This is a genomic window from Achromobacter agilis, assembly GCF_900496965.1.
GTDB classification, from domain to species: Bacteria; Pseudomonadota; Gammaproteobacteria; order Burkholderiales; family Burkholderiaceae_B; genus Achromobacter; species Achromobacter agilis.
Window position 1 is genome coordinate 1 of record NZ_UFQB01000010.1, and the last position, 55,689, is coordinate 55,689.

The 55,689-nt window shown below is 65.9% G+C and carries 54 protein-coding genes and 3 pseudogenes (1 of these 57 only partly in view); 32 read left to right on the top strand and 25 right to left on the bottom strand.

Annotated features, from left to right (window positions below; translation table 11 throughout):
* The 3 genes from AGI3411_RS13525 to AGI3411_RS13535 all read right to left on the bottom strand — a co-directional run.
* On the bottom strand, window positions 1–1,519 hold a 1,519-nt coding region (locus tag AGI3411_RS13525; RefSeq protein ID WP_165359168.1), incomplete at its 3' end, for a hydantoinase B/oxoprolinase family protein.
* Complete coding sequence (locus AGI3411_RS13530; RefSeq protein ID WP_129527889.1) at window positions 1,516–3,669, bottom strand: hydantoinase/oxoprolinase family protein; 2,154 nt, start codon at window positions 3,667–3,669, stop codon at window positions 1,516–1,518. The genes AGI3411_RS13525 and AGI3411_RS13530, both read right to left, overlap by 4 nt.
* A gap of 149 nt (window positions 3,670–3,818) precedes the next feature.
* Window positions 3,819–5,300, bottom strand: a complete 1,482-nt coding sequence (locus AGI3411_RS13535; RefSeq protein WP_129527890.1) for a hypothetical protein — start codon at window positions 5,298–5,300, stop codon at window positions 3,819–3,821.
* A gap of 54 nt (window positions 5,301–5,354) precedes the next feature.
* Between AGI3411_RS13535 and AGI3411_RS13540 the strand changes: the two are divergent.
* Window positions 5,355–5,834 (top strand): annotated as a pseudogene (locus AGI3411_RS13540) (isochorismatase family protein); the annotation flags it as partial.
* Window positions 5,835–5,896: 62 nt separating this feature from the next.
* Window positions 5,897–6,487, top strand: a complete 591-nt coding sequence (locus AGI3411_RS13545) for a YceI family protein (RefSeq protein ID WP_129527891.1) — start codon at window positions 5,897–5,899, stop codon at window positions 6,485–6,487.
* Window positions 6,488–6,560: 73 nt separating this feature from the next.
* On the opposite strand, the pseudogene AGI3411_RS30575 reads toward AGI3411_RS13545, so the two are convergent.
* From AGI3411_RS30575 to AGI3411_RS13570, 4 genes and pseudogenes are all read right to left on the bottom strand, one after another.
* A pseudogene (locus AGI3411_RS30575) lies at window positions 6,561–7,536 on the bottom strand (nucleotidyl transferase AbiEii/AbiGii toxin family protein).
* On the bottom strand, window positions 7,499–7,927 hold the full coding sequence (locus AGI3411_RS13560) for a DUF6088 family protein (protein ID WP_244240349.1): 429 nt from the start codon (window positions 7,925–7,927) through the stop codon (window positions 7,499–7,501). Before AGI3411_RS13560 ends, AGI3411_RS30575 begins: the two are co-directional and overlap by 38 nt.
* A 156-nt stretch (window positions 7,928–8,083) precedes the next feature.
* Window positions 8,084–8,302: a YMGG-like glycine zipper-containing protein gene (locus AGI3411_RS13565; RefSeq protein ID WP_129527893.1), complete on the bottom strand. Its 219-nt coding sequence runs from the start codon at window positions 8,300–8,302 to the stop codon at window positions 8,084–8,086.
* A 9-nt stretch (window positions 8,303–8,311) separates the two neighbouring features.
* Window positions 8,312–8,695 carry a hypothetical protein gene (locus AGI3411_RS13570; RefSeq protein WP_129527894.1) on the bottom strand — a complete coding sequence of 128 codons (384 nt, stop codon included), beginning with the start codon at window positions 8,693–8,695 and terminating at the stop codon, window positions 8,312–8,314.
* A 235-nt stretch (window positions 8,696–8,930) separates the two neighbouring features.
* Between AGI3411_RS13570 and AGI3411_RS13575 the strand changes: the two genes are divergently transcribed.
* The gene (locus AGI3411_RS13575) at window positions 8,931–10,310 is read left to right on the top strand and encodes an MmgE/PrpD family protein (RefSeq protein WP_129527895.1); all 1,380 of its coding nucleotides are present in this window, start codon (window positions 8,931–8,933) and stop codon (window positions 10,308–10,310) included.
* 19 nt (window positions 10,311–10,329) lie between these two features.
* On the opposite strand, the gene AGI3411_RS13580 is transcribed toward AGI3411_RS13575, so the two are convergent.
* Entirely contained in the window at window positions 10,330–11,058 is a 729-nt protein-coding gene (locus AGI3411_RS13580; RefSeq protein ID WP_244240350.1) for an IclR family transcriptional regulator, read from the bottom strand.
* 157 nt (window positions 11,059–11,215) lie between these two features.
* On the opposite strand from AGI3411_RS13580, the gene AGI3411_RS13585 reads away from it, so the two are divergent.
* The 8 genes from AGI3411_RS13585 (at window position 11,216) to AGI3411_RS13620 (ending at window position 22,284) form a co-directional block, all read left to right on the top strand.
* The gene (locus AGI3411_RS13585; protein ID WP_129527896.1) at window positions 11,216–12,661 is read left to right on the top strand and encodes an FAD-binding oxidoreductase; all 1,446 of its coding nucleotides are present in this window, start codon (window positions 11,216–11,218) and stop codon (window positions 12,659–12,661) included.
* Window positions 12,662–12,680: 19 nt separating this feature from the next.
* Window positions 12,681–14,045 carry an adenylosuccinate lyase gene (purB, locus tag AGI3411_RS13590; RefSeq protein ID WP_129527897.1) on the top strand — a complete coding sequence of 455 codons (1,365 nt, stop codon included), beginning with the start codon at window positions 12,681–12,683 and terminating at the stop codon, window positions 14,043–14,045.
* A gap of 41 nt (window positions 14,046–14,086) precedes the next feature.
* Window positions 14,087–15,079 carry a Bug family tripartite tricarboxylate transporter substrate binding protein gene (locus tag AGI3411_RS13595; protein WP_129527898.1) on the top strand — a complete coding sequence of 331 codons (993 nt, stop codon included), beginning with the start codon at window positions 14,087–14,089 and terminating at the stop codon, window positions 15,077–15,079.
* Window positions 15,080–15,119: 40 nt separating this feature from the next.
* Complete coding sequence (locus AGI3411_RS13600) at window positions 15,120–15,461, top strand: carboxymuconolactone decarboxylase family protein (protein ID WP_129527899.1); 342 nt, start codon at window positions 15,120–15,122, stop codon at window positions 15,459–15,461.
* A 14-nt stretch (window positions 15,462–15,475) separates the two neighbouring features.
* Window positions 15,476–16,339, top strand: coding sequence for a sulfurtransferase (locus AGI3411_RS13605; protein ID WP_129527900.1), 864 nt, complete (start codon window positions 15,476–15,478; stop codon window positions 16,337–16,339).
* Between the two features lie 4 nt (window positions 16,340–16,343).
* A complete protein-coding gene (locus tag AGI3411_RS13610; RefSeq protein ID WP_129527901.1) occupies window positions 16,344–18,674 on the top strand; it encodes a molybdopterin guanine dinucleotide-containing S/N-oxide reductase in 2,331 nt (776 codons plus the stop codon).
* 336 nt (window positions 18,675–19,010) lie between these two features.
* The gene (locus AGI3411_RS13615) at window positions 19,011–21,425 is read left to right on the top strand and encodes a penicillin acylase family protein (RefSeq protein WP_244240357.1); all 2,415 of its coding nucleotides are present in this window, start codon (window positions 19,011–19,013) and stop codon (window positions 21,423–21,425) included.
* 286 nt (window positions 21,426–21,711) lie between these two features.
* Entirely contained in the window at window positions 21,712–22,284 is a 573-nt protein-coding gene (locus tag AGI3411_RS13620) for a class I SAM-dependent methyltransferase (protein ID WP_244240351.1), read from the top strand.
* Window positions 22,285–22,369: 85 nt separating this feature from the next.
* Here the strand turns inward: AGI3411_RS13620 and AGI3411_RS30520 are convergent, their stop codons facing one another.
* The 3 genes from AGI3411_RS30520 to AGI3411_RS13635 are packed head-to-tail and all read right to left on the bottom strand — an operon-like array spanning window position 22,370 to window position 23,876.
* The gene (locus AGI3411_RS30520) at window positions 22,370–22,468 is read right to left on the bottom strand and encodes an FAD-dependent oxidoreductase (protein ID WP_208748095.1); all 99 of its coding nucleotides are present in this window, start codon (window positions 22,466–22,468) and stop codon (window positions 22,370–22,372) included.
* Between the two features lie 30 nt (window positions 22,469–22,498).
* Window positions 22,499–23,179: an RraA family protein gene (locus AGI3411_RS13630; protein ID WP_129527904.1), complete on the bottom strand. Its 681-nt coding sequence runs from the start codon at window positions 23,177–23,179 to the stop codon at window positions 22,499–22,501.
* A 37-nt stretch (window positions 23,180–23,216) separates the two neighbouring features.
* Window positions 23,217–23,876: an RraA family protein gene (locus AGI3411_RS13635; protein ID WP_129527905.1), complete on the bottom strand. Its 660-nt coding sequence runs from the start codon at window positions 23,874–23,876 to the stop codon at window positions 23,217–23,219.
* A 168-nt stretch (window positions 23,877–24,044) separates the two neighbouring features.
* Between AGI3411_RS13635 and AGI3411_RS13640 the strand changes: the two genes are divergently transcribed.
* Entirely contained in the window at window positions 24,045–24,965 is a 921-nt protein-coding gene (locus tag AGI3411_RS13640; RefSeq protein ID WP_129527906.1) for a LysR family transcriptional regulator, read from the top strand.
* 190 nt (window positions 24,966–25,155) lie between these two features.
* Here AGI3411_RS13640 and AGI3411_RS13645 read toward each other — a convergent pair whose 3' ends face one another.
* Entirely contained in the window at window positions 25,156–26,082 is a 927-nt protein-coding gene (locus AGI3411_RS13645) for a LysR family transcriptional regulator (protein ID WP_341867913.1), read from the bottom strand.
* Between the two features lie 131 nt (window positions 26,083–26,213).
* Here AGI3411_RS13645 and AGI3411_RS13650 point away from each other — a divergent pair, with 131 nt between their 5' ends.
* The 11 genes and pseudogenes from AGI3411_RS13650 (at window position 26,214) to arsH (ending at window position 36,683) form a co-directional block, all read left to right on the top strand.
* Window positions 26,214–27,455 carry an aconitase X gene (locus AGI3411_RS13650; RefSeq protein WP_129527907.1) on the top strand — a complete coding sequence of 414 codons (1,242 nt, stop codon included), beginning with the start codon at window positions 26,214–26,216 and terminating at the stop codon, window positions 27,453–27,455.
* 5 nt (window positions 27,456–27,460) lie between these two features.
* The gene (locus AGI3411_RS13655; protein ID WP_129527908.1) at window positions 27,461–27,880 is read left to right on the top strand and encodes an aconitase X swivel domain-containing protein; all 420 of its coding nucleotides are present in this window, start codon (window positions 27,461–27,463) and stop codon (window positions 27,878–27,880) included.
* A gap of 104 nt (window positions 27,881–27,984) precedes the next feature.
* Window positions 27,985–28,974: a tripartite tricarboxylate transporter substrate binding protein gene (locus AGI3411_RS13660; RefSeq protein WP_129527909.1), complete on the top strand. Its 990-nt coding sequence runs from the start codon at window positions 27,985–27,987 to the stop codon at window positions 28,972–28,974.
* Between the two features lie 832 nt (window positions 28,975–29,806).
* Window positions 29,807–31,085 (top strand): annotated as a pseudogene (locus AGI3411_RS13665) (pyridoxal phosphate-dependent aminotransferase).
* Window positions 31,086–31,886: 801 nt separating this feature from the next.
* Window positions 31,887–32,213 (top strand): ArsR/SmtB family transcription factor, encoded by a 327-nt coding sequence (locus tag AGI3411_RS13670; protein ID WP_129527910.1) that lies wholly within the window; start codon window positions 31,887–31,889, stop codon window positions 32,211–32,213.
* A gap of 13 nt (window positions 32,214–32,226) precedes the next feature.
* Complete coding sequence (locus AGI3411_RS13675) at window positions 32,227–32,721, top strand: ArsI/CadI family heavy metal resistance metalloenzyme (protein ID WP_129527911.1); 495 nt, start codon at window positions 32,227–32,229, stop codon at window positions 32,719–32,721.
* 8 nt (window positions 32,722–32,729) lie between these two features.
* Entirely contained in the window at window positions 32,730–33,230 is a 501-nt protein-coding gene (locus tag AGI3411_RS13680) for an arsenate reductase ArsC (protein ID WP_129527912.1), read from the top strand.
* Between the two features lie 4 nt (window positions 33,231–33,234).
* The gene (gene arsB / locus AGI3411_RS13685; protein WP_129527913.1) at window positions 33,235–34,317 is read left to right on the top strand and encodes an ACR3 family arsenite efflux transporter; all 1,083 of its coding nucleotides are present in this window, start codon (window positions 33,235–33,237) and stop codon (window positions 34,315–34,317) included.
* Window positions 34,318–34,320: 3 nt separating this feature from the next.
* On the top strand, window positions 34,321–35,514 hold the full coding sequence (locus AGI3411_RS13690; protein WP_129527914.1) for an MFS transporter: 1,194 nt from the start codon (window positions 34,321–34,323) through the stop codon (window positions 35,512–35,514).
* A gap of 31 nt (window positions 35,515–35,545) precedes the next feature.
* The gene (gene arsC, locus AGI3411_RS13695; protein WP_165359170.1) at window positions 35,546–35,968 is read left to right on the top strand and encodes an arsenate reductase (glutaredoxin); all 423 of its coding nucleotides are present in this window, start codon (window positions 35,546–35,548) and stop codon (window positions 35,966–35,968) included.
* A complete protein-coding gene (gene arsH / locus AGI3411_RS13700; RefSeq protein WP_208748102.1) occupies window positions 35,946–36,683 on the top strand; it encodes an arsenical resistance protein ArsH in 738 nt (245 codons plus the stop codon). The genes arsC and arsH overlap by 23 nt, the downstream gene beginning before the upstream one ends.
* Here the strand turns inward: arsH and AGI3411_RS13705 are convergent.
* The 5 genes from AGI3411_RS13705 to AGI3411_RS13725 form a co-directional block, all read right to left on the bottom strand.
* Window positions 36,680–37,810, bottom strand: coding sequence for a PepSY-associated TM helix domain-containing protein (locus AGI3411_RS13705; protein ID WP_129527917.1), 1,131 nt, complete (start codon window positions 37,808–37,810; stop codon window positions 36,680–36,682). The two genes, arsH and AGI3411_RS13705, sit on opposite strands and share 4 nt — an antisense overlap.
* Window positions 37,810–40,179, bottom strand: a complete 2,370-nt coding sequence (locus AGI3411_RS13710) for a TonB-dependent siderophore receptor (RefSeq protein WP_129527918.1) — start codon at window positions 40,177–40,179, stop codon at window positions 37,810–37,812. The genes AGI3411_RS13705 and AGI3411_RS13710 overlap by 1 nt, the downstream gene beginning before the upstream one ends.
* Before the next feature lie 128 nt (window positions 40,180–40,307).
* The gene (locus AGI3411_RS13715; RefSeq protein WP_129527919.1) at window positions 40,308–41,279 is read right to left on the bottom strand and encodes a FecR domain-containing protein; all 972 of its coding nucleotides are present in this window, start codon (window positions 41,277–41,279) and stop codon (window positions 40,308–40,310) included.
* A 6-nt stretch (window positions 41,280–41,285) separates the two neighbouring features.
* Window positions 41,286–41,786, bottom strand: a complete 501-nt coding sequence (locus AGI3411_RS13720; RefSeq protein ID WP_129527920.1) for a sigma-70 family RNA polymerase sigma factor — start codon at window positions 41,784–41,786, stop codon at window positions 41,286–41,288.
* Window positions 41,787–41,943: 157 nt separating this feature from the next.
* A complete protein-coding gene (locus tag AGI3411_RS13725; RefSeq protein ID WP_129528040.1) occupies window positions 41,944–42,924 on the bottom strand; it encodes an arsenic resistance protein in 981 nt (326 codons plus the stop codon).
* Between the two features lie 136 nt (window positions 42,925–43,060).
* Between AGI3411_RS13725 and AGI3411_RS13730 the strand changes: the two genes are divergently transcribed.
* From AGI3411_RS13730 to AGI3411_RS13745, 4 genes are all read left to right on the top strand, one after another.
* A complete protein-coding gene (locus AGI3411_RS13730) occupies window positions 43,061–43,339 on the top strand; it encodes a metal-sensing transcriptional repressor (protein ID WP_129527921.1) in 279 nt (92 codons plus the stop codon).
* A gap of 8 nt (window positions 43,340–43,347) precedes the next feature.
* The gene (locus AGI3411_RS13735; protein ID WP_129527922.1) at window positions 43,348–44,226 is read left to right on the top strand and encodes a nickel/cobalt efflux transporter; all 879 of its coding nucleotides are present in this window, start codon (window positions 43,348–43,350) and stop codon (window positions 44,224–44,226) included.
* A 90-nt stretch (window positions 44,227–44,316) separates the two neighbouring features.
* Window positions 44,317–44,943: a glutathione S-transferase family protein gene (locus tag AGI3411_RS13740; RefSeq protein ID WP_129527923.1), complete on the top strand. Its 627-nt coding sequence runs from the start codon at window positions 44,317–44,319 to the stop codon at window positions 44,941–44,943.
* Window positions 44,944–44,952: 9 nt separating this feature from the next.
* Window positions 44,953–45,231 (top strand): DUF2164 domain-containing protein, encoded by a 279-nt coding sequence (locus AGI3411_RS13745; protein ID WP_129527924.1) that lies wholly within the window; start codon window positions 44,953–44,955, stop codon window positions 45,229–45,231.
* A gap of 25 nt (window positions 45,232–45,256) precedes the next feature.
* Here the strand turns inward: AGI3411_RS13745 and AGI3411_RS13750 are convergent, their stop codons facing one another.
* Together AGI3411_RS13750 and AGI3411_RS13755 are read right to left on the bottom strand one after the other, a co-directional pair.
* Complete coding sequence (locus tag AGI3411_RS13750; RefSeq protein ID WP_129527925.1) at window positions 45,257–45,742, bottom strand: DUF6644 family protein; 486 nt, start codon at window positions 45,740–45,742, stop codon at window positions 45,257–45,259.
* 16 nt (window positions 45,743–45,758) lie between these two features.
* Entirely contained in the window at window positions 45,759–46,145 is a 387-nt protein-coding gene (locus tag AGI3411_RS13755; protein WP_129527926.1) for a DUF6152 family protein, read from the bottom strand.
* A gap of 153 nt (window positions 46,146–46,298) precedes the next feature.
* On the opposite strand from AGI3411_RS13755, the gene AGI3411_RS13760 reads away from it, so the two are divergent.
* The 4 genes from AGI3411_RS13760 (at window position 46,299) to AGI3411_RS13775 (ending at window position 49,970) form a co-directional block, all read left to right on the top strand.
* Entirely contained in the window at window positions 46,299–46,769 is a 471-nt protein-coding gene (locus AGI3411_RS13760; RefSeq protein WP_129527927.1) for a hypothetical protein, read from the top strand.
* 419 nt (window positions 46,770–47,188) lie between these two features.
* Window positions 47,189–48,538: an APC family permease gene (locus AGI3411_RS13765; protein ID WP_129527928.1), complete on the top strand. Its 1,350-nt coding sequence runs from the start codon at window positions 47,189–47,191 to the stop codon at window positions 48,536–48,538.
* A gap of 58 nt (window positions 48,539–48,596) precedes the next feature.
* On the top strand, window positions 48,597–49,466 hold the full coding sequence (locus tag AGI3411_RS13770; RefSeq protein ID WP_129527929.1) for an SAM-dependent methyltransferase: 870 nt from the start codon (window positions 48,597–48,599) through the stop codon (window positions 49,464–49,466).
* 42 nt (window positions 49,467–49,508) lie between these two features.
* Window positions 49,509–49,970, top strand: a complete 462-nt coding sequence (locus AGI3411_RS13775) for an Rrf2 family transcriptional regulator (RefSeq protein WP_129527930.1) — start codon at window positions 49,509–49,511, stop codon at window positions 49,968–49,970.
* Window positions 49,971–50,048: 78 nt separating this feature from the next.
* On the opposite strand, the gene AGI3411_RS13780 is transcribed toward AGI3411_RS13775, so the two are convergent.
* The 5 genes from AGI3411_RS13780 to ydiK all read right to left on the bottom strand — a co-directional run bounded on the left by AGI3411_RS13780 (window position 50,049) and on the right by ydiK (window position 55,115).
* Window positions 50,049–51,377, bottom strand: coding sequence for a type II toxin-antitoxin system HipA family toxin (locus tag AGI3411_RS13780; RefSeq protein WP_129527931.1), 1,329 nt, complete (start codon window positions 51,375–51,377; stop codon window positions 50,049–50,051).
* Between the two features lie 16 nt (window positions 51,378–51,393).
* Complete coding sequence (locus tag AGI3411_RS13785; protein WP_129527932.1) at window positions 51,394–51,738, bottom strand: helix-turn-helix domain-containing protein; 345 nt, start codon at window positions 51,736–51,738, stop codon at window positions 51,394–51,396.
* A gap of 125 nt (window positions 51,739–51,863) precedes the next feature.
* On the bottom strand, window positions 51,864–52,805 hold the full coding sequence (locus AGI3411_RS13790; RefSeq protein ID WP_165359176.1) for a S66 peptidase family protein: 942 nt from the start codon (window positions 52,803–52,805) through the stop codon (window positions 51,864–51,866).
* A gap of 213 nt (window positions 52,806–53,018) precedes the next feature.
* The gene (locus tag AGI3411_RS13795; protein WP_129527934.1) at window positions 53,019–53,744 is read right to left on the bottom strand and encodes an RNA pseudouridine synthase; all 726 of its coding nucleotides are present in this window, start codon (window positions 53,742–53,744) and stop codon (window positions 53,019–53,021) included.
* Between the two features lie 225 nt (window positions 53,745–53,969).
* On the bottom strand, window positions 53,970–55,115 hold the full coding sequence (ydiK, locus tag AGI3411_RS13800; protein ID WP_129527935.1) for an AI-2E family transporter YdiK: 1,146 nt from the start codon (window positions 55,113–55,115) through the stop codon (window positions 53,970–53,972).
* A gap of 202 nt (window positions 55,116–55,317) precedes the next feature.
* Between ydiK and AGI3411_RS13805 the strand changes: the two genes are divergently transcribed.
* Window positions 55,318–55,506 (top strand): hypothetical protein, encoded by a 189-nt coding sequence (locus tag AGI3411_RS13805; RefSeq protein WP_129527936.1) that lies wholly within the window; start codon window positions 55,318–55,320, stop codon window positions 55,504–55,506.
* A 47-nt stretch (window positions 55,507–55,553) separates the two neighbouring features.
* On the opposite strand, the gene AGI3411_RS13810 is transcribed toward AGI3411_RS13805, so the two are convergent.
* Window positions 55,554–55,689, bottom strand: the 3' portion of a protein-coding gene (locus AGI3411_RS13810) for a DNA-binding protein (protein WP_129527937.1). 899 nt of this gene lie beyond the right edge of the window; the window shows 136 of its 1,035 coding nt (coding positions 900–1,035); the start codon falls outside the window, past its right edge — the gene reads right to left on this strand; its stop codon occupies window positions 55,554–55,556.

Below are 55,689 nucleotides of genomic sequence, written 5' to 3' on the forward strand. Positions count from 1 at the left end.
CGCGGCCGCCGGCCAGCGCCAATTGGCCGCCCGCGCCGGCGTGGCCGCCGAGCGCGCCGCGCGCCGGATGCTGCACGCGGTCGAACGCGGCGGCAATGATCATCGCGGCGTCCGGATCCGCGTGCCGCACCACGATGGTCTGCCCCAGGCCGCCGCGCACCGTGCCCGCGCCGCCTGAATCCTGCCGGTATTCCTTGCGTTCGAAGACCAGGGGGTTGGCGCTTTCCAGGATTTCGAGCGACACGTTGCGCACGCCGCTGGGATAGGACGTGGCCGACAGCCCGTCCTTGCCGGGCCGGGCGCCGGTGCCGCCGGTCGAGAAACTCGTCGCGTTGAAGCGTGGGCCGGCCAGCAGCGCGGCCTGTTCCTCCGCGTTCGCGCCGGCCAGCGGTTCGCCGCCCACCAGGTGCAGGTTCCACAAGGACGAGGCGCCTTCCGCGGGCACCTGGTCCGCGCGGGCCTGGCGCAGGGCGCCGAAGACGGCGTCGGGCAGCAGTTGCCCGATAATGTGGCGGGCGGTCACCGCCGCGGGAAAACGCGCGTTCAGGATAGAACCCTCGGGCGCGGAGACTTCGATCAGCGAGAGCGAGCCGGCATTGTTCGGCACGTCCGCGCCGATGAGGCAGCGGATGCCGAAGGACGTGTAGGCGTCGGTGTAGGCCTTCACCACGTTGATGCCGCGGGCCACGCTGGGCGAGCTGCCGTCGAAGTCGACCCGGATGCGGTCGGACGCGACCGTGACGCTGGCCTGCAGCGTAATGGGGGCGTCATAGCCGTCGATGACCAGCGTGTTGTGCCAGGTGCCCTGGGGCCATTGCGCGATGGCCTGGCGCATCGCGCGCGCCGATTGCTCGATGATGTAGCCGCCCAGCGCTTCCAGGCCGTCCAGGCGGAACTCGGCCAACAGCGACTTCAGGCGGCGTCCGCCGATATCGTTGCAGGCGACCAGCGCGTACAGGTCGCCTTCCACCTGTTCGGGTTCGCGCACGTTCGCGCGGATGATGGCAAGCACGCCCGGATCCGCCTCGTGCTCGCGGAAGAAGCGCAGGATGGGAAGGAACAGCCCTTCGTGATAGACCTCCAGGCCGTCGGCGCTGCTGCCGATGCCGCCGATGTCGATGACGTGCAGGGTCGAGGCGAAGAGCGCGACCAGCGCGCCTTCATGGAACACCGGCGACACCATGGTCATGTCGAAGAGGTGCCCGGTGCCTTTCCAGGGATCGTTGGTGAGCAGCACGTCGCCCTCGCGCAGCGATTCGGGCGGGAAGACCTTGAGGAAGTGCTTGACCGACTCGGCCATCGCGTTGACGTGGCCCGGCGTGCCGGTGACGGCTTGCGCGATCATCCGGCCATCCGGCAGGAAGACGCCGGCCGAGAGGTCGCCGGCTTCGCGGGTGGCGGTGCCGAACGCCGAGCGGATCAGCACCTGCGCCTGTTCCTCCACGACGGACAGCAGCCGGTTCCAGGCCAGTTGGTAACGGATGCGTTCCTGGGCGGCGGGTTGGGATGGCGTGCTCATGATGCGATTTCCTTGTCGGTGGAGAAGTCCCGGCGCGCGGCGGGCGCGCTGGCGTCGTCCAGGACCAGCGAACCCAGCCGGCTGCGGCGGGCTTCAAAGCCCGCGGGCACGAAGGTGGTGGTTTCGTCTTCGACCACCAGCGCGGGGCCGGTCAGTTTCTGTTCCGGGTCCAGCGCGGCGCGCTCGAAGCAGGGCACCTCGGCCCAGCTGTTGCGCTCGAAGTCATACAGCCTGCGCGTGCCCGCCTGGCGGGCCGCGGTGGCGGGGCCGCTGGCGATATGGTCGGTTTCGGGCTTGCGGCGCTCGCCAGCCTGCGCGGCGACCGACCAGCTCACGGCTTCGATGGCGACGTGGGGCAGGTTGCGCCCATACAGCTGGGCGTAGCGCTGCGCGAACGAGGCCGCCAGCCGGGCGCTGGCCGAAGCATCGAAGGGGCCGTCGGGCAGGTCCACGGCGATTTCATGGCCCTGCCCGCTATAGCGCATGAAGACGAGGCGCTTGTGGCTCAGGGCGGCGTCGGGCGCCGCGCGGCGCACCACCGCGTCCACGCCCGCGGTCAGCTCGTCCAGCAGCGCTTGCACCGCCACATGGTCGACCTGCGTCAGGCGCTGGTGAAAGCTGCGGACCGCCTGGTAGGCGATCGGCGCCCAGAGAAAACCGACGGCCGAGCCCACGCCAGCGGATTCCGGGATGATGACCCGGCCGATGCCCAGCTTGCGCGCCAGGCCGGCGGCATGCAGCGGCGCGGCGCCGCCGAAGGCGATCAGCACATGTTCGTCTGCCGACTTGCCCAGTTCCGATGCATGGACGCGGGCCGCGTTCGCCATGTTTTCGCTGACCACCTCGACGATGGCCTGCGCCGCCTGCGGCGCTTCCAGCCCGCCGGGCGTGGCCAGATGCGCCTGGATGGCTTCCCGGGCCAGCTCGGGGCGCAGGCTTACCTTGCCCACGGCAAAGCGTTCGGGCGTCACGGTGCCCAGCAGGGCGTGGGCGTCCGTCACGGTGGGCAGTTCGCCGCCGTTGCCGTAGGCGGCGGGGCCGGGCGAGGAGCCGGCGCTGTCGGGGCCCACCTGGATGGACCCCAGGTGGTTGATGCGCGCGATGGAGCCGCCGCCTGCGCCGATCTCCACCATCTCGATCACCGGGATGCGGATCGGCAGTCCCGATCCCTTCAGGTGACGGTGCACGCGCCCGAACTCGAAGCTGCGGCTGACCTGGGGCTCGTAGTCGTCGATGTAGCAGATCTTGGCGGTCGTGCCGCCCATGTCGAAAGACAGCGCGCGGGCCGCGCCGGTCTGCTGCGCGATATGCTGCGCCAGGATGGCGCCGCCGGCGGGGCCGGACTCCACCAGGCGCACCGGCTCTTCGATCCCGGTCTGCAGGGTGGCGATCGCGCCTCCCGAGGTCATCAGAAAGGGTTCTTCGGGCAGGCCGCGTTCGCGAGCCGCTTCGTTGAAGCGGCGCAGGTAGCCGGACACCTGCGGCTGCACATAAGCGTTGGCGCTGACCGTCGACAGGCGGGGGTATTCGCGGATTTCGGCGCAGACGTCGGACGACAGCGAGATCCACAGCTGGGGCGCGTGCTCGCGCAGCAGCGCGCGGATGCGGCGTTCGTGGTCCGGGTGGGCGTAGCTATGCAGCAGGCAGACCGCCACGCTCTGCACGCCCGCTTCGGTCAGTTCGTGCGCCAGCGCGATGACCTGCGCCTCGTCCAGGGGCGTCAGCACGCGGCCTTGCGCATCGACGCGCTCGGTAATGCCGTAGCGCCACGGCCGCGGTACCAGCGGTTGCGGCTTGTCCAGGAAAATGTCGTACTGCGCGAACCGGTCTTCCAGTCCGATCTCGACCAGGTCGCGGAAGCCCGCCGTCGTCAACAGGGCGGTGCGGGCGCCCTTGCGCTCGATGAGCGCGTTGGTGGCAAGCGTGGTGCCCAGGATCAGCAGGCCGATCCGCGGCCAGTCCGCGCCTGCCTGGTCGAGCAACTCCTGGATGCCTTGCAGCACGGCGGTCTCGGGCGTGTCTGGCGTGGTGAGCAGCTTGGCGGACCAGCGGCGCTGTCCGCGTTCCAGCACGATGTCGGTGAAGGTGCCGCCGACATCGACAGCGACGCGCACGGCAGGGGCGGCGTCCGGGGTAGAAGGTGTTGGCATATGCGGCAACTGGAATCAGGTCGTGGAGGCCCGCGAGATGAAGGCGGGCCAAGACCGGTGATGCTAAGCAGTCCCGGCGCGGGCTTGAACGACGGATTTCGAGTTTGCATATGCGGAAAGCGCGCGGCGCTTTCCCAGGAGCCGGAAGGTCAGCCGGGGCTGCCCGAGAGCGCGAGGGCCAGCGCCAGGCACAGCAACACCCCGAACGCGGCCAGCGCGCAAGGCAGCAGCAGGACGTAGACGCCGCGCTCCTGGCCCCGGCCATGCGCGAGCCCGGCGGCGATCGACATCCGGACCGGCGAGAAGATCCCCAACGAAGTGCCCGAGACGTGCAGCAGCGCCGCGGCGGCCGGCACGCTCAGGCCGGCCTGCAGTGCCAGCGACAACTGAGACGGCATGAACAGGCTGTTCGGCGCGTTGCCGCTGTTGGCCAGGATGCCGAATGCGCCCGCCAGGACGGGCGTGATCAGGAGGGTCCAGTCCCGCAGGCTCGAGAACAGGCCGTCGGCGAAGGCTTGCGAGATGCCCGCGCCCGCGAGCACTTCGGCCATCATGGCGAACAGGAAGACTGAATACACCGCGTGGCGCCCGGTGGTCCAGGCGGCGCGCGCCTGGGCGGCCAGCACAGCGGGCTGCCGGCGCAGCAGCGCCATCGCCAGCGCGCCCGCGATGAGCCAGCTGCCCGCATGCAGAAACGGCTTCCAGGCGGGCAGGTCCGCGAACGGACTGAACGCCGCCAGCGCGGAGAGCCCGCGGTTCACGCCGGGTAGCAGCCGCGTCGCCACCAGCCAGGCGATCATCAGGATGTAGGGCAGCGCGCTGCGCGCGGCGGCCCGGAGCTGCGCGCGGCCGGGGCGGCGGTCGAGCAGGAAGCGCAGCACGATCAACGGACCATAGGCGGACAACAGCGCGGTCTCGGGCCCCAGCAGGGCGGTCGCGGCGGTCAGCGCTGCCAGGCTGGCCGTCATCCAGGCGGCTTCGCGCAGACGTTCCGCCGCCGGGGCGTGCAGCCCCGCTCGCGCGGCGGTGCGCCAATACAGCGCCATCCAGATCGCCATCAGCAAGGCCACCGGCACCATGCTGTAGAGCGCCAGCTCGGACGCCGGCACGCGCGCGTAGGCCGAGGCCAGCAAGGTGCCGCTGCCCATGGCCCCCCAGGGAATCAGCGTCTGGCTCAGCAGCGCGAACACCATGGTCTCGCGCGGCTGCAGGTTCAGCGGCCGGATCAACAGCACCGTGCCCAGCATGCCGACGCCGAAGCCGGTGGCCGACTCGGCAAACGGGCCGACCAGGAAACAGGCGAAGAACAACCGCCTGCGCCGGGCGAGCGCATCGCCCAGTTCGGCCGCGCCGGGGCCGGCGGCCTTGCCGGCCGGCGCGCGGTTCTGCGCGGCCATGTGCCAGAACAGCAGCCCGCCCAGGATGTAGGGCGTGATGATGCCGCCGATCCAGAGCCCGCGCGTGAGCGCCAACTCCAGTTGCCCGCCGCTAAACGGCGCGGGCGCCGTGCCAAGGGCCACGGGCAGCGCGACCGCCAGGCCCAGGATGGCGGCGGCGGTCGTGTTCAGGCGGCCGCTGGCGATCGCGCCGATGACGGTCAGGGCAGGCAGGGACCAAAGGAGATACGTCATGTGAGAAATGTCCGCAAGGCTGGGGCCGGGTTGCGCGATGCGCGTAGCAGTGTAGTGCCGCAGGGCCCCAACGGCCCGCTGATCCCCGAAATCCACGCCAACGCGCCGCACGCCAAGTACGTCGCGCGCAAGGGCGAGATCAACGCCTGGGACAATCCTGAATTCGTCGAGGCCGTGAAGGCGACCGGCCGCAAGACCCTCATCATCGCCGGCACGATCACCAGCGTGTGCATGGCATTCCCCGCCATCAGCGCGGTCGCCGAGGGCTACAAGGTTTTCGCCGTGATCGACGCCTCCGGCACCTATAGCAAGATGGCGCAGGAAATCACGCTGGCGCGCGTGGTGCAGGCAGGCGTGGTGCCGATGGACACCGCCGCCGTGGCCTCCGAACTGCAGAAGACCTGGAACCGCGAGGACGCGCTGCAATGGGCCGAGGTCTACACGAAGGTGTTCCCGGCCTACCAGCTGTTGATCGAAAGCTATGGCAAAGCGCAGGAAGTGGTGAAGAATAACGAAGTGCTGGATTCGCAGCGCAGAATCCCGCTACGCCGTCCGGGCGGCTGGCCCGGGCGGTACCTTCATCCAACAGGAACCCAATGAAAACCTGCATCCATCGATTCCTGCTCGCGGCTGTGCTGGCCGGCGGCGCAGCCCAGGCCGTCGCCGCGGGCGTGGACTACCGCATCGATCCCGAACACACGGAAGTCGTGGTGACCTGGAGCCACCTGGGCTTCTCCACGCCGTCGGCGCACGCCGGCGGCATCCAGGGCGTGATCCGCTACGACGCCGCCCAGCCTTCCGCCTCGACGGTCAAACTGAACGTGCCGCTGGCGAGCTTTACCTCGCACATCGCCAAGCTGGACGAAATGCTGCGCGGCCCGCAGTTCTTCGCCGCCGGCCAGTATCCGGCCATCGGCTTCGAGAGCACTTCCGTCGAGGACAAGGGCAATGGGCGGCTGCTGATCCACGGCAAGCTGCGCATCAAGGACCGCGAAAAGCCCATCGTGCTGGAAGCCCGCCAGAACAAGGCCGGCGTGCATCCGATGGCCCAGCGGCCGGCGATCGGCTTCGACGCGACCACGGTGATCAAGCGCAGCGACTTCGGCGTGGAAGCGTACGCGCCCGACGTCAGCGACGAGGTCCAACTGCGCATTACGGTGGAAGCGGTGGCCGACGCGGCGCGCTGAACGCGTTGGCGGGAAGGAGGAGGGCGCGCAAGCCCTCTGACGGTGACCGCGTGGGCCGCGCAGGCCTGCGCGTTCAGGAAGGCCGGCCCTCGCACGTCGCGATGAGGCTCAGCGCAACCTTTTCGAACGCCACGAAAGACTCGTCGAAGCCCGGCGGGTCGTTATCGCAGACGAGCGGCAGAAGGACTTTGTCGTACTGCTGCCGAAGCCAGGCGTTTGATCTGGCCGCGTCCAGCGTGCGCTTAAGCACGCCAACAGGGGCTGTGTCGAATTCCGGATTCTGGCCTTCGAATTCCCGGCGATCCTGTTCGACCAGTTGCGCAAAGATGGCGCAGGCCGTGGCGACGGATTCCGGCACAGCGTCGGCGATACGGGCAACGTCGTAAATATGGCGGACCAGGGTCGGGTCCATTTCGTTCTTGGCTTGTGCGCCCGTGTTACGCCTGGCCTGGTGGCCATCCCAATTGTCGGCGCAGCGCCTGAGCAGCGAGAGCACCTTTTCGGCCAGCGTTTCGGCAATGGAAATGCAGTCGAATTCGACCGTGGCGGACAGGGGCTGTCCAGCCAGGGTTTCGTAAAGATAGCCAAACCGCTGGCGCTCGCATGGCAACAGCGGTTGGCGCTGAATGATCTCGAGTTTGAGCACGGGCCGCAAACTCGAGATCACATCGAACGTCGTCCTGTAGCCGGCGTCTGCCACATAGTATCGGTGGGAGTCCCGGACCTTTCTTCAACGCCGGAACGGGGGGGCGCATTACAACCTTGATGTCTATGTCTTCGGACATCCGGTTGATGAGGCCATAGGCTTTCGAGAGACAAGTACCGCCGACGAACACCAGCTGAATGTTTGTGTCGTGAGTTATCCGAGGTTCGTTTCGTCGTCTGGCTGGCGTGAAATGTTCGTGATGGACTTCAAGCGTGCTCAGGCCACGAAGCAGCTCGGTAATATGAATGTCCTTCTCGGCAGTCTGGATGGGAAGGCCCCGCAGCAGACCTTCCGCGGATAGATCTTCAAGAGCTTGCTTCTGTTCGTCTGTAATTGTTCTCATACTTCAGCGCGCGTCCCCCGACCTCGATCTTCCGGCTGATGCGGCGGTTTCCTGTGTTGGCGACAAAGGCGCCAGGCAGCTGGGTGGTCCGGCGGTCGTTGTAGGCGGAGGCCGCCTTTCCCGCCTGGACAACGACGTTCAGTTTCTTGAGCGCCTCTGTTGCCAGGGTTTCCAGGCTACCGGCGGGAATGATGCTGCCCGTGACGGAGCTTCGACGGGTCTTGGCATAGACCCCCGTTCCGATGCGCACGAGCACACCTTCTCCCTGAAGCCTTTTCAAGGTTTCGGAGACTTGGGTGGAGCTTCCCAATGGCGCGAGTTCAGAGCGCAGGACAACGTTGCCGGGCCTGCGCTGAATCGAGCGGAGCATGCGCTGTTTCAGGGGCATCATGTGCAGATCCTCAAATACCTGTGAAACAGTATAGTTCTCCTGCTCAAATGCATCAAATAGCTGTTTTATGACAATGACTTAGCGCGCCAGTTCTTGCCGGGTTCCCGGCAAGAACTGGCGCGTGGCTTGCCTGCCGTGGCGGCGCCAGCCGCGGAATCACTGTCCGCCGTAGATATGGCCCGCGATGCCGCCCGCCGCCGCGCCGATGGCGGCGCCCGTCCAGCCGCTACCGCCCGCGATCGCGGCGATGCCCGCGCCCGCGGCGGCGCCGATGGCCGCGCCCGAAAGAGTGCCCTGCTGCTTGGAGCTCATGTTCGTGCAGCCGGCGAACGACACCATCGCGATGCCGATGACAAACGATCGAAAAATATTCATGGCGATCTCCTAGGGCGTGCGCTTCGTGCCGGGCATGACGATCTCGAACCAGAGGGTTTCAACCACCGGTCGTTCGAGCTTCGCGGGATTCGCCGCATACCAGTTGTCCAGGCTCTGGCGCACGGAGTCCAGGGTCTGCGCCTGAAGGCCTCGGGCGAAACGGGGGACCAGGGTCTGGGCATCGGTGGGGGCGTGGCGCCGCTGGTACGCCTGCTCCACTTGAAGAAGATTCGCCATTCCCAGCAGGTAGGCCTTCTTCAGGTTCGCATCGGATTCCATCCACTGCTTGCCCGTGATGATGGGGGCTCCCTCGGTGGTTGCCGCTGTGCCGGGGGTGGCGATCAGCAGCGAGAGGGCAAGGGCTGCCGGACCGAACAGGTGTTTCACTTTCATCGCATCGCTCCTCAAGGGAACAAAAGATAGAAAAACAACCTTCTGACGCCATGCTCGCGGTTCGCTCGTCGGAACGAGCGATTAGCGGCATCGCCCAATTTAGGCCCGAAAGCGGGTGCGCGCAAGCGGCGACGCCGCATGCGCGGGCGTGCTCGGCGGCGCGATTCCCCGGGTCGCTCGATTGGTGTAGAGTTTCATTAAATAAAATGTAGTTTATTTAATGAAACATCAATCCATGAAAGATGCTCCCGAAGCCACACTCATCGACCATTTGGCCCATCTGCGGCGCAAACCTATCGTGCCGGACACGCGCGAGCGGCTGGCGCAGGCTTTGCTGGACTGGTTCACCGCGGGTTGGTCCGCCAGCCAGACCGCGGCCGCCGGCCGCTACTGCCGTGTGGCCGAAGACCTCCACCCGGGCCCGGGGTCGGCGCCGGTGTTCGGCGGCAGGGCGATAAGCGCCAACGGCGCCGCCTTCGCCAACGCCGCCATCGCCCACATCCGTGAAATCGACGACGCGCATCGCGCCGCGATGCTGCATCCAGGCGTGGTGTCCATCACGCCGGTTCTGGCGCTGGCCGCGGGCGGCGGGTTGAGCGGCCGCCAGGTCGCGGACGCGGTCATCGCGGGCTATGAAGTGTCCTTGCGCGTGGGCGAGGCGTTGGGCGCCGGGCATGCGGCCGGCTTTCATGCCACGGCCACCGCGGGCGCGACCGGCGCGGCGGCGGCCGCGGGCACGGCCCTGGGCCTGGCGCCGGCGCAATTGCACCATGCGCTGGGCATCGGCGCGACACAGGCGGCGGGCCTGTGGCAATTGGTGGATGACGGCGCGCACGAATCCAAGTCGTTGCATCCGGCCTTCGCCGTGCGCAACGGCCTGGCCGCGGCCTACGCCGCGCGGGCGGGCCTGCCGGGAGCGCGCCGCTATGTGACGGGGGCGCGCGGCATGTATCGCCTGCTGGGAGGAGACGGCCCGCTGGCGGCGCTGGATGGCGGCCTGGACGCGCCGGAACGCCTGAATACCGCCACCATCAAGGCCTGGCCGTGCTGCGCGCAACTGTTCACGCCGCTGGACGCCATCCGCGATCTGCTGGATACCCACGGAGTCGAGCCCCAGGCCATCGAATCGGTGGACATCGAGATCTTTACGCACGCGCTCAAGATCGCCGGCGTGGACTGGCCCGCCAAACCGGCGGAAACCTGCTTCAGCCTGCGCTACGTCGCGGCGCGACTTCTGCTCTCGGGCAAGCTGGGCATCGAGGACATGGAAGCGCCCGATCTGCGGGCGCAAGACCTGCTGGCCATGGCAGGCCGCATCACGGTACGGACCAGTGGCGAGTTCCAGCGGGAATTTCCCCGGCTGCGCCCCAGCCGCGTCGTGCTGACGTTGAAGGACGGCCGCAAGCTGGACGCGCTGAGAAAGCTGCGCCGGGGCGATCCGGAAGATCCCTACACCTGGGAGGCGCTGCAGGCGCGCATGCGCGCGTTTGCGCCGGCGATGGACGACGGCTCGGCCGAGGCCATCGTGACCTGGTGCGAACGCTTCACGGATGCGGGGCGAGACAGCGAGATCTGCCTGCCGCCGCCGGCGCTGTTCGGCGCGGCGGGGCGGTAAGAGGGCGAGGGCCGCGGCCTCAGGGACAGGCTTTCGGCGTCCAGGCCGCGGGCGGCGTCGTGCGAAACCCCTGCTGCGCAAGCTCGTGGCGGACGATGTCCACCGCCTTGCGCTGCGCGGCCTCGTTGTGGCGCGAGGCCAGCCCCAGCACCACCAGCGCGCCGACGAAGGTGTCGTCGCCATCGAAGACGGGCAGGGCGACCGACGCCATTTCGGCGACCCGCTCCGAGCGGGTCATGGCATAGCCCTTTTCATGGATGTCGCGTTCCAGCGGAGTGGCGCCGCCGGTGAAGGCGCGCAGCACGTGCGCCGACGAGCCGCCGTCCTTCAGGCTGATCCGCTTGCCCACCTCGACATGGTGGCGCACTTCCTTGGACGTGTTCTCACGGTACAGGCAGATGCGGTCGTCGCCGCTGCGCACGTACAGCGCCACGGTTTCGCCCGTCTGTTCCATGACGTTGCGCAGCACCGGCTGCAGGCGCGACCCCAGGTCGAAGGTATCGCGGTACAGCATGCCCATGTGCAGCAGCGCCGGCCCCAGCGCGTAGGTGCTGCTGTCGTAGCGGTGAATCATGCGGGCCTTGGTGAAAACACCCAGCAGGCGCAGCAGGGTGGCTTTGTCCAGCCCGGTGCGGTCGGCCAGATCTCGCAGGGACAGGCGCAGGCTGTCCTCGCTGAAGCACTCCAGGATGGAGATGCCGCGTTCGAGCACGCCGGCGGGCGGCTTAGGGGAATTCTCGCTTGACACGGTTTCCTATGCGTCCTTATAGTTTCGATGAATAAAACATATTTTAATCAATGAAATGAAAAGCGGCTACCGGACCAGGGACCGCCGCCTTCATTCACCAGGAGACCCGCGTCGCGCGGCATCGGGCTTTATGCCCGGCCGTGCGATCCACAGCATTATGCCCAATCAGTTTGATGCATTCCTGGCGGCGTTGGCTGCCATCGTCGGCAAGGATCACGTCTTGACGGGGCAGGCCGGCACGGCCCGCTACACGGCAGACTGGCGCCGGAACTTCCCCGGCGCCGCGCTTGCGGTGGCGCGTCCCGCCGATACGCAACAGGTGTCGCGCGTGGTGGCGCTGAGCGCCCGCCACGGCGTGGCGGTGGTGCCGCAGGGCGGCAATACCGGACTGGTCGGCGGATCCACCCCCGACGCTTCGGGCCGGGAGCTGGTGCTCAGCCTGGACCGTATGACGGCGGTGCGGCGCGTGGACGCGCTGGACAACAGCATCACGCTGGAGGCGGGCTGCACGGTGCTCGCCGCGCAGGAAGCGGCGGACGGGGCCGGCCGGCTGTTCGCCCTTTCGTTGGCCTCCGAGGGCAGCGCGACGGTGGGCGGCGTGGTGTCGACCAACGCGGGGGGCGAGCAGGTGCTGCGCTATGGCAATACCCGCGACCTGACGCTGGGGCTGGAAGTGGTGTTGGCCGACGGCAGCGTGCTGGACCAGTTGGGCACGCTGCGCAAGGACAACACCGGCTATGACCTGAAACAGCTGTTCATCGGCGGGGAGGGCACGCTGGGCGTGGTGACGGCGGCGTCCTTCAAATTGCACGCGCAGCCCGCCAAGGTGTTGACCGCCTGGGTGGCGGTGCCCACGCCGCAGGCGGCGGTGGACCTCCTGTGCCGGCTGACCGGCGCCGTGGGCGAACGCGTTACGGCCTTCGAACTGATCGGCCGCCAGACGCTGGCGCAGGTGCTGGCGCATCCGCTGGACGGCATGCGCAACCCGCTGACGATCGATACGCCGTGGTCGGTGCTGTTCGACGTCTCCGAAACCTCGGCATTGATGGATCCCGAACCCGCGGTGCATGCTGTGTTGGAAGCCGCCATGGAGGCGAGCGCCGTGACCGACGCGGTCATCGCGGCGTCCGGCCGCCAGGCGCATGAGCTGTGGGCGCTGCGCGAGCACGTGCCGGAAGCCCAGCGGCTGGACGGCCCGTCCATCAAGCACGACATCTCGGTCGCGGTGTCGCGCATCCCTGAATTCATCGCCGCGGCCGGCGCGGCGCTGGAGGCCCTGATGCCCGGCATCCGGATCGTCTGCTTCGGGCACGTCGGCGACGGCAATCTCCACTACAACCAGAGCAAGCCCGCCGGCATGGACGAGGCAGCTTTCCGCGCGCAGGAACAGGCCGTGCACGACGCCGTGCATGGCGCGGCCGCGCGCCTGGGCGGATCGATTTCGGCCGAACACGGCATCGGCCGGCTCAAGCAGCAGGCCTTCCTGCAATACAAACCCGCCGTTTCGGTGGCGGTCATGCAGCGCATCAAGCAGGCGCTGGACCCGCACTGCACCTTCAACCCGGGCCGCCTGTTGCCGCGTCCCGTCCACCAGCCTTCCTAATCACCCAGGATCCCGCGTCATGTCCGTTTCCGTTTTCGATATGCAATCGCTCCAGCATCTGTGGAGCACCGATGAACTGCGCGCCATCTTCTCCGAGGAAAACCGCATCCAGAAGTGGCTGGATTTCGAGGCCGCGCTAGCCGAAGCGCAGGCCGAGCTCGGCATCATCCCGGCCGAGGCGGCCCGCGAGATCCGCGCGCAGGCCAAGGTGGCCAACATCGACGTCGGCCAGATGTCGGCGGAAATCCGCCGCATCAAGCATTCGCTGGTGCCGGCGCTCAAGCAGTTGCAGGCGCGCTGCGGCGGCGACCTTGGAGAATGGCTGCACTACGGCGCCACCACCCAGGACGTGGTCGATACCGGCGTGGCGCTGCAGCTCAAGGAAGCGCATGCCGTGATCCTGCGCGACGCGGCGGCCGTGGGCCAGGAGCTGGCGCGGCTGGCGCAGGCCCATCGCGACACGCCGATGGCGGGGCGCACCCACGGCGTGCAGGCCTTGCCGATTACCTTCGGCCACAAGTGCGCCGTGTGGCTGGACGAGTTGTCGCGCCACCGTGACCGCCTGAAGGAATGCGAGCCTCGCGTGCTGGTGGGCATGGTGGTCGGTGCCGTCGGCAGCCAGGCCTCGCTGGGCGAGCAGGCCGAGGAGGTGGAGCGCCGCACGCTGGCGAAGCTCGGGCTGGGCGCGCCGGCCGTGAGCTGGGCGCCGGCGCGCGACCGCTTCACGGAATACGCGCTGGTGCTGGCCATGCTGGGCGCGACCCTGTCCAAGATCGGCAACGAGCTTTTCAATATGCAGCGCAATGAGTTCGGCGAGGTGGAGGAGGCCTTCTCCGCGGGCAAGCTCGGTTCGTCGACGATGCCGCACAAGCGCAATCCGACCTCGGCCGAAAACCTGGCCGGCCTGTGCCGGCCGCTGCGCGCCAGCGCGGCGCTGATGCTCGAAGGCATGGTGCAGGAAGGGGAGCGGGACGGCATCGCCTGGAAGATCGAATGGAAGGCGTTGCCCGAATGCTGCCTGATCGCGGGCGCTATGTTGTTTCAGGCCAGGAACCTGCTGGCCGGGCTGCGCGTGGACGCCGAGGCGATGGCGCTGAACCTGGACCGCATGCGCGGCTATCTGCTGTCCGAACACGTCATGCTGGAACTGTCGGAGCGCGTGGGCAAGCAGACCGCGCACGAATGGATCTACGAGGCCTCCATGCATGGCATCAGCAACAAACTCGATTTCGCGCACGCGCTGCGCCAGCACAAGGAGCTGGCCAGCCTGCTGGGCGAAGCGGAAATCCAGCGCCTGACCGATCCGGCGGGCTACCTGGGGCAGTGCGCCGCCTCGGTGGACCGGGTGGTGGAAACGCATCGATCCGGCTGGCTGGGCGCCTGAGCGCCACGGCCGGCATACAAAAACGACAGGAGACAAACACCATGCGAATTGCTTTCCCGAGCCTTCCCGGCGCGCGCGCCGTCCTGGCCGCGGCGCTGGCCGTGACAGCGCTGGCCGGCGGCGCCGCCAGCGCCGCGTATCCCGACCGTCCGATCACGCTGGTGGTCGGCTTCCCGCCCGGCGGCGGGGGCGATCTGTACGGACGCCTGATCGCAACGGCCCTGGGCAAGACGATCGGCCAGACCGTCATCGTCGAGAACCGTCCGGGCGCGGGCGGCAACATCGCCGCCAGCCAGGTCGCCAAGGCCGCGCCCGACGGCTATACCGTGCTGCTCGCCATGAGCGGCAACCTGGCGGTATCGCCCGCGCTCAAGCCCAAGACCCTGCCATACAAGGTGCCGGACGATTTCGCGCCGGTCGGGCTCATCCTGGAGGCGCCGCACGGGCTGTTCGTGGCGACCCAGTCGCGCTTCAAGACCGCGCAGGAGGTGATCAAGGCGTCCCGGGAAAAAGAGCTGACCTTCGCCTCGACGGGAACGGGCGCCGCCGCGCACATCGGCATGGAGACCATCAAGGAGCTGGGGCACCTGAAGCTGCTGCACGTGCCCTATAAGGGGTCCGGTCCGGCCATCACGGACATGATCGGCGGGCAGGTGGACATGTTTTTCGCCACGGCCTCGCCGCTGGTGCCGCAGGTGCAGCAGGGCCAGTTGCGCGTGCTGGCGTTGACCGGCAGCCAGCGCAGCCCGGTACTGCCCGACGTGCCGACCTTCAAAGAGCTGGGCATCGATATGACCATGACGCAATGGTATGGGCTGGCCGCGCCCGCCGGTACGCCGCCCGAGGTGCTCAAGGTGCTGTCCGACAACCTCTCGCGCGCGCTGAAGGATCCGTCCGTGCGGAATACGATCCGCAAGGATGCGGCGATGGAGCGCGACCTGCCGCTGGACAAGTTCCGGCAGTACATTGTCGAGGACATCGCCAACTACCGCAAAGCCGCCACGCCCGATCTGCTCAAACAGATCGGCCAATAGCAAGTCTTTCATTCCGTTCAATCATCCTGGAGATTCCGTCATGCTGCAGAACTGGACCGAGACGCTCGCCAACAACCGCAAGGCCGGCGAGGCACTGGGCAAGCACAACCCGCAACTGTTGACCGCATTCCGCGCGCTGAACCAGGCGCAGGGCGCCACCGGCACGCTGGACGCCAAGACCCGCGAGCTGATCGCGCTGGCGGTCGCGGTGACGACGCGCTGCGACGGCTGCATCGCGGCGCACGCGGACGCCGCCCGCAAGGCCGGCGTCACCGAGGCCGAGCTCAGCGAAGCGTTGGCCACGGCTATCGCGCTGAACGCGGGCGCGGCCTACGTCTATTCGCTGCGCGCGATGGACGCGCTGTCCGCCGGACAGGCGTGAACGGGAACCCGCGCATGTACACCACCCTGATCGATGTGAAGGATCTCGCCCGCGCCCTGGCGGGCCCGGGACGGGACGGCGTGCTGGTCCTGGATTGCGGTTTCGACCTGGCCGACCCCGGCGCGGGGCGCCGCCAGTACGAGGCCGGCCATATCCCCGGCGCGGCCTACGTGCACCTGGACGACACGCTGAGCGGCGCCAAGACCGGAATGAACGGGCGTCATCCGCTGCCGGACCGCAAGGCTTTTGCGGCCGCGCTGGGGGCGCTGGGCGCCAGCAGTGCTACGCAGATCGTCGCCTATGACAACGCGGGCGGCATGTATGCCGCGCGCCTGTGGTGGCTGCTGCGCTGGATCGGCCACGAGGCCGTGGCGGTGCTGGACGGGGGGATCGTCGCCTGGAAGGCGGCTGGCCAGGCGCTCTCCACGGCGCCGCCGGCGCCGCGCGCGCCGGGCGGCCTGACGGCGCGCGATGGCCGCCAACGCACGCTGACGTACGGGGAACTGCGCGACGCGCTGGCGGCGGGCGACCGGGTCGTGCTGGACGCCCGCGCGCCCGACCGCTACCGCGGCGAGAACGAAACGATGGACAAGGTCGGCGGCCACATACCCGGCGCGCGCAACCGGTTCTTCCGCGACAATCTCGACGCCGATGGGCGCTTCCTGCCGCCGGAACAATTGCGCCAGGCGTTCACGGCCCATCTGGACGGCCGCGCGCCCGCCGCGGTAATCAACCAGTGCGGCTCGGGCGTAACCGCATGCCACAATCTGCTCGCCATGGAAATCGCCGGCCTGACCGGCGCGGCCCTGTACCCCGGCTCGTGGAGTGAATGGAGCGCCCAACCGGACGCGCCCGTCACCACGGGTCCCGACGCCTAGAAACATGAACCGCGATACCGCTTCCCCGCCGCGGCCCGACACCGGCCGCAAGCCCCACAGCGCCCACTGGGGCGTGTTTTCCGCCGCCTGGAAGGGCGGCGTCCTGGATGTTCAGCCGCACCCCGGCGATCCGGATCCGAATCCGCTGATCGACAACTTCACCAATGCGCTGGACCATCCAGTCCGCGTGACCGCGCCCATGGTGCGGCGCGGCTGGCTCGAGCGGGGGCCCGGGCCGGACGCCCGCCGGGGAAGCGACTGCTATGTGCGCATGGAATGGGACGAGGTGCTGGACCTTCTGGCCCGGGAGCTCTCGCGGGTCAAGGAGCGGCATGGGCCGGAGGCGGTGTTCGGCGGCTCTTACGGCTGGTCCAGCGCGGGGCGCTTCCACCACGCGCAAAGCCAGGTGCACCGCTTCCTGAATACGGCCCTGGGCGGCTACGTGCGCTCGGTCAACAGTTACAGCGCGGGCGCCTCGGCCGTGATCCTGCCGCACATCCTGGGCAGCATGGACGACGTGGCGCGCCGCAACGTGACCTGGGAGCAGATCGTCGCGCACACCGATGTGGTGCTGGCGTTCGGCGGCATGGCGCTGAAGAACTCGCGCGTAGCCAGCGGCGGCATCAGCCGCCACATCGAGCGGGAGTCGATGCGCCAGGCGGCGCAACGCGGATGCCGCTTCATCAATATCAGCCCGCTAGCCTCCGACTTCCCCGGCGACGCCAAGGCCGAATGGGTGCGCGCCGTGCCTGGGACGGACGTGGCGCTGATGCTGGCGCTGGTGCACGAACTGGTTGCCAACGGCTTGCACGACGAGGCCTTCCTGAATGAATTCTGCGATGGCTGGTCCGTTTTCGAAGACTACCTGCTGGGCCGGCAGGATGGCCAGCCCAAGACGCCGGCCTGGGCCGCGCCGATTTGCGGCGTGCCCGCGGACCGGATCGCTGGCATTGCCCGAAGCCTGCCGGGCAAGCGCGTGCTGGTCACGGTAGCGCATTCGCTGCAGCGCGCCGAGCACGGCGAACAGCCGGTCTGGATGGGGGCGGTCCTGGCCGCCGCGCTGGGCCAGCTGGGCCTGCCGGGCGGCGGCTATGCGTATGCGCTTGGCACCCTGGCGCATTACGGCAAACGCAGCAACGCCGTGCCGGTAGCGTCGCTGCCGCAGGGCGTGAACGGCGTGAAGGCCTTCATCCCGGTGGCGCGCATCTCCGACATGCTGCTGCATCCCGGGGAACCCTTCGACTACAACGGCAAGCGCATGCCGTATCCCCATATCCGCCTGGCCTATTGGGCGGGCGGCAATCCCTTTCACCATCACCAGGACCTGGCGCGTCTGAAGCGCGCCTTCGCCACCCTGGACACCTTCGTGGTGCACGAGATCGGCTGGACGGCCACGGCGCGCCACGCCGACATCGTGTTGCCGTGCACGATGACGCTGGAACGCGACGATATCGGGGGCGCGCCCACGGACCCCTTGATGGTGGCCATGCACCGGCTGGCCGAGCCCAACGGGCTCGCGCGCGACGACTACGACATCTTCGCGGACCTGTCGTCCCGGCTCGGCACGCGCGAGGCCTTCACCGAAGGCCGCAGCAGCCGCGAATGGCTGCGCCACCTGTATGAGAAGACCCGCGCGGCGCTGCACGGCCAAGGCCTGGAGGCGCCGGATTTCGACCAGTTCTGGGAGCGCGGCGAACTGGTCCTCCCGCAGCAGGAAGACGACGGCGGCATCCTGCGGGCCTTCCGCAACGATCCTGCGGCCAACCCGCTGCCCACGCCCAGCGGCAAGGTCCAGATCAGTTCGTCGGTGGTGGCGGGCTTCGGTTATGCGGACTGCCCGGGCCATCCCGCCTGGCTGGCGCCGCAGGACGCGCCCACGCCGGCGCATCCGCTGTTCCTGGTTGCCAACCAGCCGGCCAGCCGCCTGCACAGCCAGCTGGATTTCGGCGCGCACAGCGTGTCGCAGAAGAGAGAGGGCAGGGAAGTCTGTTCCCTGCATCCGCGGGACGCCGCCGCGCGGGGCATCGCCGATGGCGACCTGGTGCGGCTTTTCAATGGACGCGGGGCCTGCCTCGCGGTCGTGCGGCTTACGGACGGCATGCTGGCCGGCGTGGTGCAACTGGCCACGGGCGCCTGGTACGACCCCGTCGATGCCCAAGCCGAGCATCCCCTCTGCGTGCATGGCAACCCGAATGTCTTGACGCGCGACGCGGGAACCTCGTCCCTGGCGCAGGGGTGCTCGGGCCAACTGACCGCGGTGCAGATCGAACGCTATGCCGGCCAGGCGCGGCCGGTCCGGGCGCATGAACCGCCTGCGATCGTCGAACGCGTGTGAGCGGGCGAGGGCCAACAGTTTTGTAACGCCGGGTGAACCGCGCCCGCGGTTCGGCCCATGCCGCCCTGATAGGCGGCGGGCGGCCGCCAGCGCTCCTGCCGGGTAACTCGCTGTGTCGCGGCGTTGGCTCTATAGGGAAGGGCGTTACAGATACTGCCAATTTTCATCAAATAAAACAGCATTCCCAGGGCAACTGATTTAGTTGTACACATTGCTTACGGCGGCGTCCGGCAGCATGGCGCTTCAAGACCGGCAGCGATAGAAGACAAATAAATCGGAGGAGGAGTCATGCGTACGTTCAATCGCAGGGCCGCCGCATTGCTGGCGAGCGGGTTGATGGCGTTGCTCGCGGGCTGCGCCGCGCCGGGAAGCAAAAAAGACACGATCGACATGGCCGGGCTATCGCAGCCGGTGGAGATCGTGCGCGACCGGCACGGCGTATCGCATATCTATGCGCAGAACCAGGAAGACCTGTTCTTCGCCCAGGGTTTCAGCGCCGCGCGCGACCGCCTGTGGCAGCTGGATCTGTGGCGCCGCCAGGGCGAGGGCAAGATGGCCGAACAGTTCGGCCCGCGATTCGTGGAGCAGGACCGCGCCGCGCGCCTGTTCCTGTACCGGGGCGACATGCAGGCGGAGTTCGCCAGCTACCACCCGCAGGGCAAGGCGATCCTGACCTCGTTCGCGGCGGGCATCAACGCCTACGTCGATTGGGTCAAGGCGAATCCCGAGCAACTGCCGCCGGAATTCAAGCTGACGGGCACCCAGCCCGGCTACTGGAGCCCCGAGACGTCGCTCATCCGCATCTACGGCCTGACCCGCAACCTCACCGAGGAAGTGAGGATGGCGCAACGGGTGGCCACGCTGGGATTGAACGCCGTGCAGGGTCTGAGTACCTTCGAGCCGCCCTTGGCGCTGCAGGTGCCGGCGGGCATGGACGTGCGGCTGGTCGACAACACCGTGCTCGCCAACTACACGCTGGCGCGCACCGGCCAGAAGTTCGTGGCCGCGGATTTCCCGCGCAGCCCCCTGGCCGAGGACCAGCGCGCGGCGCTTGCCCGCAGCCTGTCGGCGGGCATGCTGGCGTCCCTAGACCCGGCGTTCGACCCCTTGGCGGCCCGCTACGAAAGCAACAACTGGACGATGAGCGGCCAGCACACGGCCACGGGCAAGCCGATCCTTGCCGGCGACCCGCACCGTTCGATCACCATGCCGTCGCTGCGTTATATGGTGCACCTGAACGCGCCGGGCTGGAACGTGATCGGCGCCGGCGAGCCCGCGCTGCCCGGCGTATCGATGGGGCATAACGACCGCATCGCCTTCGGTCTGACAATCTTCGCGTTCGGCGACGAGGAAGACCTGTACGTCTACGACACCAACCCGGCCAATCCGAACGAATACCGCTACCGGGGCGGCTGGGAAAAGATGCGCCAGGTCGACGAGTCCATTCCGGTGCGTGGCCAGACCGCGGCGGTGCGCCAGTTGAAATTCACCCGCCACGGCCCGGTGATCCACGAGGATCCGGTGCGGCACAAGGCCTACGCGGTGCGCGCCGCCTACCTGGAGTTCCCGGGCACGGCAGCCTATCTCGCCAGCCTGCGCCTGAACCAGGCGCAGAACTGGAACGAGTTCGTGGCGGGCATGGAAAAGCACTACACCCCGAGCGAGAACATGGTCTATGCCGACGTGGACGGCAATATCGGCTGGTTCGGCGGCAGCATCGCGCCGATACGCCCGCGCGCCGACTGGTCCGGCATGCTGCCCGTGCCCGGCAACGGCGACTTCGAGTGGCGCGGCGTCCTGCCCGGCAGCTCGCTCCCGCGCGCCTACAACCCGCCCGAAGGCTATGTCGCCACCGCCAACGAGTACAACCTGCCGGCGGATTTCCGCTACAAGGAAATGTCGGCGCGCACCTGGGCCGAGCCTTACCGCGTCCAGCGCATACGGGAGGTGATCGCCGACGGCAAAGGCATGACGGTCCAGAACTCGCAGGCGCTGCAGTTCGACAACCTGTCGATTCCCGCGCGCACGCTGGGCGGCTACGCCAAGACCCTGAATTCGGCGGACCCAGCGCTTAGCCAGGCGCTGAATCTGCTCAAGGGCTGGGATTACCGGGTAGGCACGGAAAGCACGGCGGCCACCGTCTATGAGTTCTGGCTGCCCGAGGTCGTCAAGCGGGTGTCCGATCTCTATGTGCCGGCAGCGGGCCGCGGCGTTTTCGGCGATCTGTCCACCCGCAAGACGCTGGAGAAGCTGGCCGCGCCGGACGCCGCGTTCGGCCCGAGGCCGGAGCAGGGCCGCGACGCGCTGCTGCTGGAGGCGCTGGGCGACGGCGTGCAGAAATTGCGCGCCAAGCTCGGCTCGGATCCGGCGCAGTGGCAATGGGGCAAGCTGCACCATATCCAGTTCGAGCACAGTCTGGCTGGCCTGCTGCCGGCGGAAACCGCCAAGGCCTACGGTACGCCGCGCTATCCGGTCGGGGGGGATAACGACACAGTGCATCGCGCTACCTTCCGCAAGACCGACTTCCGCCAGATCAGCGGCGCGTCGTACCGCCAGGTGATCGACGTGGCCGATTGGGACAACTCGCGCGTCCAGAACGTGCCAGGGCAGTCCGCCGATCCGCGCAGTCCGTACTACCAGGATCTGCTCAAGGGCTGGGCCACCGGGGAGTACTTCCCGATGGCGTTCAGCCGCGCCAAGGTCGATAGCGAGCGGGCGGACACACTGACGCTGCGGCCGGCGGCGAAGTAGGGGAGTTGCAACTTAAGCTGTCCGCGTCCGCGGACAGCCGCGGCTTCCCGCCGGCTTCGTTGTCCGATTGACAAGGGTGCTTACGCACGGTTGCCAGTTGTACCCGCCCGCGCCAGTTAAGGTCTCGATAGCAGTGAGCGCCGCCAGTCCGGCGGCGCATTCGAGCCTGGACCGCCGTGCGCGCCCGACCGCGCGCCGGAGTTCCCGATCTTGGAAATAGAAGGGACCGATGCATTCTTCGCCGTCATACCAATCAACAGCGCACAAATCCTCATCCCATCAGCCCATGACGTGGCTGCAGGAGCGCAAGCAGTTCGTCAAGGCGCTCCTGTCCAATCCCGCGGCCATCGGCGCGGTCGCGCCATCTGGCCCGGCCCTGGCGGCGGCCATTACGGCGTCGATTCCGCCCAATGCCGGAAAAGTCCTCGAACTGGGCTGCGGCACGGGCGTTTTCACGCGCGAAATGCTGCGCAAGGGCGTCGACCCGGCCCGTCTCGTTCTGGTGGAGCAGGACGAGGCAATGAGTTCCAGCCTGCGGACCCAGTTTCCCCAGGCGGCCGTGCTGCAGGTGTCGGCCCAGGAGTTGTCGCGGGACAGCCATCCGGAACTGGATGGCATCGGCGCGGCCATTTGCGGCTTGCCGTTGCGCAACATGAGCGGGGCGCACCATCATCGCCTGCTGACCGCCGTCTTCGACGCCATGGCCGAAGGCGGCTCGATGGAGCTGTTCACGTACGGCGTCCGCTGTCCGATCGCGCCGGGGGTGCTGGACGCCTGCGGGCTGTCTGCCCGCCGGGTCGGTTTCGTGCCGTTCAACCTGCCGCCGGCCTCGGTGTTCAGCCTCGCCAGGAGGCCATAATCGCCATCCGGCATCACTGAAATATTCCGCGCCCGCCGGGCGTATTGCTACAGGTTGCTGCCCAGGCGCTGCCATACTCGAAACATTAGGCGGTAACCCTGGCGGAGGCCAACGCTTCATGCTCGGCGCTTAAGCACCGTCCGGCGACAATCAAATTCTCGCCATGCTCGGGCACGAGCGACAAGGCTGGCGGTTCAAGCGGGCGCTGGAGTGTTCATGCTTTGCGTTGCAGCGTGTGATAGCCCAACTCGGCCCGTGCTTCCCGGATGGTAGCGCCCTTGCTGATACGCTCGCGGATGGAAGCTTCGACGGATTCGATCTTGCGTGCAGTCTCGGCGACCTCGCGGGCGCGCTCGCGCGGAACTATCACCACGCCATTCGCATCTGCCACCACGATGTCGCGAGAGGCAACGCGCGCCGTACCGATACTCACAGTGGTATTGACCGATTCCACCTGTACCCGGTCCTTGCCCGTGCGCATGAAGCGTCCAGCGCTGAAGATGGGGTAGCCGTCGCCCAGTGCCTTACCGACGTCGCGGCATACGCCATCGATAACCGTTCCGGCAATGCGGCGAATGCCGGCGTATTGCGTCATGATGTCGCCCCACACTGTGCAGTCGGTGCGTCCATCGTTGTCGATCACCACAATGTCGCCTTCTGCGACGTCGTCGATGAAGTCGCCAACCGTGCCGGCCGGCGTCGATGCAGGGACGTACTTAACGGTAAAGGCGAGCCCAACCACCGGCCGGGAGTAATTGTCCAGCGGCATGATGCCTAAGGCCTGACCATGGATTCCAAGTTTGTCCATGGCATCCGAGACGCCCGGGGTGTCGAGGCCATCGAACAGCGCAACCAGTCCTTGGTCTTGCGCAGCGGCTTTCTTAGGATTGCTCATTATTGTTCCTGTTGAAGGGATAGAAATGGGGGCAGGCTCATTTCGAGTTGATGGCTTCGAACTCTTTGTCGTGCATGACCTCGGCGACCGAGCGGCCCGAGCGGACGGCGGCGACCATGCCGTCTTGGCGCTTGGCGATGCGTTCGCCCAAGTCCAGCACTTCCTCTATTCGGGCGGCGGGCACGAAAACGGCACCGCAGCGGTCCGCGATAACGTAGTCATCCTCGTGAACAGTGACGCCGGCCATTTGGACCGGTTTTCCGGAATCGATCTGGATAACCCGGTTACGCGCGCTAATCATGGTGACGCCGCGTCCGTAGACCGGATAGCCAATTGACTCACTGCCTTCAATATCGCGGCTCAATCCATCGATGACGGATCCGCGGACGCTTTTGACGCGTGCAGCGTTGGCGAGGATGTCGCCCCAGCAGGAAATGCCGTCGGCGCCGCCGGCGATCACCAGCACGCGGTCGTCCGTCACTACGGCGTCAATTACGGGCGAGATCAGGTGGACGGCGGGCTTGGCGTCCGTTTTGGGACCTAACTGGATGGTGCTGGCGCGGCCGACAATTTTGGGGCAATCCCACAGCGGGCACAGGCCATACGTGGCGCCCGGCAGGCCAAGAAAGTCGAGTGCGTCGGACACGGTGTTGGTGTCAAGCGCGGCGAGGCGTTCGAGCGTGATTGCTTGGGACATGAGGCCATCTCCAGAATGAAGATTTCATTATCAAAACTAAACACTGATAGATAAAATCGTATTTAAGTATCTCTGTGATATGACTTTAGGATCAGACATCTCGGCGATGCCTACCGGGTGCTAATCCGACATTCGCGACCTTCAACGGACGTGCTGGAAGGAAAAAACATGAGCACTATCGACTTCAGGCTGATACGGCAACTCTGGATGTTCCTTGCCGTGGCCGAGGAACGGCATTTCGGGCGGGCGGCAGCGCGTCTGGGAATGTCGCAGCCGCCGCTGACCGAGCAGATAAAGGTGCTCGAACAATCGTTGAAGCTGCAATTGTTCGACCGCTCCCGGCGCGGTACGCAACTTTCCGCCTCCGGCGCGGCGATTTTGCCCGCCGTGCGCCAGTTCGCCGGGCAGGTCGAGCAACTTGAGCGCGTGGTGCGTGAAGTCGCAGCCGGGCAGTCCGGGGTGCTGCATGTTGGTGCCATTACCTCGGCCATGCTGGATACCGTGCCGCCGCTGCTCAATGAACTGCGGCGGTTGCATCCGCACCTGACCGTATTCGTGCGAGAGATTGACAGTGTCGAAGCGGTGCCTGCGCTGGCATCTGGTGAACTCGATTTGGCATTCGTACGGATCGATGGAAACGTGGGGAAGGGCATCTCAACGCTGCCGCTAACCGAAGACCGGTTGGCCGTGGCGTTGCCCAAGGAGCACAAACTTGCCGCGTTGTCGCGGGTGCGCCTGCAATCGCTCGCCCTTGAGCAACTTGTGATGTCGTCGCGGCAGGTAAGTCCTGTCTATTTCGACATGTTGACTGCCATCTGCCGATCTCACGGGTTTACGCCCCGCGTCTTGCATGAGGTGCGGTCGGTTTCCTCGCAGATTGCCTATGTGGGGTGTGGCCAGGGCGTCGCGCTCGTTCCGGCGTCCATGAAGAAACTGGCGCCGGAAAACGTCGTCATCAGGCCGTTGAAGGAGAAGGTAATGGTGGTCACGGCTGCACTGGCGTGGAACGCGGCGCGGTACCACCCGTTAGTCGATGTGGCCGTGGAATGGCTAAAGAAGACTCACCCGCGAAAGCGTTCGGAAGGCTGAGACGAGGCGGCGCAAACTGCGTCGCCTCGTTCCCCCTCCATTTATTTTTTTTCTGCCGCGTCTTCCTGGAAAGCGCGCGTCTGGCGGTCCAGGCTTTCTTTCCAATCCGAGCCGGGTTGGAATGCCAGCACCGCGGCGTCGCGCCCGGACGCCGCCAGGAAGGCGGGGTCCTTGAGGGTGTCCTGGCGCGCTAGGCTTCGCCGGTTTGCGGCGCCTGCGCGTCCGACTGGAAGATCTTGCCGAAGTCGCAATGCTCTTGGGCCAGCGCCGCGATCGCCGGGATCAGGGTGCTGGGGCGGTCGCCGCGAAACACGGCCGCATAGGCTGCGGCGGGCAGCGCGGGCGTGACTGTCAGGATTTCCAGCGCGCCCGATTCCACCATGGGCGCAAGAAATGTCCTGGGCAGGTAGCTGACGCCCATGCCCGATATCGCCAGGCCGATCAACGCAACCAGGCTGTTGCTTTGCACGGTTTGCTCCGGCTGAACCCCCACTGATCGAAACCAGCGGTTGTAGAGCTGGCCGGTGCCGGAGCGCTCATCTTGTGTTAGCAAGCGGTGCTTGATCAGGTCCTGCACTTTGAGCCGCCGCCGCGGCACTAAGCCAGGCTTGCACATCCACGAATTGACGACCTCGCCGACCCGGCGGGAGATGAAGCGCTGGTCGTTGAAGACGTCGGGCACGATCATCAGGTCCACTTCGTCGGCCAGCAGCTTATCGCGCAGGATGGCGCTGGTGTCCACATGGGGTTCGATGATCACGCGGGGATAACTCGCCTGGATGGCGCTTACCAGCCGCGGCAGCCAGGTCATGGCCGTCAGTTCCGTGATGCCGATGCGCACGTGTCGTTCCATCACATCCGGCCGCTGGAACTGTTCGATTGCCGCATCCCGCTGGTCGAGCAGCCGTTTGGCCAGCAGGAACATCTCTTCGCCCTTTTCCGTGAGTCGGGCCGCCCGCAGCGTGCGGTCGAACAGCGGTGTATCGAACAGGGCTTCCAGTTCCTGTACGCGCTTGGAGACCGCCGATTGGGTCGTGTGCAGCCGCGTGGCCGCGGCAGCGAAGCCACCAAGCTGAACGACCCAGTACACGGCTTCGAGTTGCTTGAAGGTGATCAACGCAGCACTCCTTTTCAGCGGAAAAACATCGTTTTAAGGCATCTGATTCGATTCCAATTTATCGCTTTTTTTGATTTAACACAGCATTCAGAATTTGTTCCGTGAGTTCCAGACGCAATGGAGGTGTGGACATGTTTCTTACGGAAGAAGAATCGGGAATGCTGGCGGGAAAGAAAGGCCCGGCAGTGCAAAAGGCCATGGAGATCCTGGTGGCGCTGGGCGAGAGCTTTGGCGCCAAGCGGCTGCTGACGGTCAGCAACGTGCACATGGCGGGATCGTCCGTCCTGGTCGCCGAAGAGGCGGGGACGCGTTTCGTCGAAGACATCAAGCGGCAGGGAGGAACCTTCGTCACGCGGGTGACGACGAACCCGACGGCCGTGGATCCCGTGCAATGGCGCGAGATCGGCATTCCCGAGTCCGACAGCGCGCTTCAGACGCGCCTGACGGATGCCTATGCCGGCATGGGCGCCAATACCTGTAATACCTGTATTCCTTACCTGGTCGGCAACAGTCCGCGGTTCGGCGAGCACATGGCCTGGGGCGAGTCGTCGGCGGTGGTCTATGCCAACTCGGTGTGCGGGGCCCGCACCAATCGCGAAGGCGGCCCGAGCGGCTTGGCCACGGCCCTCACGGGCCGCACGCCGGAGTATGGCTTTCACCTGACGGAGAACCGTCATGGAAAACTTCTGGTCCAGGTGGAGACGTCGCTCGATGACATGACGGACTACGGCACGCTTGGCTACTTTGCCGGCCGGATTGCAGGGCAGGACACCCCGGTCTTCACAGGTATTCCGTCGGATCCCACCCTGGAGCAATTGAAAGCGCTCAGCGCCGCGCTGGCGGCGTCCGGCGCGGTCAGTATGTTCCATGCGGTCGGAGTCACTCCCGAGGCGCCCACGCTTGAAGCGGCCTTCGGCGGCAAGACGCCCGAAAAAGTGCTGGTCTTTGACGAAGCCGAAAAGAAGAAGGCCGAGGCGGCGCTGAACAAGGAGCCTACGGATCACGTCGACTGGATACTCGTGGGCTGCCCGAATGCATCCGTGCAGGAGATCCGCGAGGTCGCCGAGGCGCTGGAACGCAAGAAGGTGCACAAGGACGTCGCGCTGTGGGTGACCACGGCGGGGGCCATGTACGCCATGGCCGAGCGCATGGGGTACATACAGACGATCAAGGACGCCGGCGGCACCGTGGTCAGGGAAACTTGCCCATTCCTTGCACGCAGTCGCGTGATCGCACCCGTCAAGGGCTATCGCACGCTAACTACCAATTCCGCCAAGATGGCTTTCTATGCGCCCGGACAATTCGGGCTGCCCACGCACTACGGCAATCTCAACCGCGTCATGCAGGCCGCCGTCAGCGGCGTCTGGAGGTAAGGACCATGGCACAAGTCAAGCGCGTCCTCACTGGACGCAAGATCGTCAAGGGCAAGACCAGCGGGGAAGCGGTGGTAACCCGCGAAGCCATCAGCTTCAACGGCGGCGTCGACAACATGACGGGGATCGTTACGGAGCCTGGGCACGAGCTGGAAGGGGTGAACATCGCTGGCAAGGTGCTGGTCTTCCTAACCGGCAAGGGATCAACTGGCGGCTCTTACAAGATCTACGACATGGTGTCCCGCGGTACCGCGCCCTTGGCATTCGTCCAGGTGACGCCGGAACCGATCACGACGATCGGCGCGATCATCGGCGCCATCCCCGTAGTGGCCAGCCTAGACGAGGATCCGACCCAGACGATCGTCAATGGCGATTGGCTGGACGTGGATGCCGAGGCGGGCACCGTCGTCGTAAGTCACAAATAAGCAGTTCGCACGCGGCGCATGCCGCTATTCAAGCGCTTTCGGGGTAGTTGCGCGTACGACGCAACGCCCGAATTTACCGCGCACATTCAAATATGGAGACAACCATGACCTCACGCGCAATCATCGCTCTTGCCTTGGGCGCCTGTCTAGGCTCGAGCGCTGTTGCCGCTCAAGCAGCGCAAACCGACGCGGGTGACGACTGGCCTTCCCGCAAGGCCATCACGATGATCGTCCCTTTTGCGGCGGGCGGCAGCACGGACGCGACCGCAAGGCTACTTGCTGAACAGCTGTCGAAGAATCTCAAGCAACAGGTGATCGTGGAGAACCGTGCGGGGGCAGGGAGTAACCTGGGCTCAAGCGTAGCGGCGCGCGCGACGCCGGATGGCTATACGCTCCTGTTGGCCACCAGCACCATTGCGACCAACGTGACCCTGTACAAAAACATGGGTTTCGATCTGCGCAAAGACCTGATTCCCGTATCGCAGATCGCCTCGATTCCCAATGTACTCACCGTGAACAACAACGTGCCCGCGAAGACGCTCACGGAGTTCATCGCGCTCGTGCAGAAAAAAGACGCGCCTGTGAATTACGGGTCTGCGGGCAACGGGTCGGCGTCCCATCTTTCTGGTGCGTTATTCAACGCTATGGCCAAGGGCGACATGGTCCACGTGGCCTACAAGGGCGGTGCGCCGGCGAACGTGGACCTGATGGGCGGCCAGGTGCAGGCGGTCTTTTCCCCGCTGGTGGAGGTGTTGCCCTACCTGGAAAGCGGAAAGCTGCGGGCGTTGGGCGTGACCACCAAGGATCGTTCGCAGCGGATGCCCGACGTGCCAGCTGTGGGCGAAGCGCTGCCGGGGTTCGAAGTCTCGCTGTGGAACGGTGTGTTCGTCCCAGCCGGCACACCGCCGACGATCGTCGCCAAGCTCGCCGAGGTCGTAAAGGAGGTAACCCAAGACCCTGCATTCCGGAAAGTCCTGCTGGACCAGGGATCCGTTCCAGTTAGCCAATCACCAGCCGTTTTCAAGGCGTTTCTGGATCAGGAAATTGAAAAGTGGGCCAAGCTCGTTAAGTTGTCCGGGGCTACCGTTGACTGACGCGTTGTAGTCTGGCAGTCACGGCAATTTTCATTTTTGGCAGATCGGGATCCGGAAGTCACACGCCGCATCCCGATTTGTCGTCAGTTCGCGGTGATGTTCGCGTCTTTTATCAGATGAGTTGCGTGCTAAAGATTAGCCACGGGATGGCAAGAATCGGACGTATGGCGTACGCAATTGGGGAGTGTGCGTACCTTGGAAGCCGGCCTGGGGAAAGGCCCCCGTTCCTTGATGCGTAACGCGCATTCTTGGTAGTTCGGGATGGGTGTTGCGTCCGATCTTCCTCCGGAGAATAGAAGAATCTTTAAGTTTGCGTTGCACTCGCGAAAATGAGTCCGGTGCTGCGCACGAAATTACGGATTGCGCAACATCAATCGGCCAAAGAGTCGCCGTTCATTTCGCAAGTGTTGCGTCGCGGGAGTCCGCCGCGCGACAAAAATGAAATTGCCATTTCCATACCGCAGCGACATGGAGTACTGCACGACCGTGGCTGCTGGGGCCAAGTCTCAGGCTAACGAAATACTCAAGACTCGCGGCAAGCAGACAAGTGAGAAGTCGCGCATGATCCGTCGACTACGATTAACGCTTCGCATCCGCCAACTCTTAGCTCAGACCTTGGAATGAACAATATGCTATGGATCGCACAGTAAGCAGGGGCCATAGCGCCCTGCGATAAGTGGAGGGGCGCAGTAATGTTTCAGCGTTCGGCTATGATGCCGTCCATGCGGTCGCACCCAGGATCGCGGCAGTTCCGGCCCATGCCGGCTCCGCCCGCTCCGACAACCGCAACTCTTCGCCACAACACCTTCTGTTGCCACGCCAGTCGCCGTCTATGAAGACCATCAACAAATCGAGCAAGTTGGCTCACGTCCTGTACGACATCCGCGGACCGATCATGGATCGCGCCAAGCAAATGGAGGACGAGGGCCAAAAGATCATCAAGCTAAATATCGGCAATCTGGCGGCGTTCGGTTTCGATGCCCCCGAAGAGGTCCAGCTCGACATGATCCGCAACCTGCCAAATTCGGCGGGTTACTCAGACAGCAAGGGCAACTTCGCGGCTCGCAAGGCGGTGATGCACTACTCGCAGGAGCAGGGCATCAAGGGCGTGACGCTTGAGGACATCTATCTCGGCAACGGCGCTTCCGAACTGATTTCGATGGCCACCAACGCACTGCTGGACGATGGCGACGAGCTGCTAGTGCCGATGCCCGACTATCCGCTCTGGACGGCCGTCACCAGTCTGTCGGGGGGGCACGCCGGTGCACTATCTGTGCGACGCGAGTCGGGGCTGGATCCCCGACATGGCCGACATCCGCCGCAAGATCACACCCCGCACGAAGGGTATCGTGGTGATCAATCCCAATAACCCCACCGGCGTGCTGTATCCCGAATCAGTGTTGAAGGAGATCGTCGAGGTCGCGCGCGAGCACGGCCTCGTGATCCTTGCCGACGAGGTCTATGACAAGGTTCTGTACGACGACGTCAAGCACACTGCGCTCGGCAGCCTGTCGACCGACGTGCTGACGCTTACCTTCAACTCGCTCTCCAAGAGCTATCGCGCCTGCGGCTATCGCGCTGGTTGGCTGATCGTCTCGGGCGACAAGAGCGCTGCCGAGGACTACATCGAAGGCCTGGACATGCTGGCCAACATGAAGCTGTGCGCCAACGTGCCCGGCCAGTGGGCGATCCAGACGGCGCTGGGCGGCTACCAGAGCATTAACGATCTGGTGGGCGAGGGCGGCCGGCTGCGCAAGCAGCGCGACCTGGCCTACGAACTCATCAGCGCGATTCCGGGTGTGACCTGCGTCAAGCCGCAGGCTGCGCTCTACATGTTCCCCCGCCTCGATCCCAAGGTCTATCCGATTAAGGACGACCGCCAGTTCTTCCTGCAGCTGCTGGAAGCCACGCGCGTGATGCTGGTGCAGGGCACCGGCTTCAACTGGCACGCACCAGATCATTTCCGCATTGTGTTCCTGCCCTACGAACACGATCTGCGTGACGCGATCGGGCGGGTGGCAGGGTTCCTCGAAGACTACCGCAATCGCCACGCGGCGGGCACGCCGGCCGAGGAGGCCGCAGTGACCCCGCTTAAGAAGGCGGCGCGCTGAGGCGCTGGTATCGTGCATGATAAAGAGGCCGCTTTCGAGCGGCCTAGTGGTGTATCACGCTACACAGGCTTGCGACACTTTCTGTGCCATTGCGCCATGGTGAAGGCGCCGGTCATCTCAAACGACAGCGAAGAGATGTTCCAGGCGTTCTTTGGCGAGCTACGTATGCAGAAAGTTATTCCGTAAATGGACCTGGAAGCCAGGGAAGCGCCGACAATGATCCTCAACCTGGGCTGAGTACCCTGATTGGCTATCGGTAATGCGCATAATGTGTATTATGTAAAGTGATGAATAGACGTAAATCTAGCCGCGCCCCTTTCTTCCCGTTCGTGAAAGACAATTCGTGGACAAATTTAAAGACAGCAGCGAATTCGTAGACACCGTGTCCCTTTTAGGCGCAAAAGCTGCCCCCGAAAGTCCATCGATTTACGCTACGCTGGCATCGCCTTCGGCCGCTGCCCGGCGACAAGCTGGCCTACGGGCCTTGAAGCGGCGAATTGCGGACCTTGTAGGGATGCTGAAGCGACCGGATCCCCCCTACGTGTCGACCGAGGATATGCGCGTGCGCGATGACGATGAGGTGTAGCGTTGGCGTTCCCCCATCCTCCACCTTTTCGCAGGATAGGTGCTCGCTGTAACCGGCGCTTATGTGTCGCTTACGTCAAAAAGTCGAGTTAAGAGGCGCATTTCTGCCTCTTATGGATGGAGGCGGCGGGTTCTCCATGCTGCAATTGCACTTTCGATTGCTTGGTCACAAGCTCGTACTGTTCAATAGTTCGACAATCGTTGTATGATAGAAGCATGAATGAAGATCAAGCAGTTCTCGCCCTTGGGGCCTTGGCCCATACCCAACGTCTACGCGTATTTCGAGCGCTCGTGGTGGCTGGCCTAGAGGGCCTCACGCCAAGCGTCTTGGCGGATCAGCTCGGTGTTGCTCGCAACACGTTGTCCTTCCATCTGAAGGAGCTGTCGCACGCCGGCCTGGTCACCATTGAGCAACAAGGTCGAAACCTGATTTACCGGGCAGACTTCTCACAGATGAATGGACTGCTCGGCTACCTCACCGAACATTGCTGCCAAGGGGCCCCCTGCGAGGCCTCCGACTCTAAGGCCTGCACTATCTGCTGATCAGGAGCTGTCCATGAAGCGCTTCCACGTTCATCTGCACGTCGATGATTTGCCCAAGAACATCGGCTTCTATTCGCGGCTGTTTGCGCAAGGTCCAGCCCGCATCGAGTCTGACTATGCGAAGTGGATGCTGGATGATCCTCCCGTGAATTTTGCAATTTCGACCCGTGGCGGCGCTGCCGGAGTCGATCACTTTGGGATTCAAGCCGAGAACGCCGAAGAGTTGGTTGCTCTGAAGGTCCGAGCGGAATCAGCCAGTTTGTCTCTGGAGGACCAGGGAGAGACGTCATGCTGCTATTCCCGCAGTGAGAAATATTGGATTACTGATCCGCAAGGCGTGGCGTGGGAGCACTTCCATACGTTGGGGACGATCCCTGTCTATGGAGAGTCACACCACGACGCGCTTGCCACAGGCGCGGCCGGCGCCTGCTGTTCGCCGTCTTCGTTGCCCACGGTGCGGAACAACTGCTGTGTCCCGAACACCAAGTCCTCCACTCGCTGCTGCTAGGAATTTCCATGTCGCACTCCCCTTTCAATGTGCTGTTTCTCTGTACGGGCAACTCTGCGCGCTCCATCCTTGCTGAAGGTCTACTCAGAGGACTCGGTGGCGATCGCTTCCAGGCATATTCCGCTGGCAGTACCCCAAAAGGTGAAGTTCACCCGTTGGCGCTCGCCACGCTGAGCTCTTTCTCATTGCCCACCGATGGTTATCGGAGCAAGAGCTGGGATGAGTTCGCTGCGCCGGGGGCTCCAAAAATGGACTTCATCATTACCGTCTGCGATAACGCCGCCGGCGAAGTGTGCCCTGTCTGGCCAGGGCGGCCCATGACAGCACACTGGGGCATTCCTGACCCAGCAGCCTATGAAGGGACCGAAGAAGAGCGTCGCAAGGCGTTTCAGGACGCCGCGCGTGTAATCAAGCGCCGCCTTGAGCTTTTCCTTTCTTTGCCCATTGACCGCCTGGATGCAATGTCGCTCCAGACGGAGTTGCGCGGGATTGGCAAAACTCAGGAGTAAGTCAATGTCATCCAGTACACAGGCCACGGCGTCCCTGCCGCAGGCGCGCGGTGGGATGAGCCTCTTTGAGCGTTATCTGACGCTCTGGGTGTTTCTCTGCATAGTGCTCGGCGTCGCCCTGGGCCAGCTCATGCCGGTCCTATTTCAAACCATCGGGCACCTCGAAGTCGCGCAAGTCAATCTGCCTGTCGGCCTTTTGATTTGGGTAATGATCATTCCGATGCTGCTGAAGGTCGATTTCGGCGCGCTCAGTCAGGTTAAACAGCATTGGCGCGGCATCGGCGTGACGCTGTTCATCAATTGGGCAGTCAAGCCCTTCTCCATGGCGTTCCTGGGCTGGCTGTTCATCCGGCAGATCTTTTCGCCCTGGCTGCCCGCCGACCAGCTTGATAGTTACATTGCGGGCCTGATTCTCCTTGCCGCCGCTCCATGTACCGCTATGGTGTTCGTCTGGAGCCGGCTGACCGGCGGTGATCCCGTCTTCACGCTGTCCCAGGTTGCGTTGAACGACACCATCATGGTGTTCGCTTTCGCGCCTATTGTCGGGTTGCTGCTGGGCCTGTCGGCCATCACCGTGCCGTGGGACACTTTGCTGGTGTCTGTTGGGCTCTACATCGTGATCCCGGTCATCCTCGCCCAGCTCTGGCGCCGCACGCTGTTGCGCCGCGGGCAGGAAGCGTTCGAAGCCGCCCTGGCCCGGATCGGACCGTTTTCCATGGCCGCACTGCTTTTGACGCTGGTGCTCCTGTTTGCGTTCCAGGGCGAAGCCATCATTGGCCAGCCGCTGGTGATCGCCATGCTGGCCGTGCCGATTCTGATCCAGGTGATCTTCAATTCCGGGCTGGCTTACTGGCTGAATCGCCGGGTTGGTGAAAAGCACAACATTGCTTGCCCCTCAGCGCTGATCGGAGCATCCAACTTCTTCGAACTCTCCGTCGCGGCCGCGATCAGCCTGTTCGGTTTTCAATCTGGTGCCGCGTTGGCGACCGTGGTGGGCGTGCTGATCGAGGTTCCAGTGATGTTGTTGGTGGTGCGCGTCGTGAACCAGTCCAAAGACTGGTACGACGCGGGCGCCAACCGTGGGTAAACGGTGACAGGAGCACCCGTCCGGGTCGTCGGTAGCCTGGGCACCGCCCAAACGCTGGCCTGGGCGTCGTCCTACTACCTGCCCGCCATGTTGGCGGCGCCGATGGCCTGCGAACTGGGTATTCCAACGCCAATGGTCTACGCAGCCTTTTCCGGCGCAATGGTGGTATCGGCCCTGGTCGGTCCGTGGGCCGGGCAAGCGATCGACCGTCACGGCGGTCGTGTCGTCTTGGTCGGCACCAGCCTGATATTCGCGCTCGGACTGGCCATGCTTGGATCCTCCCACGGGCTGTGGTCGATGGCCGCCGCCTGGCTCATTATCGGCGTGGCGATGGGGGCCGGGCTGTATGAAGCGGCCTTCTCCAGCCTGGTTCGCCTGTATGGGCACCACGCGCGCGGCGCGATCACCGGCATTACCCTGATCGCGGGCTTTGCGAGCACCGTCGGGTGGCCGCTGTCAGCTTGGATGGAAACACGGTTTGGATGGCGTAATGCGTGCTTCGGTTGGGCGGGCTTGCATCTGCTGATCGGTTTGCCGCTGAACGCCTGGCTTCCGAAGTTGCTGCCTCAGGCGAAACATGAGCGGTTTGCCGCCGCGGATCCAACGAAGGTCGTCTCCTCCCCTTCCCCTACTCCCACGACCGAGCGTCACGGGTACGCAACCACCCTCCTCGCCTTCGTCTTCGCCGCGACCTGGTTCATCAGCACTGCCATGGCCACGCATTTGCCGCGGATGCTGGAGGCTACCGGCGCCACGCTCGCCGCAGCAGTAGCAGTAGGTGCCCTCATCGGTCCCGCGCAGGTAGCCGGCCGCGTGCTCGAGTTCGGGTTCCTGCGGCGCGTTCACCCACTATTGTCGGCACGCTTGGCCGCATTGGCACACCCCGCCGGTGTGACCGTATTGCTGATGGCGGGGCCGGTTATGGCCCCTGTATTTGCGATCCTGCACGGGGCTGGCAACGGCATCCTCACCATCGCGAAGGGCACCTTGCCACTGGCGCTGTTTGGCGCCCAAGGGTATGGCGCGCGCCAGGGGTGGCTGATGATGCCTGCGCGGATCGCGCAGGCGGCGGCCCCATTCCTTTTCGGGCTGGCTCTGGACGCTTGGGGAGCCAACGCTTTGTGGCTGTCGGGCGCGATCAGTCTGGCCGCCTGCGGTGCGCTGATGCTGCTGCGCGCCCAGCCCCCCAGGCAGTGAAATTTCAGTCTTGCATCAAGAGAGGTATTGCATGAGTTCCATCACCATTTATCACAACCCGGCCTGCGGCACGTCCCGCAATGTGCTGGGCTTGATCCGCAACACCGGCGAAGAGCCGACGATCATCGAGTATCTGAAGACCCCGCCTGACGCCAAAACGTTGAAGTCGCTGATTGCCGCCATGGGAATCCCGGTGCGGGAGGTGCTGCGCCAAAAAGGGACGCCGTATGACGAACTGGGGCTGTCGGACTCGAAGTGGACGGACGAGCAACTGATCGGCTTTATGCTCGAGCATCCTATCCTGATCAATCGACCCATCGTCGTCACCCCTATTGGCATTCGTCTATGCCGTCCGTCCGAAGCAGTCTTGGACATCCTGACCCGGCCTCAGCTTGGCTCCTTTAATAAAGAAGACGGTGAACCCCTCATCAATGCGGAGGGCCATCGTGTCTAAGCACATTGCAGAGCTGCCCAATATTGACCCGTCACTGTTGGAACAACCGTCCATAGAGGCATTGTTCTCGCCGAAGCGGGCCACGCACGCGCCGCGCTTCCTGGTTCTGTATGGTTCCTTGCGCGAACGTTCTTACAGCCGCCTGGTCGCCGAGGAGTCAGCCAGGCTGCTTCAAGCCCTGGGTGGCGAAACTCGCATGTTCGACCCGTCCGGGCTGCCGTTGGTCGATGACGCTGGCGAAGACCATGCCAAGGTCCGTGAACTGCACGAATTGGTCCAGTGGGCCGAAGGCATGGTGTGGTGCTCGCCGGAGCGTCACGGCGCGATGACCGGGTTGATGAAGACGCAGATCGACTGGATCCCTCTGTCGGTGGGCGCGGTGCGTCCCACCCAGGGAAAGACGCTCGCGGTCATGCAGGTGTCCGGCGGCTCGCAGTCCTTCAATGCCGTGAACCAGATGCGAATACTGGGACGCTGGATGCGCATGCTGACGATCCCCAATCAATCGTCGGTGGCCAAGGCCTACCAGGAATTCGACGAGGCGGGCCGCATGAAGCCCTCTCCCTACTATGACCGGGTCGTGGACGTTGTCGAGGAGTTGATGAAGTTCACCCTGCTTACTCGGGATGCGGCTCCCTATCTCGTGGACCGCTACAGCGAGCGCAAGGAGACCGCCGCGGCCCTGTCGAACCGAATGAAACAGAACGCCATCTAGGGCGCGGCCCCCTGCCCGGGGCTCGCGCAGGACCCGCCTGAGCGCGTGGGCTTGCGCCGCAGCGACTGCCGCCGCCACCAGAGCCAGATGCCGCTGATGCCCAGCGCGCCCAGGCCCAGGCCGAGCAACGCGACGATGGCCTGGCCGGCAGCGCCGCCCAGTTCCCCGGTGTGCAACGGGTAAAGAATGGAGTTGATGCGCGTGCCGGGGTCGAGCTCGTTCCACCGCTGCGCGGCCAGGACGCTGCCGTCGCGCGGGTCGAGCCAGACGGTGGAGCGGCCATTGGGGTGCGGATCGTCGGGCACCTTCATGCGGATCGCCAAGGGCCGGTCGGCGTGCGGGGTGTATAGAAGAAAGCCGATCCTGCCATCCGGAAACGCCGCCTGCGCCGCAGCGGCGAGTTCGTCCAGGGGCCGCATCGGGCGCGGGGCGCCCTGCGGCGCCGGCAGCCGGGGCGCGACGACGCGGGCCTGGCCGCTGGCCAGCGTGATCCAGTTTCCTATGGGGCGCCAGGCCAGGTACGCGCCGCTGGCCATGCAGACCGCCAGGGCCAGCGCCAGGATCGCACCGCCGTTGCGGTGCAGGTCGAACAAGGCGCGCAGGGTGCCTTTGCCGAACGCCATTCGCAGGGATGGCGGCCACTTGCGCGGCCACCACAGGATCAGGCCGGAGACCATCAGGACCAGGTAGGCCAGCGCCGCCCAGGCCAGCACAGCCTTGCCGGTCTGCTCGAGCATCAGGGCGCTGTGCAGCCGGTAAACGATGGCGACGACGCCTGCATTTTCGCCCTGCCTGCCCTGCTCCCGGCCGCTGGCCGGATCCAGGCAGACTGTGCCGCGCCAGGCCGAACGCACCCTCACCTGCATCGTCTCGCCGGGCGCGCGGGGCGGCCGGAAGGTGAAGGATGCCTGCGGGCCGAACTCGGCTTCCAGACCGCGGCGCAAGGACTCGAACGACGCCGGCTGGGTCGCCGTGCCGTTCCCGGCCACGAAGCAGTCCGGATGCAGGAAGGCCTCCAGCGGCCGGGCGGCCACGAGCAAGGCGCCGGTCAGTCCGGACAGGATCAGGATCCCGCCCAGGCCGAGCGCGATCCAGCGATGGCAGAACAGCCAGATGCGCCTTGGCATCAGTAGGCCAGGCGCGCCTGCAGGTAGACCATGCGCGGCGCGCCGACCATGCGGCCGCCGTTGGTGTCGACGTTGCGGGTGTAATAACGGCGGTCAAAGAGGTTGTTCACGCCGATGGCCAGTTCGCTGCCCTTCCATTGCGGCAGCTTGTAGCTGAGCTGCGTGTTCCAGACACTGAAGCCCGGCACGCGGCCGTTGGTGGCGTCTGCGTTTTCCTGTTCGGTGTTGGCGGTGTCCGAGTATTGACCGCTCTGCATCGTGGTGAACAGGTTGAACGTCCAGTTGTTTCGCATGTAGCGTCCGCCCAGCGTGCCGGTCTGGCGCGAATAGAACGGCACGTCGTTCCCTTCGAACTCTCCGGATTTCTGGATGGCGCGCACGTAGGTGTAGTTCGCGTAGAGGTTCAGGCCGGCCAGCGGCCCGGATTTGTCGAAGTCGTAGTCGATGGCAAACTCGACGCCGTTGTGGGTGGTTGCGCCCAGGTTGCGGAACACGGCCGGGTTCGTGCCCGGAATCGACAGGATCTGGTTGTCGAAGCGCAGGTTGAAGACGGTGAATTCGGTGTGCGTCTGTTCGCCTGAGTAGCGCAGGCCGGCCTCGAGCGTCTTGGCGACTTCGGGATTCAGCGGATTTGCCGCCGACATCGAGTTCAGCTGGGTGTACTGCACGGCGCCGAACGAGGTGCTGTAGTTGGTATAGAGCGTCAGCGCGTCATCCACCAGGTAGGCGATGTTTAACGACGGCAGGCCACGGCTGTTGCGCAGGTCGAACGGCGTGTCGTTGGCCGTTCCGCTGGGCTGGCGATTGCTGTTGATGTGCTCGTAGCGCACCCCTGGCGTCACCCGCCAGTTGCCGATGGCAATGCGGTCGTCCAGGTAAATGGAGTGCGCTTCGGTTTCGTTGTCGAAGACCTGGGCGGGCCCGGTGCGCAGGCCGGTGGCGAGCGATTCCGAATAGCGCCTGTCCTGGCCGGTTTCGCGGATATAGCGGTAACCGATGGTCACGTCGTGCGTGGTCGGCCCCCATTCCAGGCGCTGGGTGTAGCGTGGCTCGATGCCCAGGACCTGGTTGTTGCGCGGCTGGTAGTCGTTGCGGCCGGCGGCCGTATTGATCAGCGAACTCTGGCGCGAGCTGTCGTAGTGATAGACGCGCGCCTCGAATTCCTGCGTGTCCGAGATGGAATTGAGGTAGCCGACATCGATCTGGTCGCGCTGGCCCTTCCAGTAGTCGGTCGGGTGGGTGTTCTGAAACGGGTCGTCCCGGTATTGCGCCACGCTCAGGCCGCCCGGAGTCATGGACTTGACGTCGTAGTGCGCGAACTTGCCGTAGATCTCCGAGGTCGGCGTCAGTTCGTAGCGCCACTTGAGCGCTACATCGTTGTAGCGGTCGTGGCTGGCGTCGCGCCATTGTTCGCCGTCCATGCCCGAGTACATAAGCGCCACGCCCAGCCCATTTTCGAACTGCGTGCCCATGAAGGCTGTGTACTGGGTGTTGGTGCCGCCGTGGCTGAAGATGTTGTAGCGGGCGGAGGCGTCGGCGGTGAGGTCGCTGGTGGCGGGAATCGAGCGGGTCTTGAAGTTGATCACGCCGCCCACGTTCTGCGGGCCATACCGCACCGCCCCGCCGCCCCGCACGACGTCGATCGCCTCGATGTTGCCCAGGCTGGTGGGCGACATCACCAGGTTCGGCTGGCCATAGGGGGCCATGGCCATCGGGATGCCGTCCAGCAGCATCGTCGTGCGGAAGGAGTTGCGCGGATTCAGGCCGCGGATGCCGACGTGCAGGCCCACCGAACTGCCGCTGGCGCTGGTGCTGCCGCTGATCTGGACGCCGGGCACGCGGCGCAGCGCGTCGGCGATGTTGGTGGCGCCGCTGTTCTGGAGCTCTTCGCGCTTCAGGAGCGTGCGCGCGCCGCCGAACGTCTGGACGCTGTTTTCCAGGCCCGTGCCCAGCCAGTCGCCGCTGACCTGGATCGACTCCAGCGTATTGGCGCCGCCGCCCGTCGCGGCCTTTGCGGCGGGCGCCGCCGCACGCACGACATAGCCCTGCCCGCCCTGCGCGGCCGCGATCAGGCCAGTGCCGGCCAACAGTCTTGCCAGCCCGGCTTCCACGGCATAGCTGCCGTCCAGGCCCGCCGTCGTGAGCCGGTTCGTATCCTCGGGCCGGAAAGAGAGCGTGATGCCGCCCGTTTTGGCAAAGGCGGAAAGCGCCTGGCCTAGGGGACCCGCCGGGATGTGGTAGTTGCGCATGGCGCTTGGCGGCGCATCCTGGGCGGCCACGGGCGGCGGCGCGGCGAACGCCGCGGCCAGGCTCAGCGTCAGTCCGGCCAGCCGCAGGACGCGCGTTCGAGTGTTGTCTTGAGGTGCCACGTGGTACATCCCTTTCAGCTCATCAATGGGAGGCATGCCGAATGAGCAAGGGCAAAAGGGACAGGCAATGGTCCGCCAATTTGTAAAAAAATGAAACTCATTGGTGGCGCGTGCGCGCCGCGGCCGGGTCAAGGCGTCAGCGTGACCCAGTAAGACGTACGCGTCACGACGCGCAGGTCCAGCGTATTGGCCACGACGGCCAGGAGCGCGTCGGTGTCCTGCAGCCGGAATACGCCGGACACCCGCAGGTCGGCGACGGCGGGATCGCAGCGCACCACCCCGCGCCGGTAACGCGAGACCTCGGCCAGCAGCGCGGCGAGGCGCATGTTGTCGGCCTCGATGACGCCACGTGTCCAGCCTGGCGTGCCGGGCCCGGCGGGGGCGCGCGACAGGAAGGCGTTCGCGGTGAAACGCGCCGATTCGCCGGCGCCGAAGATGCGCGCCGCCTCCCCATTGCGCAGGCTTACCGCTACGCGGTGCTCCAGCACCGTCAGCTCGGTCAGGGCATTCCCGCCGTCGTCCCATTGACGCACCACGAAACGGGTGCCAAGGGCCCGCAGGCGCCCCTGCGGCGTTTCCAGGATGAACGGCCGCGCCCTGCCCGCCTGGTCGGCCGCCGTGCGCACATACACTTCGCCGCCGCGCAGACGCAAAAGGCGTGCCTCGTCGGAGTAGCGCACATCCATATTGGTGTCGGTATTCAGATGGACCTGGCTGCCGTCGACCAGGATCAGGTTCCGGTTCTCGCCCACCGCGGTGCGATAGGCATCCTCCGGCTGGCCGTTCATGCGATAGGCCACCCAGGCGGCCACCGGCGTCGTCAGCCCCAGGGCGGCCAGCGTGCGCAGCGCCGTGCGCCGGCCGCCCCCCGCCTGGCGCGTCAACAGGGGCACGCCCAGCGCGGCCGGCACCGTATTGAATTGTTGCGCCAGGCGCTGGGCCCGTTGCCAGGCCAGTTCGTGCTCGGGGCTGTCGCGGCGCCAGCGCTCGAGGGCGGCGTGATCCGCCGCCCCGGCCTCGCCCGAGTGCAGGCGCACGAGCCAGCGGGCGGCCTCGCGGATCACGGCGGCGTCAAGCGGCTTGGGCTGGGCGGCGTCCATGTCGGGTCAGGGTTCCAGCAAGGTCAGGCAGAGTTCGAAGCCTTGCGCCATGTAGCGCTTCACGGTGCGGTCGCTCAGGCCGGTACGGGCGGCGATCTCGGCGTACGTGAGGCCTTCCAGCTGCGACAGGACGAACACCCCGCGCGCCTGCGGCGAAAGATCCGCGAGCATGCGGTCCAGCTGTTGCAGGGCCTGCTGCACGCTCAGCAGCATCTCTGGCGAGGCATCGAGTTCGGGAGGCAGCGCGGCGACGGCCTGCAGCCAGGCGCGTTCCAGCGAGCGGCGGCGCCAATGGTCGTTAAGCAGTCCCCTGGCGATGGTTGTCAGATAGGCTTTGGGCTGCCGCAGCGTGCGAACGTCCTCGGGGTTGCGCAGGACGCGCAGGAAGGTGTCGTGCGCGAAATCCGATGCCTCGTCGCCGTGGCCGAGCTGGCGCCGCCACCACTGGCAGAGCCATTCGTAGTGGTTTTCGCAAAGAAGCTGGAGCGGCTGGACGGGATTGGACATGCTCGAACGCGCCGGGCAGGCGGCGCGATGACACAGAAAAGCCGCCTGCGCGAAAGCACCGCCGGCGGCCAACACAAGGAAATGATACCAAGAATTGTTTGCAATATCGAGCGGGCATGGCGCCCCTGCCGCCAGGGCGACACCATGCGCCGGGCGCCTAGTCCCTGGCGCCCACCATCCGCCGCGGCCTGCCCAGCCTCGGCAGCAGGCGGATGTAGATCAGTTCGCTCACCAGTTCCACCAGCGTCTGCGCCACGATGACGGCCGGCAGCAAGGGAACGGCCCCGGGAATCGCCAGGCCGAGCGGCAGGACGACCAGGGAGTTGCGCGTCGCCGCGCTGAACGACACCGCCCTTGCCTGCTCCGCGGGCAGCCGCCAGAGGCGGCCGACACCCCAGCCGATGGCGGGCGCGAGCACGGCGAATGCCACGTAGACCGGAGCGACCGCCCGCACCTCGTCAACGGCCAGGCCAAGCTGCGGGGCGACGGCCGCCACGACCACGAACAGCACCAATGCCGTCGCGGGCACGGGCAAGAGGCCCAGGAGCTTGACTGCCCCCTGGACCGCCCGGCTGCGGACGGCGCCGGTCTGGAAGGCGGCGGCCAGGCCCAACGGCACCGCGATGAGCCAGATGAACGCGTGGATAAACGGGCCCCAATGGACCAGGCCGGCGGCTTCCTCGCCCAGGAACGCGCCCAGGTAGACCGGCAGCAGGAGCATTTGCGCGCCCAGCAGGATCGGGGTCGACGCCAGCAGCGGGCGCGCGTCGGCCCGCCCAAGGTGCGCGAATGTCACGACGTAGTCGATGCAGGGTGTCAGCAGCACCAGCAGCACGCCGATCCTGGCCAGCGGCGCGCCGGGCAGCCAGGGCAGCAGGCAGGCGATCAGCAGCGGTATGGCGATGAAATTCGAGACCAGCAGCGCGCCCAGGAACCGGACGTTGGCCAGCGCCTGGCGCAGCTCGGTGAGCGGCACCTGCAGGAAGGTCACGAACAGCATGAAGCCCAGCAGCGGGTCGATGGCAGGCGCCAGCGCCGACGACGCGGGGACCTGCCAGGCCAGCACCCCCGCGATGATGACCGCGCCGAAATAGACGGCAACCTGCTGTCTTTCCAGGAGGTCTCTCAGGCGCTGCAATGGCATGTGTCGGATCGATTGTCGGGGGGCAAGAGGCGCAATGATAGCGTTGCGCCGTCGCCCGGGCGGCGCGCAAGCCCGATGGCCATCATGGGTATTGAAGGCACATCCTCCCAGGGAGGATATGATTCCGCCTATGAAAACCGCAGATCCCCACCACCATCACGATGCCGTGGCCAAGCGGCTCAAGCGCGCGGAAGGCCATTTGCGCAGCATCCTGCACATGATGGATGAGCATCGTCCCTGCCTGGAACTGGCCCAGCAGTTGCATGCGGTGGAAAAAGCCATCTCTCAGGCCAAGAAAGTTCTGATCCAGGATCACATCGATCATTGCCTGCAGGATGCCGTGAGCGACCTCGAGCTGGACAGGCAGCGCGCCATCGACGAATTCAAAGCCATCACCAAGTACCTGTAACGCGATATATGCTGTCCTTCTCCGAATTGGTCGCCCAGGGGGCGTCGCACGCCTGGCTGTTCATTCCCAGCGCCATTCTGTTGGGCGCCCTGCACGGCCTGGAGCCCGGCCACTCCAAGACAATGATGGCCGCCTTTATCGTCGCGATCCGGGGCACGGTATCGCAGGCCGTACTGCTGGGGCTCACCGCGACCATTTCGCATACGCTGGTGGTGTGGGGCATCGGGCTGGGCGGCATGCTCCTCTGGCAAGGCGTCGCCGCCGAGGAGATCGAACCCTACTTCCAGCTGGCATCCGGGGCGATCATCGTGCTGGTCGCCGCCTGGATGTTCTGGCGCACCTGGCGCGAGCAGCACGCCGCGCGCCGTCATCGGCATGGCCATTCGCACGATCATTCCCACGATCATTCGCATGCCTGCGGCGCTCGTGGCGAAGCGCCGCCGGAACACCGGCACGATCCCGCCCGCGTAACGGTGCGCAGGCCGCAAGACGATGGCGAGCAATACCAGGACGCGCACCAGCGGGCGCACGCGGACGATATCCGCCGGCGCTTCGCGGACCGGCGCGTTACCCATTGGCAAATTGCGTTGTTCGGCCTGACCGGGGGCCTGATCCCCTGCCCGGCCGCCATCACCGTGCTGCTGCTGTGCCTGCAACTGAAGGAATTCACCCTGGGGGCCGTGCTGGTGCTGTGCTTTTCGATCGGGTTGGCAATCACCCTGGTCACGGTGGGCGCGGTGGCGGCGCTGAGCGTGCGCCACGCGGCCCGGCACGCGCCCTGGTTCAGCCGGCTGGCGCAGCGCGCGCCTTACTTGTCGAGCGTGCTGATCGTCGCCGTGGGCGTCTACGTAGGGATATTGGGGTGGCGCGGCATCCCGGCGGCGTAAGCGGCGCGGATGTCAGGGCGCCGGCCTGCTGGACGGCGGCCGCGATAGGGAGATAATAGCTGTCCTACCCCATGCCGAAAGAGGATGCCGATGTCCCGCTGGACCTTTTACTCTGCCCCTGGTACTTGCGCGCTTGCCACCCATATCGCACTGCATGAAGCGGGCGCCGAGTTCGACCTCGTCAAGCTCGACTTCAGCGCCGGGCAACAGCAAAGCGCGGAATACTTGCGTATCAATCCCAAGGGCCGCGTGCCGGCGCTGGCGACCGAGCATGGCGTGCTGACGGAAACCCCCGCGCTGCTGGCGTTCGTGGCGCAGAGCTTTCCGAAGGCCGGCCTGGCGCCCCTGGACGACCCCTTCGCGTTCGCGCGCATGCAGGAACTGACGAGCTATCTGGCTTCCACGGCCCACGTTGCCCATGCGCACAAGCGGCGTGGCGCGCGCTGGGCCGACGATCCCGCCGCGCACGAGGCCATGCGCGCGAAGGTGCCGCAGGCCATGACCGCGTGCGCCGCCTATCTGGAATCGCAGATCGCCGGCCCGTGGGTGGCGGGCGACCGCTACAGCGTGGCCGACGGCTATATGTACACCATCGGAAGCTGGCTCGAGGGCGACGGCGTGGACCTGACGCAGTTCCCCAAGCTGACCGCCTACCTGGCCCGGGTGGCGGTGCGTCCGGCGGTGCAGCGCGCGCTGGCGCAAGCCAAGGCGCAATAGGCCCTTTCCATGGCAATCGAACTCGACCCGCAGGCCCGCGCGCAAGCCATCGCCTCCATCCAGCGGTACTTCGACCACAATATGGACGAGCCTATCGGCAACCTCACCGCTGGCGCGCTGTTGGGGTTTTTCCTGGAAGAGATCGGGCCAACCGTCTACAACAAGGCGGTCGCCGACGTGCAAGAACGCCTGCAGGCGCGCGTCTCCGAGGTGGACCTGGAGGTCCATGAAGGCGAGTTCGATTATTGGCGCAAGTACGACAAGGCCGACGGGCGCCAGCGGAGCTGAACCCGCGGGCGCTCCGGCGCGGTTCTCACAGGAACCCGATCCAGCGTCCCGCCACCAGGCAGCCCAGCCACAGCAGCAGCGACGCCCCAGCCTGCGCGCGCATGGCGCCGCCGGCTCTGCCCTGGTCCAGCACCCGGGCCCAGGCCTGGCCGCGGCGCACAATCCAGGCGTTCAGGGTGCCCGCGCCCAGCAGCCCCATCTTGACGAGAAACGCGGAATTCCCAAGATATTCCAGAGGGCGGACGCTGAACAGCATGGCGCCGGTCAAGACGGCCAGCGCCAGCCCCACGGCGGCAGTGCGCGCCAGCACGGGCGCAAGCGCGGCCAGCGGGCCGGGTTTGAGCATGCCCAGCAGGCGCAGGTCCAGGGGCACGATGGAACCGATAAGCAGGCCGATGGATCCGATGTGCGCGGCATTCACCAGCAGGTACAGCGTGCCGGACCGCCGCAGCCAGATCGACGGCGGCAAGTTTTCAAGCTGCTCCAGGGCGAGCCGCAACAGGTCGGGCATCGTCGCGGTCCGCGGCTCAGGGTTTTTGGATCCGGCTAGGGTAAATATCGTAGGTCTTGCCGCCGACCTTGATCTGCACGGCCTTCATGCGCTTTTTGGCCGAGTCCCGGTCCCGGTTGCCGATGGCGGTGACCGCGTCGCCCGGCTTGGCGGAGCCTTCGACGAATCCCGCTTTCTTCGTCTGGGTGGGGTTGCCCAGTTCGACGCGCCAGATGCCGGCATCGGTCTGGACGTCCAGCCAGGGATGGGGCGGCGCGATCTGGAGCTGCTGCACCGTGCCCTGCAAGGTCATCTGTTCGGACTCGGCCCATGACCAGCCGTGATGCGCCAGGGCCGCGATCGGGGCGCCCGCCAGCGCAGACAGCGCCAGCCCCGCCAGGCCCATGCGTAGGGAATGTTTCATGTCGATCTCCTGAGTCGAGGCGGGCTTTCCTGCCCGTGGCCGATGCCGGCCCGGCAGGCAAATACCCAGTTTCAGTGATTCACAAGGATCCGTCCGCAATATCTAATCCTCACCCATGAAGTCTAGTGATGAAGATTTGCGATCCGACGGGACATGCTGACGCCGACGAACCATTGTGCCGCCCCGGCTGCCCCGTCCGCAACGGCGGCGGCCGATACCGACATCCCCTTGCGGGATCTGGTGTGCCGGCATGCCCGCGAACTGGAGGGGCTGCTGGCAGCGCACCTGCAGCACACCGCTCCCGCCCTGGCGCCGGCCTTCGGCCAACAGCTGGAAGCCTGCCGCAAGCTCGGCGGCACGAAGTTCTCGTCCTGGCTGTATGGCGTGACCCTGCGTCTGCTGCGCGATTCGCTGGCCAAGGGGTTTGCCGAGCCCTCAGACTTCGCCCTGCGCTTTCTGCGCGGGTTCCCGCAGTCGCTGGCGCGGCCGATGATCACCCTAGCGCTGTCCAGCATCAGCTATGTGGCCTGCTCGATCTATCTTTGCAAGCCGGCTTGCGCCGCGCCGCAGGATATTTCCCTGCCTTCCGACTGGAAGGCGTGCCTGGACAGGAATTTGCGCTAGCCGCCCAGGCTCGCCGATGGCTGCTTTTTGTTGTCTCTATCTTAATAAATTACTTTAACTAATTCACTTTAAATTTACTTTTAAAATTTTAATAATCAATTAGTTAGAGTGAATTATTGATGTTGTTTCTCGTAGGAAGCTTTACCCGGGCCAGGGGCTTCCGGCTTTTTTTTCGGGAAAACCCGGAGAAACCTTTCCGAACCCGGGTGGGTCGCTTAAAGTATTCAGGTTATTGTCAGGCGTCGTGGACATACGGCGCCTGCGCCTGCTTCCGCCGCCTACCCGAGAGCCCCGATGACACCGTTGCCCACGCGTTCGTCCGCGAGTTCCATCCGTTTGCGCCCGTCGCGGCGGGCACGGAACGGCCAGGCTTCCCCCTTTTTGCGGAACGCGCCCCGGCGCACGCGGGACCCGCTGCGATGAGCAACGCATCGGACACGGCAATGACGCGCGCGCCGGCCGGCCTTTCGGTCATGGATGCGACGATGGTGCTGGTCGGGGTCGTCATCGGTATCGGCATCTTCGGTTTTCCGCCCCTGGTGGCGCAGCACGCCGGATCCGAAGCCGCCTATATCGCGCTGTGGTGCGCGGGCGGCTTCGTCATGCTGATCGGCGCGCTCTGCTACGGAGAACTGGGCTCGGCTTATCCCGGCGCGGGCGGCGAATACTTGTACCTCACACGCGCCTGGGGCCAGCGCGTGGGACTGATGTTCGCCTGGGCGCGCTGCACCGTGATCCAGACCGGCGCCATCGCGGTGGTCGCCTATATTTATGGCGATTATGCGCAGCGTCTGGTTCCCTTGGGCCCTCAGGGCCCTGCCCTGCACGCCGCGATATCGGTCGTGGCGCTGACCGCCCTGAACGTGGCGGGCACCCGGTATTCGAAACGCCTGCAATGGACCTTCACCATGCTCACGCTGGCGGCCTTGGCCGCGGTGCTGATCGCGAGCCTGTCGGCTACCGGCGATAGCCCCTTGCGAAGCGGTGCCGTCACGCCGCTCGCGGGCAATCCGGCCGGTTTGATGGGGATGGGCATGGTCTTCGTGCTGCTGACCTACGGCGGCTGGAACGAGGCGGCCTACCTGAGCGGGGAACTGCGCGACCCCGCCCGCAACATGAGCCGGGTCCTGCTGACGGGCACCGCCATCGTCACCGGCGCTTATGTCCTGATCAATCTGGCCTTGCTCGAAATTTTCGGCCTGCAAGGGCTGCGCGACACGCCGGCGCTGGGCGCCGACGTCATGCAGCTGGCGGCGGGCCCCTACGCGGCCGCGCTGCTCAGCCTGACGATCTGCGCCACCGCGCTCAGCACCATCAACGGCACGATCATTACCGGCGCCCGCGTGTACTGCGCGTTGGGCCGGGACGTCCCGCGGCTCAGCGCGCTGGCGGCCTGGAGCACGCGCAACGACGCCCCGGCGGCTGCGCTGCTGGTCCAGGGCGCGATTACCCTGGCCCTGGTGGCGCTCGGCGCCTTCAGCCAGAACAGCGTGCAGACGCTGGTGGCATATACCGCGCCGGTGTTCTGGATCTTTATGCTGCTGGTGGCGATATCGGTAGTGCGGCTGCGGCGCCTGGACCCTGGGCGTCCACGGCCGTTCCGCGTGCCGCTCTACCCGCTTCCCCCCGTGCTGCTAGCGCTGACATGCGCCGGCCTGGTGTATTCGAGCGCCGTGTATGCGGGAGCCGGCGCCCTGATCGGACTGGCCGTGCTGGCCGCGGGCCTGCCCATGCTGCGCCTGCTCAAGCTGGAACCGGCGCCGGGGTAACGGGCGCGTTCCCGGTTGGCCGGCCCTTCGAATCCCCCCTACGCAAGGAGCCTTCATCATGCAGATCGCGATTCAGTCACTCTTGGCCGGCGCCGGTTCCGCGCCGCGCTTTCGCCGGGCGCTGCGGGCGCAGGCGATGGCGCTGGCCCTCGCCTGCGCCTTCGGCGCCCAGGCCCAGACCGCGCCCGCGGCGGCGCAGCCGGCAGAACAGAAGGAGTACGTGCCCAACGTCGGCCAGGACGGCAAGGACGTCATCTGGGTGCCCACGCCGCAGACGCTGGTCGACAAGATGCTGGACATGGCCAAAGTCACCCCCCAAGACCGCTTGATGGACCTCGGCTCGGGCGACGGCCGCACCGTCATCACGGCCGCGCAGCGCGGCCTGACGGCCCAGGGCATCGAGTACAACCCGGATCTGGTCGAGCTGTCGCGCCGCAATGCCGAGCGCGCGGGCGTGGGCGACCGCGCCACCTTCGTGGCGGCGGACCTGTTCGCCACCGACCTGTCGAAGGCGGACGTCATCACCATGTTCCTGCTGTCCACGATCAATGAAAAGCTGCGGCCCAGGCTGCTGGAGCTGGCGCCCGGCACGCGCGTGGTATCGAACACGTTCCGCATGGGCGATTGGGAGCCGGACGCCGAAGAAACCGTCACGCAGGATTGCAGCACCTATTGCACGGCGCTGCTGTGGATCGTTCCGGCCAAGGTGCAAGGCAAGTGGGACGTAGGCGGCCAGACGCTGCAGCTGGACCAGCACTACCAGAAGCTGTCAGGCAAGCTGGGCTCGGTGCCGATTTCCGATGCGCGCCTGAACGGCGCCGAGATCGCGTTCACGGCGAACGGCGTGCGCTATACGGGCTTGGTGAATGGCAGGATGATGAGCGGCAAGGCGACCGGCCAGGGCAACTGGACGGCCAAGCGCGCCTAGCGGACTTGCGCCGGCCGGAGTCCATGCAATAGCATCTGTTGCATGAGACGAGACAGCAAACTTTCCGGCGTGCTCCATGTGTTGCTCCACATGGCGGAGGCCCCCGGCCCCATGACCTCCGAAGCGCTGGGCAAGGTCATGCAGACCAACCCCGTGGTGATCCGGCGCATCATGGCGGGGTTGCGCGCGCAAGGCATGGTGCGCTCCGAAAAAGGCCATGGCGGCGGCTGGACGATTTCCTGCGACTTCACCGCCGTCACCTTGCGCGACATCTACGAAGCCCTGGGCTCGCCCGGAATTTTCGCCATGGGCAACCGCAGCGAATCGCCCGGCTGCCTGGTCGAGGCCGCCGTCAACGCCGCGCTGGACGGTGCCTTCGACGAGGCGGAAGCGCTGTTGCTGGCACGCTTCGGCGAGGTCACGCTGGCCACCCTGAGCCAGGATTTCCATGCCCGCATGCAGGCGCGCGGGCAGGACTGCGGCGCGCAGGCGGCGCACGCGTGAACGGGGCCGGCCTGCCCTGTTAGCGCGGCGCGCGTTGCGGGAAGCGGCGTTCGAAGACGCCTGCCGCGATGCGGTTTTTCAGGATTTCGATCGAACCGCCGGCGCACCGTGGCGCCACGCCATCAGCGAGGCCTCGACCTGCGCGACTTCTTCCGCGCTCATGCCGGCCATGTCGTAGAACCGCTGGCGTTCCCGCACTACGCCGCGCACGTGTTCGAGAATCTCTTGGGCGGCGGCTTCGGCGCGCAGGCCGAAGCGCCGGTACTCGCTCAGGCAATTCTCGAACGAGCTTTCCCGGCCCGCCGCGCCGATGTGCAGGTAGTGCTTGGCGGACCCTTCCTGCGTCACCACGTCGAACAGGGGTGACAGGCGGTAGCTGTGCGCGCCTTCGTCCTTCAGGAAGCCGACGTTCTTCAGGTGGTCGTCGGTGTTGTGGACGGCCACGTTCAGCACCATGCGCGCATACAGCTCCTTCAGATCCTGCACGGGGTTGGACGATACGCGGCGCACCACGTCGGCCAGCCTCGCATAGGAATACGTGGCCTTGCCGCGCGGCCCGTCCAGTTCGCGCTTGCCGATCTGCACGGACGGGCTGATGAGCGAGGCGCCGCTCAGGAAATGGCGGCGCGCGACGACCGGCTCGGCGCCCTGCTCCGCGGCGAGCCGCTCGCGGTCGAAGCGGTGGGTCAGCAGGACCGCCCCCAGGTGCGTTTCGGCCAGGCGGATGTCGGGCACGGTCAGGCCGATCGCCTTGGCCATTTGCAGATTGGCGTACTCGACGCGCTGCCGGTCGTAGGAATCCCCCTTGCGCGGAAACTTGGCGATCCACATTTCGCCCTCGTCGTCGCGCACGATGGTTTTGGGGCGGGCCCCGCCGATGTCCCAGGAACTGCCCAGGATGTCGCGATACAGGCCCTTGGGCTTGACGCCCTGATCGATGTCGGTCAGGAGGCCGGCCAGCGATTCCAGCTGGCCGACTTCAGGCAGGCGGTAGGTTTTGCGCATGTTGGGCGTGAGCTGGCGCGCGCTGAAGAACAGCGCGCCCACTCCCATGCCCCTGCCCTTGAGCAGCACTTCGTCTTCGGTAACGCGCGCGCCGGCATTGTCGACGCGCATCACGTTGCGCCCCCAGGCGTCCGGAGCCGCGTCGAAGATCGCGCCCAGCCTTTCGTAGCGGCTTTCGGTGCGGAACGTCGTCCTGGCGTCGACCAGCGGCAGGTTCAGCGGATCGAGCGCGAACGCGCGCGGGTCGCCCACGTAAGACTGCACGTAGGTGAATTCTGCGAAGAAGTGGTTTTCGTCCGAGTCGTCCAGCGTCAGGATGCCGGCCAGCACCGCCTCGCCACGGATGTCGACGTAGACGAACAATTCGCTTTCGACGGATTTTTGCTTCTTGGTTCGTGCCATGTTCCGGGGCCAGCCGTTATAGCTGCGAGGGATCGACGCGATGCGAGTGCAGCGCGCCGGCGCTGCCCCGGCTTGGCCTGCGCACGGCGTCGAGGCGCTTGCCGACGCCGTCCTGTTCCGGGTCGCCCAGCGCGAAGACCTGGTCCGCGTACCCGTACTGGAGCAAGGCTTCCAGAGCGAGGGCCAGCGACACGCCGCCGTCGCCGCGTTCCAGGCGGGCGATGGTGGCGCGGGACACGCCCATGCGGCAGGCCAGGGTGGACTCCGTTTCCGCGCGGCGCAGCCGGGCGGTACGAATGTTGGCGCCGATCCGCGCAAGCGCTTCAGCGGCGTCGAAGCTGGGCTCGATCTTCTTTTTCATGACTCAATAATAGTGCTTTACAGTGAAATTTGCACTATAAATGAGACATTTTATTTTTTTTAATGACTCATTAATGAGTCATTTCATTAAATAATGAACTATTAATGATTCATTATAGGTAGGCGCTACACCGTCACGGCCTGTTCAAGGCGCAGTGCGCCCCGCCCCGTGTCCAACATCACCCGCGCGCCAAGCGGCAAGGTCAGGTTCGGATCGCCGTGCCCGCTAGGCCAGCCAGCCAGCACCGGAATTCCGCGCGCGCGGAATTGATCCAGGATCAGCGGATACAACATGCCCTGGGCCTGTGCGTCGTCCATCTGCACGCCCAGGATGCGCGTGAAATTGCCGACCAGCACGCCCTTGACGCCGTCGAACTTGCCCGCGGCGGCCAATTGGCTCAACAGCCGGTCCACCCGGGGCAGCGCTTCGTTGACATCTTCGATGAAGAGAATGGAATCGCGGGTATCGATCTCGTTGGGCGAGCCGATCAGCGCGGCGATCAGCGCCAGGTTGCCCCCGACCAGGCGCCCCGTCGCCGTTCCCGGGACCAATTCGGTGGCAGTGGCGTCCAGCGGCGGCTCGATCCACGCGCCCTGCCCCACCTGCCCGCCGATCATGGCCAACAGATGCGATTCCGTGGGCTGGCGCTTACCGGCCAGCAGGTCCTGCGCCAGCATCGGGCCGTGGAAAGTCACGAAGCCGGCGTGCCGCTGCATGGCCAGGTGCAGCGCCGTGATGTCGCTATAGCCAATGAACGGTTTGGGATGCTTGCGCAGCAGGCCGAAATCCAGCCTGCTCAGCAGGCGCCATGAGCCGAAACCGCCCTGCAGACACCACACGGCGCCGATGTCCGGCGCGGCGAATGCCGCGTGCAGGTCGCTGAGCCGATCGGCGTCGGCGCCTGCCAGGTAGTCGTAGGGAGCCTCCAGCCGTAAGCGCGAAGCGGGCATGACCTGCGCCTCGAATCCGCGCGATTGCAGCCATTCCGCGGCAAGATCGCTCGCGTCCGGAGCGGCCGAGGCCGGGGCCACGATGGCAACGCGGGCGCCCGGCTTGAGCGCGGGCACCGCCGACGCCGCGGCGCCCGCATGGGAAACCGGGGGCGCGGGCCGGGGCGCGGCAGCCGGCTGCCGCGAGGAAACGGCCCTAGGGCTCGCGCATCCGCCCAGGACGGCAGAGGACAGGCCCAGCAATCCGGCGCCGATGAGAAAGTGCCTGCGTCCGCCGTCCGGCTCGCGGTCTTGGCGGCCCGGCGTTTCTGTCGTCGTCATCCCCGCTCCTTAGAACCGTTCGTAGGCCAGGCGATAGCGCCATTGCCCCGCCGCCAGGCCCGCCATGGGCAGGCGTCCGATGCGGATGCGCCGCAATGCCTGCAAGCGCAGGCCTGCCGTCTCGCATACGTACTCGATGAAGCCCGGATCGGGCGTCTTCAGGGCGAAGCGGAGATGGGTTTCGTTCTGCCAGCTGACTTTCATGGGCGTGGCGGCACGGCCTTGATATGCCAGGCCGCGCTGCAGGCGCGCCAGGTCGCCTTCGCGCAATTGGCCGGATACCTGAGCCACGTACTCCTGTTCGACAAGGCGGGCTTCTTCCTGCAGCTTGCGCGCCACGGGGTACTCCTGCGTATAGACAAGCAGCCCGCTGGCGGCGCGCTCCAGAGGCGTTACCAGCTTCAGGCCGTTGAACATCCGTTTCAGGTAGCGCTGCCCGGAGCGGTCGTCCCCCGCCAGGTTCTCGGGCAGGATCAGGTCGCGGGCGGAGCCCGGTTCGTCGTTGGCATACAGGCCGGCGGGTTTGTGCAGCAGGACGGTGACGGGGCGTACTTCCTCCAGCCGCGCGCCCGGCAGGAGCCCGACGGTCTGAGCCGGCGCGACGCGGTAACCCGGCTCTTCGACGCGCTGGCCGTCCACCGCGACCCAGCCACCCTCGATGTGGCGTTCGGCATCGCCCCGCGAGCAGGAAAGTTCCGTGGCCACCCGCTTGGCCAGGCGCACGCTTTCGTTCATGGCAACACCGCCTTGTGCGCGGGCGCCGCACGCCGCCGAAGAATGGAAGAAACGCCGCGCGGGCGCGGGAGTGAGGACATCGTCATGGGGTATTGCCGCGTGGTTGTTGCTGAAAAGCGGGCGCGGGGTTTCGCGCCGTGAGGCAGATGTTACCCCGCGACGCGCGGGACGCCCGTTGGGGGCATGGAGGATCGCGCCGGGATCCCCCGTGCCGCGGCAAGCGCATCAGGCCGGCCGGGACCCGGGGCCATCGGAAGCGCCCGCGGCGGGGCTCGCGGCTTGCGCGCCCGCTTCCGCTGCGATCGGGACGGATGCGGGCGCCGGCGCCTCGTCGATCCAGGCCTTCAGCAGCGTTTGTGTCACCGCCAGGATCACCGGGCCGATGAACAGCCCCACGATCCCGAAGGCGAACATCCCGCCCAGCACGCCAGCCAGGATCAGCAGCAGCGACAGGTTCACCCCGCGCTTGATCAGCATGGGCCGCAGCAGATTGTCCAGCGTGGCGACCACCACAGCCCAGACCAGCAGCACGGCCGCGGCGAATTTCATCTCGTTCTGGAACAGCCAGGCGACGCCGCCCAGCATGGGCAGGAACGGGCCCAGTTGCGCCAGGCACAGCATGACCATCAGCGCGGTCAGGATGCCGGCGGCCGGCACGCCCGCGATCCACAGGCCGATGCCGCCCAGCGCGGACTGCACGACCGCTGTAACGACGATGCCCAGCGCCACGGCGCGGATCGCCATGCCGGCGAGCCTGACCGCGGACATGCCGCGCTGCCCCGCCAGCCGGTTGAAGAAGCGCAGCACGAAGTCGGCGGCGACGTCCCCCTTGCTGTAGAGGATGCCGGCGATGACGACGGTGATCAGCATGTGCATAACGAACACGCCGACGATGGCGGCGTGGCCGAGCAGCCAACGCGCGGCGGTGGTGATGTAGGGTTCGAGCTTGGCCAGCAACCCGCCGGCGCCGGCGTCCGACAGCGCCTGCCATTCGTCGGCGATCTTGGGGCCCGCCAGCGGAATGCTGCGGATCCAGGAAGGCGGCGCCAGCAGCGCGTAGTCGGGCAGGCTCTTGATCGCCTCCATGATGGCTCCGCCGTGCAACGCCAGGGTCGAGATGGCCTGGTACAGCGGCAGCACAATGACGAACAGCAGCAGGAACAGCATCGCGACGGTGGCAATCCAGCGCCGCCCGCCGCAATGGCGCTGTATCGCCAGCAATACCGGCCAGGTGGCCACGACGATCGTGGTCGCCCAGATCAGGCCCGGCAAAAATGGCCGCAGGATGTAAAGGCTGCCTATCATCAGCGCGGCAAGGATCACGATGACAAGCAGGACGCGGGCAAGATCGACTGTTTGACGTGGATTCACCCGCTGCTCCTGACAGGGCCGGCCGCCCTTGATGGTACGCACGGCGACCAGCGGGCGCCCGCCCGGGTGATACGCGCCGATGCGCTCCTGACGAATTTATCCGAAATTCCGCCGGACTAGGGGAAAGACGGTGGTTGGGCACGCGACTTGCCGAGGGCAGTATTCCGCCGCGTATCCGGCACGCATCCCTAGGAGGTATGCCATGAGGATCCTGACCACCGCCGGCCTGGTGCTGGCCTTTCTGCTGGCCGGCTGCTCCAGTACCGGTTCCTACGGTTCCAGTTCGCCGCGCTCCGGCAGTTCCATGGCGGCCGATCCAGCCGACTATCATTCATCGAATTTCGGCGAGCAGAACAACGAACCCTTCCAGGGCGTTTATCCGGGCCATTAGCGGCCATACGCCCGGCGCGGGCGATTCTTGCGCGCCGCGGGCAGGCGCTAGGGGGCGGCGGGATCGGCCTGCACCCCCTTGGCAGCCACGTCCGCGGTCAACGCCATCAGGTGGCGGGCCAGTTCGCCCATCTGCTCGTCCTTCGATCTGAGTTGCGCCAGGAAATCCTCGCCCCGGGCGTCG

Bases quoted from the DNA above. Each gene is read 5' to 3' on its own strand.
- AGI3411_RS13545 (WP_129527891.1), top strand. From the start codon at position 5,897: ATGAAAACCTGCATCCATCGATTCCTGCTCGCGGCTGTGCTGGCCGGC.
- AGI3411_RS13610 (WP_129527901.1), top strand. From the start codon at position 16,344: ATGAACCGCGATACCGCTTCCCCGCCGCGGCCCGACACCGGCCGCAAG.
- arsB (WP_129527913.1), top strand. From the start codon at position 33,235: ATGTCATCCAGTACACAGGCCACGGCGTCCCTGCCGCAGGCGCGCGGT.
- AGI3411_RS13745 (WP_129527924.1), top strand. From the start codon at position 44,953: ATGGCAATCGAACTCGACCCGCAGGCCCGCGCGCAAGCCATCGCCTCC.
- AGI3411_RS13585 (WP_129527896.1), top strand. From the start codon at position 11,216: ATGCCCAATCAGTTTGATGCATTCCTGGCGGCGTTGGCTGCCATCGTC.
- AGI3411_RS13605 (WP_129527900.1), top strand. From the start codon at position 15,476: ATGTACACCACCCTGATCGATGTGAAGGATCTCGCCCGCGCCCTGGCG.
- AGI3411_RS13765 (WP_129527928.1), top strand. From the start codon at position 47,189: ATGAGCAACGCATCGGACACGGCAATGACGCGCGCGCCGGCCGGCCTT.
- AGI3411_RS13755 (WP_129527926.1), bottom strand. From the start codon at position 46,145: ATGAAACATTCCCTACGCATGGGCCTGGCGGGGCTGGCGCTGTCTGCG.
- AGI3411_RS13720 (WP_129527920.1), bottom strand. From the start codon at position 41,786: ATGTCCAATCCCGTCCAGCCGCTCCAGCTTCTTTGCGAAAACCACTAC.
- AGI3411_RS13735 (WP_129527922.1), top strand. From the start codon at position 43,348: ATGCTGTCCTTCTCCGAATTGGTCGCCCAGGGGGCGTCGCACGCCTGG.
- AGI3411_RS13530 (WP_129527889.1), bottom strand. From the start codon at position 3,669: ATGCCAACACCTTCTACCCCGGACGCCGCCCCTGCCGTGCGCGTCGCT.
- AGI3411_RS13660 (WP_129527909.1), top strand. From the start codon at position 27,985: ATGACCTCACGCGCAATCATCGCTCTTGCCTTGGGCGCCTGTCTAGGC.
- AGI3411_RS13655 (WP_129527908.1), top strand. From the start codon at position 27,461: ATGGCACAAGTCAAGCGCGTCCTCACTGGACGCAAGATCGTCAAGGGC.
- AGI3411_RS13785 (WP_129527932.1), bottom strand. From the start codon at position 51,738: ATGAAAAAGAAGATCGAGCCCAGCTTCGACGCCGCTGAAGCGCTTGCG.
- AGI3411_RS13780 (WP_129527931.1), bottom strand. From the start codon at position 51,377: ATGGCACGAACCAAGAAGCAAAAATCCGTCGAAAGCGAATTGTTCGTC.
- arsC (WP_165359170.1), top strand. From the start codon at position 35,546: ATGAGTTCCATCACCATTTATCACAACCCGGCCTGCGGCACGTCCCGC.
- AGI3411_RS13535 (WP_129527890.1), bottom strand. From the start codon at position 5,300: ATGACGTATCTCCTTTGGTCCCTGCCTGCCCTGACCGTCATCGGCGCG.
- AGI3411_RS13750 (WP_129527925.1), bottom strand. From the start codon at position 45,742: ATGCCCGACCTGTTGCGGCTCGCCCTGGAGCAGCTTGAAAACTTGCCG.
- purB (WP_129527897.1), top strand. From the start codon at position 12,681: ATGTCCGTTTCCGTTTTCGATATGCAATCGCTCCAGCATCTGTGGAGC.
- AGI3411_RS13570 (WP_129527894.1), bottom strand. From the start codon at position 8,695: ATGAAAGTGAAACACCTGTTCGGTCCGGCAGCCCTTGCCCTCTCGCTG.
- AGI3411_RS13650 (WP_129527907.1), top strand. From the start codon at position 26,214: ATGTTTCTTACGGAAGAAGAATCGGGAATGCTGGCGGGAAAGAAAGGC.
- AGI3411_RS13615 (WP_244240357.1), top strand. From the start codon at position 19,011: ATGGCGTTGCTCGCGGGCTGCGCCGCGCCGGGAAGCAAAAAAGACACG.
- AGI3411_RS13805 (WP_129527936.1), top strand. From the start codon at position 55,318: ATGAGGATCCTGACCACCGCCGGCCTGGTGCTGGCCTTTCTGCTGGCC.
- arsH (WP_208748102.1), top strand. From the start codon at position 35,946: ATGCGGAGGGCCATCGTGTCTAAGCACATTGCAGAGCTGCCCAATATT.
- AGI3411_RS13715 (WP_129527919.1), bottom strand. From the start codon at position 41,279: ATGGACGCCGCCCAGCCCAAGCCGCTTGACGCCGCCGTGATCCGCGAG.
- AGI3411_RS13705 (WP_129527917.1), bottom strand. From the start codon at position 37,810: ATGCCAAGGCGCATCTGGCTGTTCTGCCATCGCTGGATCGCGCTCGGC.
- AGI3411_RS13740 (WP_129527923.1), top strand. From the start codon at position 44,317: ATGTCCCGCTGGACCTTTTACTCTGCCCCTGGTACTTGCGCGCTTGCC.
- AGI3411_RS13620 (WP_244240351.1), top strand. From the start codon at position 21,712: ATGACGTGGCTGCAGGAGCGCAAGCAGTTCGTCAAGGCGCTCCTGTCC.
- AGI3411_RS13575 (WP_129527895.1), top strand. From the start codon at position 8,931: ATGAAAGATGCTCCCGAAGCCACACTCATCGACCATTTGGCCCATCTG.
- AGI3411_RS13775 (WP_129527930.1), top strand. From the start codon at position 49,509: ATGAGACGAGACAGCAAACTTTCCGGCGTGCTCCATGTGTTGCTCCAC.
- AGI3411_RS13795 (WP_129527934.1), bottom strand. From the start codon at position 53,744: ATGAACGAAAGCGTGCGCCTGGCCAAGCGGGTGGCCACGGAACTTTCC.
- AGI3411_RS13635 (WP_129527905.1), bottom strand. From the start codon at position 23,876: ATGTCCCAAGCAATCACGCTCGAACGCCTCGCCGCGCTTGACACCAAC.
- AGI3411_RS13770 (WP_129527929.1), top strand. From the start codon at position 48,597: ATGCAGATCGCGATTCAGTCACTCTTGGCCGGCGCCGGTTCCGCGCCG.
- AGI3411_RS13760 (WP_129527927.1), top strand. From the start codon at position 46,299: ATGCTGACGCCGACGAACCATTGTGCCGCCCCGGCTGCCCCGTCCGCA.
- AGI3411_RS13595 (WP_129527898.1), top strand. From the start codon at position 14,087: ATGCGAATTGCTTTCCCGAGCCTTCCCGGCGCGCGCGCCGTCCTGGCC.
- AGI3411_RS13565 (WP_129527893.1), bottom strand. From the start codon at position 8,302: ATGAATATTTTTCGATCGTTTGTCATCGGCATCGCGATGGTGTCGTTC.
- AGI3411_RS13730 (WP_129527921.1), top strand. From the start codon at position 43,061: ATGAAAACCGCAGATCCCCACCACCATCACGATGCCGTGGCCAAGCGG.
- AGI3411_RS13675 (WP_129527911.1), top strand. From the start codon at position 32,227: ATGAAGCGCTTCCACGTTCATCTGCACGTCGATGATTTGCCCAAGAAC.
- AGI3411_RS13670 (WP_129527910.1), top strand. From the start codon at position 31,887: ATGAATGAAGATCAAGCAGTTCTCGCCCTTGGGGCCTTGGCCCATACC.
- AGI3411_RS13560 (WP_244240349.1), bottom strand. From the start codon at position 7,927: ATGATGCCCCTGAAACAGCGCATGCTCCGCTCGATTCAGCGCAGGCCC.
- AGI3411_RS13640 (WP_129527906.1), top strand. From the start codon at position 24,045: ATGAGCACTATCGACTTCAGGCTGATACGGCAACTCTGGATGTTCCTT.
- AGI3411_RS13680 (WP_129527912.1), top strand. From the start codon at position 32,730: ATGTCGCACTCCCCTTTCAATGTGCTGTTTCTCTGTACGGGCAACTCT.
- AGI3411_RS13630 (WP_129527904.1), bottom strand. From the start codon at position 23,179: ATGAGCAATCCTAAGAAAGCCGCTGCGCAAGACCAAGGACTGGTTGCG.
- AGI3411_RS13600 (WP_129527899.1), top strand. From the start codon at position 15,120: ATGCTGCAGAACTGGACCGAGACGCTCGCCAACAACCGCAAGGCCGGC.